62 protein-coding genes, 1 tRNA gene, 1 pseudogene and 2 riboswitches (2 of these 66 only partly in view) are annotated in these 56,894 nt (G+C 37.9%); of the genes and pseudogenes, 55 read left to right on the top strand and 9 right to left on the bottom strand.

Annotation, left to right across the window (positions count from 1 at the left end; translation table 11 throughout):
* The 14 genes from fabZ to IGK70_RS11470 all read left to right on the top strand — a co-directional run.
* Positions 1 to 220, top strand: partial view of a 3-hydroxyacyl-ACP dehydratase FabZ gene (fabZ, locus tag IGK70_RS11535; RefSeq protein WP_002356286.1) — the 3' portion only. 206 nt of this gene lie to the left of the window's left edge; 220 of the gene's 426 nt are visible here — the last part of the coding sequence; its start codon lies beyond the left edge, outside the window; its stop codon occupies positions 218 to 220.
* Between the two features lie 7 nt (positions 221 to 227).
* Positions 228 to 1,598 carry an acetyl-CoA carboxylase biotin carboxylase subunit gene (locus IGK70_RS11530; protein ID WP_104855690.1) on the top strand — a complete coding sequence of 457 codons (1,371 nt, stop codon included), beginning with the start codon at positions 228 to 230 and terminating at the stop codon, positions 1,596 to 1,598.
* 55 nt (positions 1,599 to 1,653) lie between these two features.
* Positions 1,654 to 2,520, top strand: a complete 867-nt coding sequence (gene accD, locus IGK70_RS11525) for an acetyl-CoA carboxylase, carboxyltransferase subunit beta (protein WP_104855689.1) — start codon at positions 1,654 to 1,656, stop codon at positions 2,518 to 2,520.
* Between the two features lies 1 nt (position 2,521).
* Complete coding sequence (locus IGK70_RS11520; RefSeq protein WP_104855688.1) at positions 2,522 to 3,310, top strand: acetyl-CoA carboxylase carboxyl transferase subunit alpha; 789 nt, start codon at positions 2,522 to 2,524, stop codon at positions 3,308 to 3,310.
* A gap of 221 nt (positions 3,311 to 3,531) precedes the next feature.
* Entirely contained in the window at positions 3,532 to 4,059 is a 528-nt protein-coding gene (locus tag IGK70_RS11515) for a YqeG family HAD IIIA-type phosphatase (protein ID WP_002356296.1), read from the top strand.
* Positions 4,056 to 5,165 (top strand): ribosome biogenesis GTPase YqeH, encoded by a 1,110-nt coding sequence (yqeH, locus tag IGK70_RS11510; RefSeq protein ID WP_002381381.1) that lies wholly within the window; start codon positions 4,056 to 4,058, stop codon positions 5,163 to 5,165. The genes IGK70_RS11515 and yqeH overlap by 4 nt, the downstream gene beginning before the upstream one ends.
* 23 nt (positions 5,166 to 5,188) lie before the next feature.
* Positions 5,189 to 5,500 (top strand): ribosome assembly RNA-binding protein YhbY, encoded by a 312-nt coding sequence (gene yhbY / locus IGK70_RS11505; protein ID WP_002356298.1) that lies wholly within the window; start codon positions 5,189 to 5,191, stop codon positions 5,498 to 5,500.
* 17 nt (positions 5,501 to 5,517) lie between these two features.
* On the top strand, positions 5,518 to 6,177 hold the full coding sequence (locus IGK70_RS11500; RefSeq protein WP_002365150.1) for a nicotinate-nucleotide adenylyltransferase: 660 nt from the start codon (positions 5,518 to 5,520) through the stop codon (positions 6,175 to 6,177).
* Positions 6,155 to 6,745 (top strand): bis(5'-nucleosyl)-tetraphosphatase (symmetrical) YqeK, encoded by a 591-nt coding sequence (yqeK, locus tag IGK70_RS11495; RefSeq protein ID WP_002356300.1) that lies wholly within the window; start codon positions 6,155 to 6,157, stop codon positions 6,743 to 6,745. The genes IGK70_RS11500 and yqeK overlap by 23 nt, the downstream gene beginning before the upstream one ends.
* 46 nt (positions 6,746 to 6,791) lie before the next feature.
* A complete protein-coding gene (gene rsfS, locus IGK70_RS11490) occupies positions 6,792 to 7,130 on the top strand; it encodes a ribosome silencing factor (protein ID WP_033072556.1) in 339 nt (112 codons plus the stop codon).
* A 1-nt stretch (position 7,131) separates the two neighbouring features.
* Entirely contained in the window at positions 7,132 to 7,872 is a 741-nt protein-coding gene (locus IGK70_RS11485) for a class I SAM-dependent DNA methyltransferase (protein WP_002356302.1), read from the top strand.
* Between the two features lie 80 nt (positions 7,873 to 7,952).
* Positions 7,953 to 9,140 carry a nucleotidyltransferase gene (locus IGK70_RS11480; RefSeq protein ID WP_002376446.1) on the top strand — a complete coding sequence of 396 codons (1,188 nt, stop codon included), beginning with the start codon at positions 7,953 to 7,955 and terminating at the stop codon, positions 9,138 to 9,140.
* 86 nt (positions 9,141 to 9,226) lie between these two features.
* Entirely contained in the window at positions 9,227 to 9,946 is a 720-nt protein-coding gene (locus IGK70_RS11475) for a YebC/PmpR family DNA-binding transcriptional regulator (protein WP_002407953.1), read from the top strand.
* A gap of 233 nt (positions 9,947 to 10,179) precedes the next feature.
* Positions 10,180 to 11,010 (top strand): DUF6287 domain-containing protein, encoded by an 831-nt coding sequence (locus tag IGK70_RS11470; RefSeq protein ID WP_002370564.1) that lies wholly within the window; start codon positions 10,180 to 10,182, stop codon positions 11,008 to 11,010.
* A 278-nt stretch (positions 11,011 to 11,288) separates the two neighbouring features.
* Here IGK70_RS11470 and IGK70_RS11465 read toward each other — a convergent pair whose 3' ends face one another.
* Together IGK70_RS11465 and IGK70_RS11460 are read right to left on the bottom strand one after the other, a co-directional pair.
* On the bottom strand, positions 11,289 to 12,233 hold the full coding sequence (locus IGK70_RS11465; RefSeq protein ID WP_438775267.1) for an endo-beta-N-acetylglucosaminidase: 945 nt from the start codon (positions 12,231 to 12,233) through the stop codon (positions 11,289 to 11,291).
* Between the two features lie 157 nt (positions 12,234 to 12,390).
* Complete coding sequence (locus tag IGK70_RS11460; protein ID WP_002359392.1) at positions 12,391 to 12,972, bottom strand: YdcF family protein; 582 nt, start codon at positions 12,970 to 12,972, stop codon at positions 12,391 to 12,393.
* Between the two features lie 121 nt (positions 12,973 to 13,093).
* Here IGK70_RS11460 and IGK70_RS11455 point away from each other — a divergent pair, with 121 nt between their 5' ends.
* The 11 genes from IGK70_RS11455 to IGK70_RS11405 all read left to right on the top strand — a co-directional run bounded on the left by IGK70_RS11455 (position 13,094) and on the right by IGK70_RS11405 (position 24,956).
* Positions 13,094 to 13,957 carry an aminoglycoside 6-adenylyltransferase gene (locus IGK70_RS11455; protein ID WP_104855685.1) on the top strand — a complete coding sequence of 288 codons (864 nt, stop codon included), beginning with the start codon at positions 13,094 to 13,096 and terminating at the stop codon, positions 13,955 to 13,957.
* 146 nt (positions 13,958 to 14,103) lie between these two features.
* The gene (locus IGK70_RS11450) at positions 14,104 to 15,549 is read left to right on the top strand and encodes a L,D-transpeptidase family protein (RefSeq protein WP_002370561.1); all 1,446 of its coding nucleotides are present in this window, start codon (positions 14,104 to 14,106) and stop codon (positions 15,547 to 15,549) included.
* Between the two features lie 165 nt (positions 15,550 to 15,714).
* On the top strand, positions 15,715 to 15,894 hold the full coding sequence (locus tag IGK70_RS11445) for a 2-hydroxymuconate tautomerase (protein WP_002356318.1): 180 nt from the start codon (positions 15,715 to 15,717) through the stop codon (positions 15,892 to 15,894).
* A gap of 396 nt (positions 15,895 to 16,290) precedes the next feature.
* The gene (thrS, locus tag IGK70_RS11440; RefSeq protein WP_104855694.1) at positions 16,291 to 18,228 is read left to right on the top strand and encodes a threonine--tRNA ligase; all 1,938 of its coding nucleotides are present in this window, start codon (positions 16,291 to 16,293) and stop codon (positions 18,226 to 18,228) included.
* A 165-nt stretch (positions 18,229 to 18,393) separates the two neighbouring features.
* Positions 18,394 to 20,529, top strand: a complete 2,136-nt coding sequence (locus IGK70_RS11435; RefSeq protein WP_104855684.1) for a peptidoglycan D,D-transpeptidase FtsI family protein — start codon at positions 18,394 to 18,396, stop codon at positions 20,527 to 20,529.
* A gap of 125 nt (positions 20,530 to 20,654) precedes the next feature.
* Positions 20,655 to 20,804, top strand: coding sequence for a 50S ribosomal protein L33 (gene rpmG / locus IGK70_RS11430; RefSeq protein ID WP_002356321.1), 150 nt, complete (start codon positions 20,655 to 20,657; stop codon positions 20,802 to 20,804).
* Positions 20,805 to 20,899: 95 nt separating this feature from the next.
* Positions 20,900 to 20,989: transfer RNA gene (locus tag IGK70_RS11425), tRNA-Ser, on the top strand.
* 89 nt (positions 20,990 to 21,078) lie between these two features.
* On the top strand, positions 21,079 to 21,330 hold the full coding sequence (locus IGK70_RS11420; RefSeq protein ID WP_002393583.1) for a hypothetical protein: 252 nt from the start codon (positions 21,079 to 21,081) through the stop codon (positions 21,328 to 21,330).
* 255 nt (positions 21,331 to 21,585) lie between these two features.
* Positions 21,586 to 22,650, top strand: coding sequence for an FUSC family protein (locus IGK70_RS11415; RefSeq protein WP_002362350.1), 1,065 nt, complete (start codon positions 21,586 to 21,588; stop codon positions 22,648 to 22,650).
* Between the two features lie 705 nt (positions 22,651 to 23,355).
* Positions 23,356 to 23,736 (top strand): hypothetical protein, encoded by a 381-nt coding sequence (locus IGK70_RS11410; protein ID WP_002362349.1) that lies wholly within the window; start codon positions 23,356 to 23,358, stop codon positions 23,734 to 23,736.
* A gap of 92 nt (positions 23,737 to 23,828) precedes the next feature.
* Positions 23,829 to 24,956: a lysozyme gene (locus IGK70_RS11405; protein WP_104855921.1), complete on the top strand. Its 1,128-nt coding sequence runs from the start codon at positions 23,829 to 23,831 to the stop codon at positions 24,954 to 24,956.
* Between the two features lie 572 nt (positions 24,957 to 25,528).
* Here IGK70_RS11405 and IGK70_RS11400 read toward each other — a convergent pair.
* From IGK70_RS11400 to IGK70_RS11390, 3 genes and pseudogenes are all read right to left on the bottom strand, one after another.
* A pseudogene (locus IGK70_RS11400) lies at positions 25,529 to 25,709 on the bottom strand (glucosyltransferase domain-containing protein); the annotation flags it as partial.
* 252 nt (positions 25,710 to 25,961) lie between these two features.
* Complete coding sequence (locus IGK70_RS11395) at positions 25,962 to 27,515, bottom strand: hypothetical protein (protein WP_162783030.1); 1,554 nt, start codon at positions 27,513 to 27,515, stop codon at positions 25,962 to 25,964.
* A 90-nt stretch (positions 27,516 to 27,605) separates the two neighbouring features.
* Positions 27,606 to 28,181 (bottom strand): DUF805 domain-containing protein, encoded by a 576-nt coding sequence (locus tag IGK70_RS11390; RefSeq protein ID WP_002356327.1) that lies wholly within the window; start codon positions 28,179 to 28,181, stop codon positions 27,606 to 27,608.
* 165 nt (positions 28,182 to 28,346) lie between these two features.
* On the opposite strand from IGK70_RS11390, the gene IGK70_RS11385 reads away from it, so the two are divergent.
* The 8 genes from IGK70_RS11385 to IGK70_RS11350 all read left to right on the top strand — a co-directional run bounded on the left by IGK70_RS11385 (position 28,347) and on the right by IGK70_RS11350 (position 34,414).
* The gene (locus IGK70_RS11385) at positions 28,347 to 29,117 is read left to right on the top strand and encodes an alpha/beta fold hydrolase (RefSeq protein WP_002356329.1); all 771 of its coding nucleotides are present in this window, start codon (positions 28,347 to 28,349) and stop codon (positions 29,115 to 29,117) included.
* An 87-nt stretch (positions 29,118 to 29,204) separates the two neighbouring features.
* On the top strand, positions 29,205 to 29,747 hold the full coding sequence (locus IGK70_RS11380) for a 5-formyltetrahydrofolate cyclo-ligase (RefSeq protein ID WP_438775264.1): 543 nt from the start codon (positions 29,205 to 29,207) through the stop codon (positions 29,745 to 29,747).
* Between the two features lie 10 nt (positions 29,748 to 29,757).
* Positions 29,758 to 30,468, top strand: a complete 711-nt coding sequence (locus tag IGK70_RS11375; RefSeq protein ID WP_002362481.1) for a rhomboid family intramembrane serine protease — start codon at positions 29,758 to 29,760, stop codon at positions 30,466 to 30,468.
* A 17-nt stretch (positions 30,469 to 30,485) separates the two neighbouring features.
* On the top strand, positions 30,486 to 30,704 hold the full coding sequence (locus IGK70_RS11370; RefSeq protein ID WP_002356332.1) for a YqgQ family protein: 219 nt from the start codon (positions 30,486 to 30,488) through the stop codon (positions 30,702 to 30,704).
* Positions 30,705 to 31,676, top strand: coding sequence for an ROK family glucokinase (locus IGK70_RS11365; RefSeq protein ID WP_002356333.1), 972 nt, complete (start codon positions 30,705 to 30,707; stop codon positions 31,674 to 31,676). It abuts the gene before it with no gap.
* 15 nt (positions 31,677 to 31,691) lie between these two features.
* A complete protein-coding gene (locus IGK70_RS11360; protein ID WP_002356334.1) occupies positions 31,692 to 32,090 on the top strand; it encodes a rhodanese-like domain-containing protein in 399 nt (132 codons plus the stop codon).
* A 121-nt stretch (positions 32,091 to 32,211) separates the two neighbouring features.
* Entirely contained in the window at positions 32,212 to 32,562 is a 351-nt protein-coding gene (locus tag IGK70_RS11355) for a DUF488 domain-containing protein (protein ID WP_002365077.1), read from the top strand.
* Positions 32,563 to 32,575: 13 nt separating this feature from the next.
* Positions 32,576 to 34,414, top strand: coding sequence for an FAD/NAD(P)-binding protein (locus tag IGK70_RS11350; protein ID WP_104874271.1), 1,839 nt, complete (start codon positions 32,576 to 32,578; stop codon positions 34,412 to 34,414).
* 162 nt (positions 34,415 to 34,576) lie between these two features.
* Here IGK70_RS11350 and IGK70_RS11345 read toward each other — a convergent pair whose 3' ends face one another.
* Positions 34,577 to 34,744, bottom strand: a complete 168-nt coding sequence (locus tag IGK70_RS11345; protein WP_002356337.1) for a DUF3042 family protein — start codon at positions 34,742 to 34,744, stop codon at positions 34,577 to 34,579.
* 267 nt (positions 34,745 to 35,011) lie between these two features.
* On the opposite strand from IGK70_RS11345, the gene galE reads away from it, so the two are divergent.
* The 8 genes from galE to thiD all read left to right on the top strand — a co-directional run bounded on the left by galE (position 35,012) and on the right by thiD (position 42,528).
* Positions 35,012 to 36,004, top strand: a complete 993-nt coding sequence (gene galE, locus IGK70_RS11340; RefSeq protein ID WP_104874338.1) for a UDP-glucose 4-epimerase GalE — start codon at positions 35,012 to 35,014, stop codon at positions 36,002 to 36,004.
* Positions 35,985 to 37,235: a UDP-glucose--hexose-1-phosphate uridylyltransferase gene (locus IGK70_RS11335; protein ID WP_162783029.1), complete on the top strand. Its 1,251-nt coding sequence runs from the start codon at positions 35,985 to 35,987 to the stop codon at positions 37,233 to 37,235. The genes galE and IGK70_RS11335 overlap by 20 nt, the downstream gene beginning before the upstream one ends.
* Before the next feature lie 71 nt (positions 37,236 to 37,306).
* Positions 37,307 to 39,067: a DNA polymerase III subunit gamma/tau gene (dnaX, locus tag IGK70_RS11330; protein WP_010712779.1), complete on the top strand. Its 1,761-nt coding sequence runs from the start codon at positions 37,307 to 37,309 to the stop codon at positions 39,065 to 39,067.
* Positions 39,068 to 39,087: 20 nt separating this feature from the next.
* Positions 39,088 to 39,402, top strand: coding sequence for a YbaB/EbfC family nucleoid-associated protein (locus IGK70_RS11325; protein WP_002382484.1), 315 nt, complete (start codon positions 39,088 to 39,090; stop codon positions 39,400 to 39,402).
* A 147-nt stretch (positions 39,403 to 39,549) separates the two neighbouring features.
* Positions 39,550 to 39,638: riboswitch (TPP riboswitch) on the top strand.
* Between the two features lie 140 nt (positions 39,639 to 39,778).
* The gene (gene thiW, locus IGK70_RS11320) at positions 39,779 to 40,267 is read left to right on the top strand and encodes an energy coupling factor transporter S component ThiW (RefSeq protein ID WP_002356342.1); all 489 of its coding nucleotides are present in this window, start codon (positions 39,779 to 39,781) and stop codon (positions 40,265 to 40,267) included.
* Positions 40,251 to 41,069 carry a hydroxyethylthiazole kinase gene (locus IGK70_RS11315; protein ID WP_002368793.1) on the top strand — a complete coding sequence of 273 codons (819 nt, stop codon included), beginning with the start codon at positions 40,251 to 40,253 and terminating at the stop codon, positions 41,067 to 41,069. Before thiW ends, IGK70_RS11315 begins: the two co-directional genes overlap by 17 nt.
* A complete protein-coding gene (gene thiE, locus IGK70_RS11310) occupies positions 41,066 to 41,701 on the top strand; it encodes a thiamine phosphate synthase (protein ID WP_220421691.1) in 636 nt (211 codons plus the stop codon). Before IGK70_RS11315 ends, thiE begins: the two co-directional genes overlap by 4 nt.
* The gene (gene thiD / locus IGK70_RS11305) at positions 41,698 to 42,528 is read left to right on the top strand and encodes a bifunctional hydroxymethylpyrimidine kinase/phosphomethylpyrimidine kinase (protein ID WP_104855892.1); all 831 of its coding nucleotides are present in this window, start codon (positions 41,698 to 41,700) and stop codon (positions 42,526 to 42,528) included. The genes thiE and thiD overlap by 4 nt, the downstream gene beginning before the upstream one ends.
* A 93-nt stretch (positions 42,529 to 42,621) precedes the next feature.
* On the opposite strand, the gene IGK70_RS11300 is transcribed toward thiD, so the two are convergent.
* On the bottom strand, positions 42,622 to 42,978 hold the full coding sequence (locus tag IGK70_RS11300; RefSeq protein WP_002356348.1) for a winged helix-turn-helix transcriptional regulator: 357 nt from the start codon (positions 42,976 to 42,978) through the stop codon (positions 42,622 to 42,624).
* Positions 42,979 to 43,122: 144 nt separating this feature from the next.
* Between IGK70_RS11300 and IGK70_RS11295 the strand changes: the two genes are divergently transcribed.
* Positions 43,123 to 44,295 (top strand): MFS transporter, encoded by a 1,173-nt coding sequence (locus tag IGK70_RS11295; RefSeq protein ID WP_220421693.1) that lies wholly within the window; start codon positions 43,123 to 43,125, stop codon positions 44,293 to 44,295.
* A gap of 68 nt (positions 44,296 to 44,363) precedes the next feature.
* On the opposite strand, the gene IGK70_RS11290 is transcribed toward IGK70_RS11295, so the two are convergent.
* On the bottom strand, positions 44,364 to 45,725 hold the full coding sequence (locus tag IGK70_RS11290; protein WP_438775261.1) for an MFS transporter: 1,362 nt from the start codon (positions 45,723 to 45,725) through the stop codon (positions 44,364 to 44,366).
* Between the two features lie 163 nt (positions 45,726 to 45,888).
* Positions 45,889 to 46,674 (bottom strand): TraX family protein, encoded by a 786-nt coding sequence (locus IGK70_RS11285; protein ID WP_002356353.1) that lies wholly within the window; start codon positions 46,672 to 46,674, stop codon positions 45,889 to 45,891.
* 178 nt (positions 46,675 to 46,852) lie between these two features.
* Positions 46,853 to 46,943: riboswitch (TPP riboswitch) on the top strand.
* Positions 46,944 to 47,047: 104 nt separating this feature from the next.
* On the opposite strand from IGK70_RS11285, the gene IGK70_RS11280 reads away from it, so the two are divergent.
* The 13 genes from IGK70_RS11280 to IGK70_RS11220 form a co-directional block, all read left to right on the top strand.
* Positions 47,048 to 47,611 (top strand): ECF transporter S component, encoded by a 564-nt coding sequence (locus IGK70_RS11280; protein ID WP_002359429.1) that lies wholly within the window; start codon positions 47,048 to 47,050, stop codon positions 47,609 to 47,611.
* Positions 47,608 to 48,966, top strand: a complete 1,359-nt coding sequence (locus IGK70_RS11275) for an ABC transporter ATP-binding protein (RefSeq protein WP_049095896.1) — start codon at positions 47,608 to 47,610, stop codon at positions 48,964 to 48,966. Before IGK70_RS11280 ends, IGK70_RS11275 begins: the two co-directional genes overlap by 4 nt.
* A complete protein-coding gene (locus IGK70_RS11270; RefSeq protein WP_002362491.1) occupies positions 48,957 to 49,610 on the top strand; it encodes a CbiQ family ECF transporter T component in 654 nt (217 codons plus the stop codon). Before IGK70_RS11275 ends, IGK70_RS11270 begins: the two co-directional genes overlap by 10 nt.
* Positions 49,611 to 49,621: 11 nt before the next feature.
* Complete coding sequence (gene tenA / locus IGK70_RS11265) at positions 49,622 to 50,284, top strand: thiaminase II (RefSeq protein ID WP_002379778.1); 663 nt, start codon at positions 49,622 to 49,624, stop codon at positions 50,282 to 50,284.
* Between the two features lie 175 nt (positions 50,285 to 50,459).
* Positions 50,460 to 51,056 carry a recombination mediator RecR gene (gene recR, locus IGK70_RS11260; RefSeq protein ID WP_010823927.1) on the top strand — a complete coding sequence of 199 codons (597 nt, stop codon included), beginning with the start codon at positions 50,460 to 50,462 and terminating at the stop codon, positions 51,054 to 51,056.
* 208 nt (positions 51,057 to 51,264) lie between these two features.
* Entirely contained in the window at positions 51,265 to 51,903 is a 639-nt protein-coding gene (tmk, locus tag IGK70_RS11255; RefSeq protein ID WP_002356366.1) for a dTMP kinase, read from the top strand.
* 19 nt (positions 51,904 to 51,922) lie between these two features.
* Positions 51,923 to 52,252, top strand: a complete 330-nt coding sequence (locus IGK70_RS11250) for a cyclic-di-AMP receptor (RefSeq protein ID WP_002356367.1) — start codon at positions 51,923 to 51,925, stop codon at positions 52,250 to 52,252.
* Between the two features lies 1 nt (position 52,253).
* Complete coding sequence (gene holB / locus IGK70_RS11245; RefSeq protein ID WP_002384059.1) at positions 52,254 to 53,204, top strand: DNA polymerase III subunit delta'; 951 nt, start codon at positions 52,254 to 52,256, stop codon at positions 53,202 to 53,204.
* Positions 53,205 to 53,319: 115 nt separating this feature from the next.
* Entirely contained in the window at positions 53,320 to 54,159 is an 840-nt protein-coding gene (locus IGK70_RS11240; protein ID WP_002356371.1) for a PSP1 domain-containing protein, read from the top strand.
* Positions 54,152 to 54,499, top strand: coding sequence for a DNA replication initiation control protein YabA (locus tag IGK70_RS11235; protein WP_104855845.1), 348 nt, complete (start codon positions 54,152 to 54,154; stop codon positions 54,497 to 54,499). Before IGK70_RS11240 ends, IGK70_RS11235 begins: the two co-directional genes overlap by 8 nt.
* Before the next feature lie 111 nt (positions 54,500 to 54,610).
* Positions 54,611 to 55,483, top strand: a complete 873-nt coding sequence (gene rsmI / locus IGK70_RS11230; RefSeq protein WP_002359438.1) for a 16S rRNA (cytidine(1402)-2'-O)-methyltransferase — start codon at positions 54,611 to 54,613, stop codon at positions 55,481 to 55,483.
* A gap of 14 nt (positions 55,484 to 55,497) precedes the next feature.
* The gene (locus tag IGK70_RS11225; RefSeq protein WP_002356375.1) at positions 55,498 to 56,160 is read left to right on the top strand and encodes an ABC transporter ATP-binding protein; all 663 of its coding nucleotides are present in this window, start codon (positions 55,498 to 55,500) and stop codon (positions 56,158 to 56,160) included.
* Positions 56,144 to 56,894, top strand: the 5' portion of a protein-coding gene (locus IGK70_RS11220; RefSeq protein ID WP_010713130.1) for an ABC transporter permease. Its footprint extends 8 nt past the window's final position; 751 of the gene's 759 nt are visible here — the first part of the coding sequence; the start codon lies at positions 56,144 to 56,146; its stop codon lies beyond the right edge, outside the window. The genes IGK70_RS11225 and IGK70_RS11220 overlap by 17 nt, the downstream gene beginning before the upstream one ends.

Genomic DNA, 56,894 nt, shown 5'->3' with positions numbered 1-56,894 from the left:
TGCCGTGGCATTACTTTCAATGCCTGAATTCAAAGGGAAAACGGCATACTTTGGTGGATTAGATAAAGCAAAATTTAGACAAAAGGTAACACCAGGCGACACATTAATTTTAGAGGTTGAACTTTTAAAAGTCCGCGCTTCTGCTGGAATGGGTAAAGGTGTGGCAAAAGTTAATGGAAAAAAAGTTGCCGAGGCTGAATTAACCTTTATGATTGGATAGGTGAAAAATGTTTTCGAAAGTATTAATCGCAAACCGCGGAGAAATCGCTGTTCGTATTATTCGTGCCTGTCGCGAATTAGGCGTTCAAACAGTTGCTGTTTACTCTGAAGCGGATCAAGAAGCGTTACACACACAGTTAGCAGATGAAGCCATTTGTATTGGACCGGCGAAAGCAACTGATTCTTATTTAAATGTTCAAGCTGTTTTAAGTGCAGCGATTGTTACCAATGCTGAAGCGATTCATCCAGGGTTTGGTTTCTTATCTGAAAATAGTCAATTTGCTTCAATGTGCGAAGAATGCAACATTACTTTTATCGGTCCTAAAGCAGAAACGATTGATGCAATGGGCAATAAAATAAACGCACGTCAACTGATGCAAAAAGCCAAGGTACCTGTTATTCCTGGGAGTGATGGCGTCATTAATTCTGTCGAAGAAGCGTTGACGATTGCTGAAGAAATTGGTTACCCAGTGATGTTAAAGGCAGCTGCTGGTGGTGGCGGAAAAGGAATCCGAAAAGTTCTTTCAAAAGAAAAGTTACCGAAACACTTTACTTCAGCGCAGCAAGAAGCCAAAGCCGCATTTGGTAATGATGATATGTATTTAGAAAAAATTATTTATCCAGCACGTCATATCGAAGTGCAAATTTTAGGTGATCAATATGGGCATGTGATTCACTTAGGGGAACGTGATTGCTCACTACAAAGAAATAATCAAAAAGTGTTAGAAGAATCACCATCGATTGCTATTTCTGAAGAAAAGCGTCAGATGTTAGGCGAAACGGCCGTTCGAGCGGCACAAGCTGTGCATTATGAAAATGCCGGAACCATTGAATTTTTGATGGATCCAGCTGGCGACTTTTATTTCATGGAAATGAATACCCGCATCCAAGTCGAACATCCAGTTACGGAAATGGTAACAGGGATTGATTTAGTCAAAGCACAATTAGAAATTGCTTCAGGTGAACCTTTAGGCTATACCCAAGAGGATGTTACCATGACTGGGCATGCGATTGAGTGCCGAATTAACGCTGAAAATCCTGCCTTTAATTTTGCTCCTTCACCAGGTAAAATTCAAAATCTCTTGTTGCCTAGTGGTGGAATGGGCTTGCGTGTAGACAGCGCTATGTATTCAGGGTATTCAATTCCGCCTTATTATGATTCAATGATTGCGAAAGTCATCGTACATGGTGAAAATCGTTTTGATGCCTTGATGAAAATGCAAAGGGCTTTAAATGAAATTGTAACAGAAGGTATTATTACGAATGCCGAATTCCAATTGGATTTAATTACACATGACAATGTTTTGACAGGTGACTATGACACAAGCTTTTTACAAGAAACATTTCTACCAAATTGGGAGCCAGAAAGCAATCATTAAAGAAAGAACGCCGCAAGAGCTGTGCTCTTGCCGCTAAAATACGAGGAGTAAGCAAATGGCATTATTTAAAAAGAAAAATTACATTCGCATTAATCCAAATCGTGCTGATGCAAATGATGCATCAAAGAAGCCTTCTGTTCCAGATAATATGTGGGCAAAATGCCCTTCTTGTAAGCGAACACTGTATACAAAAGAAATGGGTGCAGAAAAAATCTGTCCGCATTGTGGCTATAGTTTTCGGATTGGTGCATGGGAACGATTAGCGATAACCGTTGATGAAAAGAGTTTCCACAATTGGGACAGTGAATTAGTGACAAAAGATCCACTAAATTTTCCTGGTTATCTTGAAAAAATTGAAAAAATGCAAGAAAAAACTGGGCTAGATGAAGCTGTCTTAACGGGAGAAGCAACAATTGAAGGACATGCTGTTGCAATTGGAATCATGGATGCTAATTTTATCATGGGCAGTATGGGAACGATTGTTGGTGAAAAAATCACACGCTTGTTTGAGCGGGCGACAGAAAAGCATTTACCAGTAGTGATTTTCACTGCATCTGGTGGTGCCCGTATGCAAGAAGGAATTTTTTCATTGATGCAAATGGCGAAAATTTCGGCCGCTTTGCAACGGCATAACAAAGCAGGCTTGCTGTATCTTACGGTATTGACTGATCCAACGACTGGCGGTGTTACCGCAAGTTTTGCGATGGATGGCGATATTATTTTGGCAGAGCCTCAGAGCTTAATCGGTTTTGCTGGCCGCCGTGTAATTGAACAAACGATTCGTCAAGAGTTGCCAGATGATTTTCAAAAGGCCGAGTTTCTTTTAGAACATGGTTTTGTAGATCAGATTGTGCCAAGAAATCTTTTGCGTCAACGATTGAGCGACTTGTTACGTTTACATTCTTTGAAAGGGTGGCGCTAACATGGAAAAGAAAACAGCCAATGATGTTGTTACCTTGGCAAGAGCCCAAGATCGTTTGACAACTTTAGAATATATAGAAGCCATTTTTGAGGACTTTTTAGAATTTCATGGGGATCGTTACTTTGCCGATGATTTAGCTGTAGTCGGTGGTGTTGCTACTTTGCAAGGCAAACCAGTTACAGTGATAGGTATCCAAAAAGGCCGAAATCTACCAGAAAATATTGAACGTAATTTTGGTTCACCTAATCCTGAAGGGTATCGCAAAGCGTTACGTTTAATGAAACAAGCGGAAAAATTTAATCGCCCAGTCATTACCTTTGTGAACACTGCTGGTGCCTATTGTGGGATTGGTGCCGAAGAGCGGGGAGAAGGGGAAGCCATTGCGCAAAACTTGTTAGAAATGTCTGATTTGAAAGTGCCAATCATTTCAGTCATCATTGGTGAGGGCGGCAGTGGCGGTGCTTTAGCTTTAGCAGTCGCAGATGAAGTTTGGATGTTGGAACACACGATTTATGCGGTTCTTTCGCCAGAAGGTTTCGCCTCTATTTTGTGGAAAGATGGCAGTCGTGCGAAAGAAGCAGCAGAATTGATGAAAATCACAGCGACAGAGCTGAAGGAATTAGCTATTGTAGATAAAGTAATTCCAGAAGTTATGAACGGTCAGCCTCTGAAACAAACAAAAATTAATCGGATGTTACAAAAAGCGTTCATTTCAAAATTAACTGAATTAGCTAAATTAGATACGGAAACGTTACTAGAAAAAAGATACCAACGTTTTCGCAAATATTAGAAGTTACTACTCATCAACGAACTTTTCAGGGGTTGATGGGTGGCTTTTTTTATTTTTTCTTTTATTTTACTTGTTCTTTTACAAGGAACGACCGTCCTTTATAGAAATTTTCAGTAAAATGCAGTATAATACAATAGGTAGAGACTGAAGCATAATTGTTTAGTTATGTTTCAGTCTCTTAAAATCGAAGAAACTACATAGTGTCAGTGAGAGGAGTCACGATGTTTTCAAAATATAAACCGACATGGATGATTGATGCGATTTATAAAATTACCCCCGCACAATTAAAAAAACTGGGGATTAAGGCAGTACTAACTGACTTAGATAATACGTTAATTGCTTGGAATAATCCCGATGGAACAGAAGAATTAAAAACTTGGTTATTAGAAATGAAAAATGCAGGAATTACCGTCCTTGTTGTTTCAAACAACAAAGACAGCCGGATTAAACGCGTTGTTGAAAAGTTTGACTTAGATTATGTAGCACGTGCCTTGAAACCAACCGCACGTGGCTTCAAATTAGCAGAAAAAAAATTAGGCTTGAAGCCATCTGAAATGTTAATGGTCGGCGATCAGATTATGACAGATATTCGGGGAGCTAACGCAGCGGGTATACGCAATGTTTTAGTTCAACCGATTGTCGATACAGATGGCTGGAATACTAGAATCAATCGGTTCTTTGAACGGAAAATTATGAAATACTTATCAAAAAAACATCCAGAAATGACATGGAGAGGCGGATTAGAATGACAGAGGCAATTCATTGTATTGGCTGTGGTGCGATTATCCAAACGGAAAATCCTCATGAATTAGGCTATACACCAAAAACAGCTTTCGAAAAAGGAATGGAAACAGGGGAAGTTTATTGCCAACGTTGTTTTCGCTTAAGACATTATAATGACATTCAAGATGTCCAATTAACAGATGATGACTTTTTACGTTTATTGAATGGTTTAGGAACAGAAGATGCACTGATTGTGAACGTAGTGGATATTTTTGACTTTAATGGCTCTCTTATTCCAGGACTACATCGTTTTATCGGAGATAATCCTGTGTTGTTAGTTGGCAATAAAGTGGATATTTTGCCTAAATCATTAAAAAAACCTAAAATGGTTCAATGGATGAGAGAACGGGCCCATGAAGCAGGATTACGCCCTGTTGATGTTTTACTAACAAGTGGCAAGAAACCACAAGAAATGCAAGAGTTATTAGATACGATCGAAAAATATCGTGAAGGCCGAGACGTTTATGTCGTAGGTGTGACCAATGTTGGAAAGTCAACATTAATCAATCAAATCATTCAACAAACAGTGGGTGTTCAAGATGTGATTACGACATCACAATTTCCTGGAACAACGCTAGATAAAATTGAAATTCCATTAGACGATGGCCACTTCTTAATCGATACGCCAGGAATTATTCACCGTCATCAAATGGCACATTACCTAGGTAAAAAAGACTTGAAAATTATTGCACCGCAAAAAGAAATCAAACCGAAAGTTTACCAATTAAATGCTGAACAAACCTTGTTTTTAGGTGGCTTGGCTCGCTTTGATTATGTCCAAGGTGCTAAAAGTTCCTTCATTGCCTACGTTTCCAATGACTTAAATTTACACCGAACAAAAACAGCAACCGCCGATGCTTTTTATGAAAAACATGTTGGTGGCTTATTGCAGCCTCCACGTGCCGATGAAGTCGCTGAGTTTCCTGAATTAGTGCGCTTTGAATTTTCCGTGAAAGAAAAAACGGATATTGTGTTTGCTGGTCTAGGTTGGATTACTGTCACAGAACCTGGTGTAGTCGCTGGTTGGGCGCCTAAAGGTGTCGATGTTTTACGTAGAAAAGCATTAATTTAAATTTTAGAGAGAAGGCAAACAATTTGAAACTTAGAGGAAAACAAAAACGTTATTTACGTAGTCAGGCACACCATTTACAACCTATTTTTCAAGTAGGCAAAGGTGGTTTGAATGACGCAATGATTACACAAATTGATGAAGCGTTGGAAAAACGTGAATTGATTAAAATTACGTTATTACAAAATACAGATGAAGTAGCAGAAGAGGTTGCAGAAGAACTAACAGCAGCCATTCATTGCGATGTGGTACAAATTATTGGTCGCGTGTTGGTCTTATTCAAGCCATCAAGTAAAGAAAAATATCAAAAAATTTCAGCAGCAGTCAAAGAGATTTAATATTGGAGGGATGAACAATGGGAGAAAAAAGACAAGCGCGTCAAGGAGCGGACGTTCTCTTGCAAGAGGAACCGTTACGTTTTCAAACAAGAAAGCAAGTCGGCTTGTTAGGTGGTAATTTTAATCCCGTTCATTTAGCACATCTTGTCATGGCCGATCAAGTTCAAAATCAACTAGGTTTGGACAAAGTTTACTTAATGCCTACGTACTTACCACCACATGTAGACGAAAAGAAAACAATTAGCAGTGAACATCGGTTAGCGATGTTAGAACTAGCAGTGGCTGATAATCCCTGCTTAGATATTGAGCCAATTGAATTAATTCGCAAAGGCAAAAGTTACACGTATGATACGATGAAAGCTTTAAAAGAAGCCAATCCAGATACTGATTATTATTTTATAATTGGTGGAGATATGGTGGAATACTTGCCCAAATGGCATCGGATTGATGACTTACTCCATTTAGTTCAATTTGTCGGCATTCGGCGTCCTAATTATCCAACGGAATCTACCTATCCAATTATTTGGGTTGATGTTCCGCAGATGGCGATTAGTTCCACTTTGATTAGACAAAAAGTCAAAAGTGGTTGCTCAACACGCTATCTTCTTCCAGAGAATGTGATAAACTATATTCAAGAGAAGGGACTGTATCAAGATGAGCTGGATAACAAATTATGATGCTGCACAACGTGAATTATTAATGCAAAAAGTTCAAATGCAAATGAGTGAACGTCGCTTTCGCCATGTGTTAGGAGTCGAGGAAACAGCTGTGGCCTTGGCAGCGAAATATGGTGCCGATGAAGCCAAAGCCAGTATTGCTGCTTTGACGCATGATTACGCCAAAGAACGTCCAAACGATGAATTCGAGTTGATTATTCGCCGAGATGGTTTTGATTTGGCTTTATTAAACTATGGCAATGAAATTTGGCATGGCTTAGTTGGGGCGGATATTGTTCAACGGGAATTAGCCATTGATGACGAAGAAATCTTGCAGGCAATTCGTGTGCATACAACTGGGGCTGCTAAGATGAGCTTGCTAGATAAAATTATTTATGTCGCAGATTACATTGAACCAGGACGTGATTTTCCAGGTGTGAAAGAAGCCCGTGAAATTGCCCTTGTTGACTTAGATGCAGCGGTTGCTTATGAAACGAAACATACCTTGTTACATTTGATTGAACAAGAACATAAAATTTATCCAAAAACGTTAGAGACCTACAATCAATGGGTCGTTAATCAAAAATAAAAGAAGAAAGAATTACTAGGAGGGAACTATCATAGATAGCCAGAAAATTTTAGAAATTGCTGTCAAAGCAGCAGATTCAAAACGAGCAGAAGAAATTGTCGCATTAGACGTAAGAGAGATTTCATTATTAGCAGATTATTTTTTAATTTGCCAAGCCAATAGTGAACGTCAAATCAATGCGATTGTTGATGAAATTAACGAACAAGAAGCCAAAAATCAAGTAGAAGTCAAACGTGTGGAAGGTAAAGAAGGCGGAAAATGGATTTTAATCGATTTAGGTGATGTTATTGTCCATGTATTCCAATCTTCAGAACGTGCCTTTTACAACTTAGAAAAATTATGGTCAGATGCCCCAATGGTTGATCTAAGCGCTTGGGTCGACTAAAATGGCCTACGAAACGTTTGCTTTCGTCTATGACGAAGTGATGGACGAAAGCCTATACCAAAAATGGTTGGATTTTTCCAATCGTCATCTCCCACAAGGAACCCAACAAATTCTTGAAATGGCTTGTGGTACAGGCGCTTTAGCAGTTGATTTTGCGAAAAGTGGTTACGATGTGACGGCCTTAGACTTATCAGAAGAAATGTTGATGATTGCTAGTGAACGAGCCTTTGAAGAAGAAGTACCAGTTCAATTTGTTCAGGGAAATATGCTAGATTTATCTGAAGTGGGACAATACCAAGCCATCACTTGTTTTTCTGATTCACTGTGCTATATGGCTAATCGCCAAGAAGTACAACAAGTGTTCGATGAAGTTTATCAAGCGTTAGAAGAGGAAGGAACGTTCATTTTTGATGTTCATTCTACTTACAAAATTGATTCAGTTTTCCCAGAATATAGCTATCATTATCAAACAGAAGAATTTGCTTTTCTATGGGATAGTTACGCTGGTGAAAAAGAACACAGCATCGAACATTTCTTAACATTTTTTGTGAAAGAACAGGAAACAGATGAGCACTTTGTTCGGTATGATGAATTGCATCAAGAACGAACCTATTCGTTAGATAACTATTTACGAATGTTAGAAAGTGCTGGTTTCATGAACGTCAAAGTTTATGCAGATTTTACAGATGAAGCACCAACTGAAACAAGTGAACGCTGGTTCTTTGTTTGTCAAAGAGATTAATAAGATTTGGCTTATGAGCTTGGGACAGCGCTTAAAAACGTTTGTCTCTTTGCTGATAAGTCCATTTTTTTATAACGGAGGTGGCTAGAGTGAAAGCCTGTGGCATTATCGTGGAATATAATCCCTTTCATAATGGACATCGCTATCATGCCCAACAAGCTCGCCAACAAAGCGGAGCTGAAGTAGTGATTGCTATAATGAGTGGAAATTTTTTACAAAGAGGAGAACCAGCTTTACTAGATAAGTGGGCCAGAGCAGAAGAAGCTTTGCAAAATGGTGTGGATTTAGTCATTGAATTGCCGACAGCTTGGTCGGTACAGTCTGCGGATTACTTTGCCAAAGGCGGTATAAAGTTATTGCAGGCGTTGCAATGTGAGAGCTTATGTTTTGGAACAGATAGTACAAGCGCAATTGATTATGCGGCTTTCGGCCAGTTTGTCCAAGAAAATCAATCCTTAATTGATCAAACGTTCCACGCATTGACAGACAAACAATTGAGTTATCCACAAAAAATGACTGCTGTTTTTCGTCAAGTATATCCTGAAAGCAGGTTTGATTTTTCTTCGCCTAATCATATTTTGGGGATGAGTTATGCAAAGGAAAATGCCACGTATCCAACCCCGATGACGCTCTACCCAATTGCTAGAAAACAAGCGGGCTTTCATGATGCAACGATTTCTGGGAAAGTTGCTAGCGCCACGGCGATTAGGCAAAGTGTTTTTCAACAAGAAATAACGCAAGTGTTGCCAACGGTGCCTTCTATAACCGCACAACATTTACAAACACAAGCAATGATTTCATGGGAAAACTATTGGCCCTTCCTAAAGTATAAAATTGTTCAATCCTCGTTAGAAGAGTTACAAGCCATTTACCAAATGACGGAAGGACTTGAATATCGACTAAAAGATCAAATCCAAGCAGCAGGTTCTTTTCACGAATTAATGGAACGTATGAAAACGAAGCGTTATACTTGGACAAGATTGCAACGATTAGCAACCTATATATTGTTAAATATGACCAAAGAAGAAGTTGAAACTGTTTGGCAAGACAGCTATCTCCATGTGCTAGGATTTACGCCAAAGGGACAAGCTTATCTAAAAGAAACCAAAGCACAGATTCAATTGCCGGTAATTTCCAAGGTATCTAAAGAAAACCGCGCTATGCTTTCGTTAGATATTCGCGCCAATCAACTATATCAGATGGGAGATTCTTCTTTAAAAGAACAAAATTTTGGTCGGTTTCCCTTACGATTTTCGCCAGATACCTAAAAAATACTTAACAAAAATCAGTTTCCCCAGTATAATAAACAAGGGATAAGATACTAACAACAAATCAGAGAAAGCGAAGTGAGAATATGGGCCGTAAATGGGCAAATATTAAAGAGAAAAAAGCTGCCAAAGACGCAAACAATAGCCGTGTTTATGCAAAATTCGGGATTGAAATTTACGTAGCAGCGAAGTCAGGAGACCCTGATCCTCATGCAAACCAAAAACTACGGTTTGTAATCGAACGCGCCAAAACATACAATGTACCAAAACATATTATTGATCGCGCTATTGAAAAAGCAAAAGGTTCAGCAGATGAACAATATTCTGAATTACGCTATGAAGGATTTGGGCCAAATGGTTCAATGGTCATTGTTGATGCTTTAACAAACAACGTGAACCGAACAGCAGCAGATGTGCGGGCCGCATTTGGTAAAAACGGCGGAAACATGGGTGTCAGCGGTGCTGTTTCCTACATGTTTGATAATACAGGTATCATTGGCTTTGCTGGTGACGATGCGGATGAAATTTTAGAATACTTAATGGAAAAAGATATTGATGTTCGCGATGTTGTTGAAGAAGACGGTCAAATTATCGTTTACACAGAACCAGAAGATTTCCACCATGCACAAGAAGCGTTAAAAGAAAAAGGCATTGAAGAATTCACGGTTACTGAGTTAGAAATGGTTCCACAAAACGAAGTAACATTAGAAGGCGAAGATTTGGCGAACTTTGAAAAAATGTTAGACGTTTTAGAAGATTTAGAAGATGTTCAAAAAGTTCATCATAATGTAGATTTACCTGAATAATCCATTTGTTCGTTTGTTTTAAGATTTAGAAATGAGCCATCGGTCATTTTGACTGATGGCTCACTTTTTTTCATATAATACATAGAAAAAAGAAAGTTGATTGATAAGTCCATGTGACACAAAGCATTCAATGACAGGTTCAATTTTTGTCTGTTCCATAAATATTTGTCTAAACAGTTGAATTAATAGTACAATAGTCTAGTAAGATAGATCATTGAACGGGGTGAATAGGCGTGAAAAAGGGAATGTTAGCGTTTTTTGTCGGGCTAGCGGTTTTATCATTAACTGCTTGTCGGGAACCAAAAGAAAAGAAAGTGACCGCTTCAACGGAGGCATCCTCTAAAGTTGAAGAGACGAATGAAAAAACCAGTGAAACAATTGACAAGACAAACGAACAAGCGAGCAGCAGTGTCGAGTCTAATGAATCAGTGAAAAATGAAGAGCCGACAGCTGATGGAAACAATAGTCAGCTAACTGTAGCTGATTTAGATACTACAGCGATTAATGCTGGCGATTTTACTACTTTAGTTGGAACATGGAAAAATGGTAAAGGAGAGAGTTTGATCATTCATCCTGATGGTAGTACAAATACCGGAGGAATGATTACGAAGGATTCACCTACTGATGAGTCGCGACCAATTACAAGCTTAAGTATTAGGTGGGGGCCTACTGGTGCTGCGTTATTATTATATAAAATTGGTGTTGAAAATCCTAACGGCGACCAATCGGATAAGACGAAACCGCGATTGTTAATTACTCAAGATAGTGGAAATTATCCTGCGGAAGAGTATTACTATCGTTCTTCTGAAGAGGAAATTCAAGACCAAAATGAAGAGGCAAAAATCATCGAGAACCAAGAACAAGCAGAGGCATGTATCAGAAGTACATTGACTGATGCAGAAAATGATGATACGAACCTTGGATTTTTTGGTATGAATGGAAATGACTTCTTTTTTAGAGCCCAATCGAAACAGATGGCTGCAAATGGAGGGACTGGGACTGTTGGTTTTTTCAGAGTATCACCACAAGGAGCAGTCAGAATAACGGATGCACGAGGCAACTAAAGATAGTCTCGTGGCAATCTATTTAATTCCTATAAAAGTAGCAAAATAAGAATGAAATGATCACAAAATCTTCACATTTAGTTTGTAAGATATAAGCATATCAACAAACAACCTTAACAACACAAAACACTTTTTCATTTTTAACTCCTTTCCCGTCCTTACCCAAAGGGCGGGTCTTTTTTTGTGTAAAACTATTCGCTCAAGATACCAAAAAGCCAGCTTGTAGTAAGCTGGCTTTTAACTCTTTACATGTTGGCGCTTGTAGACACGAGATAATATTAAGGTGTTGGAACAGTTGGTGAATAGTTCGTTTTTCGACCATAAAGTTCTTGTGTCGCCGCCGAGATATACGCAGATGAATCTTTTCCTGGGAGGTTATACATTAGATAAATACCATATTGCTCCGCTTTTGTACGTTTAGCATATTGCGCAGCTAGATTTTGATTGACACCAACTTCAACGGCAGAAGCACCTAAACGAGAAGCAGGCATCCCCGCAATTTGTGGCGGATTCCAGGTACTATAATAAGGATTCCAAGCATAATCAATTAAAGAACTCATTTGAGGATTAGCAGAAGAGTTCGCAGCCGCTGGTCCAATATTATAAAAAGTAATTAATTTATCATTGCCTAAGCGATTTCTTAAGGCTTGAAGTAACCAAATGAACGAAGAATTATTTGGTTGAGGCGTCCCATTTTTTCCGTATTCAGCATACTCATCATCAAAATCAATACCATCTAAATGATACGTATTAACGACTTGTTCTAATTGAGCTGCAAAGGCATCCGCACTTTCGTAAGTTGGGAAGTTAGCAAAGCCAGCGCCTTCATGGTTGCCTAAAATAGACAATAGGACTTTAGTGCCGCGTGCTTGAACTGGACGAATTTGTGTTTCAGCTTCGTTTAAAGTTTGTTGGACCCGTTCATTTAGATATAAGTAAGGTTTTTTATTGACCGTGTCATAATTAATATTGGCTACAAAAATAATCCCCATATCAAAAGCAGGTTGATTGGTTCCAGCTAAAGTATATTTTCCCACATTGTTAAAATCGTGGTTATTTACTTCTACATACATGACTGTTTTAGGTGTAACAGTTGATGCTGCTTGTACTTCAAATGCAGGTAGTGCAAACAGTAACCCACCGACTAAAAGTATCAAACTTAAAAAAGTTGAAATAATCCCTGTTTTCTTGTTAAAAAAATGAGTGCTCAATTGATGCCCCATAACTTTCTCCTCCTATAAAATAAATATTATTTGTAAGCGCTAACAAAGATATGTTATCATTTTTATAATTTAAACACAAGAAGAAGAGAACAAAAGTGAGCAAATCCACAGAATATAAAAGCATCCTTCGCAAAATGGTCTTGCGAAGGACGCTCTTTTACCAATCAAAGAGTAAGGCATAGCCTAAAGAAAGCAGCTCTCGGCCAAAATTTTTGATATCTTTTGGAAAAGAAGAAGCCGCAGTGATGCCTGAAACATTTGAGATGCCTGCTCGCTTGGCTAAAAGTTGCGAGCGGTACATGTGAAAGTCACTAGTAACAATCACTAGCCGTTTAAAAGAAAGGAGTTTTTGTGAATTGACAATATTTTCTTTGGTGCGTGTGGCACGATTTTCTAAGAGAATCTGTTTTTCTGGAACACCTTTATTTAGCAAGTATTGTTTCATAACCGCGGCTTCCGTAGCCGGCTCATCTGCTCCTTGCCCTCCGCTAACAATAACGGGTGTCTCGGGGTGTTGTTTAATATAGGGGATAGCCACATCTAACCGAGCTTGCAAAACACGGCTGGGCAGTGCGGTTTCTTTAGACGTCCCTAAAACACGGGCCCCTAAAATTAAAATAGCATCTGGTTTATCGGTGGGTTGCGTATTTTTGCCAGTAAAAATAAGTAGACCTAAAATCAAAAGAATACAAAAGCCAAAACTGACAATGGATAAACTTGTTATTTTTAACCAATGCATGAAACATCCCTCCTTGTAATGTTAGTGTATACGAAGTACCATAGAAAAAGCGATAGAAAACAAAAGACTTATAAAAAAATCTATGTTTTAATAGAAACTTTTGAAGAGAGGGAGCGAGTGAATGCGTACAGAAGAAGAAATGTTTCAACTTATTATGGATGTAGCAAAACAAGAAGAACACATTCGAGCCGTGGGAATGGTGGGTTCTCGCACGAATGTGAAAGCGCCAAAAGATAGTTTTCAAGATTTCGACATTGTTTATATTGTAGAACCATGTGCTGAGTTTTTTGAAACAGCAACGTGGACAGCAAAATTTGGTCAACCATTAATTATGCAACGTCCCAAGGAAATGACCTTATTTCCCACAGAACCGAAGACGCGGGAAACATTTTTAATGTTATTTGAAGATAGTCAACGTATCGATTTAACGTTGTGTCCTCTCGCAGAAAAAGACAATTGGCATGAAGGCGATTCTTTAGCAATTATCTTGTTAGACAAAGATGAAAGTTTGCCGCCTTTACCTGTAGCATCTGATAAAAATTATACAGTAACAGTTCCGGATCAGCAGCAGTTTAACGATTGTTGCAATGAATTTTGGTGGGTTAGTACGTATGTAGTTAAGGGTCTTTGTCGGAATGAACTATTTTACGCTGTCACACATCTCTATGAATATTGTCAGCAGGAACTGTTGCGCTTGCTTTCTTGGCAAGCGGCTTGGCAGGAACCGGAGCCAATTTCTGTTGGGAAACAATTTAAGTATCTGAAAAATTATGTCACTCCTGACACGATGGATCAATTAGCATCGTTGCTGGATTTTTCTAGTAAAGAAGCTTGTTGGAACAGCTTAATAAAGACACAAGCCTTTTTTGACGTCGTCGCTCAGGATTTTGCTAAAATGGCCCAGTTTACGTATCATTTACAAGAAGCAAAAAAAGTCACAGAGTATACAAATTCTTTAAGATTAAAGGATTTACAAGGAAAATAAGCTGAAAACAACGTAAAAATAGTGTATAATTGAAAAAATTAATCTGCGAGAGAAAGGGACCCTTTTTTGATTGTAGATCACCGCAGTTGTTTGTTGCCTAGACTCTAAAAAATAAACCTAAAATTATTGATATAAAGGATGAACAAATGAAAAAAGAAGAAATGCAAATGCGTAATACACGTCGTCAAAAATCAGGAAAAAATAATAAAAAGAAAGTAATTATTACTTCTTTGGTTGGACTAGCTCTGGTTGCTGGGGGCAGCTATGTTTATTTTCAAAGTCACTTTTTACCAACTACAAAAGTAAATGGAGTTTCTGTAGGCTGGTTAAATGTAAATGCTGCAGAAGAAAAATTAGCGCAAGTTAATCAAACCGAAGAAGTTGTGGTTCAAACGGGGACAAAAGAAGAAAAAATTCAACTTCCTAAAAAATACCAATTGGATCAAAAATTTTTAAAAGACCATTTACACAGTAGCAAGGTGAAGCTACCGTTAAATGAGGCATTCAAAAAAGAACTAGAAGCTAAATTAGCGACTTTAAGTTTTCCAGAGGGGAAACCAAGCAAAAATGCGAGTATCCGTCGAGGCAATGGCACTTTTGAAATTGTTCCCGAAGAACAAGGCACAGTAGTGGACACACAGCGCTTAAATCAGCAGATTATTGCGGATGTTGAAGCGGGAAAAGGCAACTATCAATACAATGCCAAAGATTTTTATAAAGCCCCTGAAATTACAAAAGAGGATCAAACGTTAAAGGCAACATTGACAACGCTCAATAACAAGTTAAATAAAACAATTACAGTTGATATTAATGGTGAAAAAGTAGCCTTTGATAAAACACAAATTCAAAACGTGCTGAATGATGATGGCACAATCAACAAAGAAAAACTAACTACTTGGGTGACACAATTAGAAACAACATATGGTTCTGCTAATCAACCAGTTTTATTTACAGATGTTCACGGTACGACACGTCGTTTTAAAAACAACGGAAGTTATGGCTGGTCGATTGATGGGGCCAAAACGCAAGAACTACTAGTAAACGCGCTGAATAGCCAAGAACAAACGAATGCAATCACTGCTCCGTTGGTTGGCGATACCAAAGAAAATAGTAAAATTGCCAATAATTACATTGAAATTGATTTAAAAGATCAAAAAATGTATTGTTTCATTGATGGCAAAAAAATAGTCACCACAGATGTCATTACTGGCAGATATAACAAAGGAACTGCAACAGTACCAGGATTCCATACAATTTTATATCGGACAACCGATGTGAATTTAGAAGGTCAAATGCTTGATGGTTCTCGATACAGTGTGCCAGTAAAATATTGGATGCCGTTATTAAGTCAAGGGGGCGTTGTCACACAAATCGGGATTCATGACTCCGACCATAAATTGGATAAGTATGGCGATAAAGAAGCCTTTAAAACCGATGCTGGTAGTAATGGCTGTATCAATACGCCAGGAACAGAAGTTTCAAAAATCTTTGATGTATCCTATGACGGAATGCCGGTAATTATCTACGGACATATCTATGATGATGCACCAGGTGAATTTGATAAACCTGTAGATTACGGCGAAGAAGTATAAAAAGAGATATTAGGCAAGACCGCACTTTGGTCCAGCTGTGTATCTGAAAAGTAAAAATTGGAGACGTCAACCGTAACGACTGACGTCTCCAATTTTTTATTGACAAGCGTCATATCCCGCTCTATGATACAAACAGAACAAGCAATTTAAATTGGGGGAACGAAGATGCCATTTGTACATGTAGAATTAATTGAAGGCCGCACAGAAGAACAGTTAACTAATATGGTCAAAGATATTACAGAAGCTGTGTCAAAAAATGCTGGTGCACCAAAAGAGAATATCCATGTGATTGTCAATGAATTGAAAAAAGACCGCTATGCACAAGGCGGCGAATGGAAAAAATAAGTTTTCAGAGAATTTCTGTTGAATCACTTGCTTTTTCTGAAAATAAGTGGTTAAATAAGTGCATAAATGATTGATGAGAAAGACAACTGAACTTGCCCGCGATCTATTAGAGAGGAAAATCTTGGCTGAAAATTTTCCAGATTGGCACAAGGGATGACCACTTTCGAAACCTTTGTTGAAACAAAGGCGGTCGCACCGTTAACACGCTAGAGGAACACAGATTATTTGTGTTCAAAATTAGGTGGAACCACGATATTTTCGTCCTAGTATTCGTTAGAATACTAGGACTTTTTGTTTTTTAACAAGGGGAACAGGTGGCTGTTTCGTTTCATTGTGAAAAACAGGAACACAATGAAACGCTTCAAATCAAAAAAATTAAAAGGAGAGAATTTTATTATGTCTATTCACATTACTTTTCCAGATGGCGCTGTTAAACCGTTTGATTCTGGGGTTACAACATTTGATGTTGCTAAAAGTATTAGCAACAGTTTAGCCAAAAAAGCTTTAGCTGGTAAATTCAATGGTGTTTTAATCGATTTAGATCGTCCTATCGTAGAAGATGGTTCGCTTGAAATCGTGACACCTGATCATGAAGATGCTTTAGGAATTTTACGTCATTCATCAGCTCATTTAATGGCTAATGCCTTACGTCGTCTTTTCCCTAACATTAAATTTGGCGTAGGTCCTGCGATTGATTCTGGGTTCTACTATGATACAGATAATGGGGAATCCCCTGTGACAGCGGAAGATTTACCTGCAATTGAAGCCGAAATGATGAAAATTGTGAAGGAAAATAACCCAATCGTTCGTAAAGAAATCTCACGTGCAGAAGCGTTAGAATTATTTGCTGATGATCCTTACAAAGTTGAATTAATTACAGATTTGCCAGAAGATGAAATCATCGCTATCTATGATCAAGGCGATTTTGTCGATTTATGTCGTGGTGTTCACGTCCCTTCAACAGGACGGATTCAAGTCTTTAAATTACTTTCAGTAGCTGGTGCTTATTGGCGCGGAAACTCTGACAATCACATGATGCAACGGATTTATGGCACTGCCTTTTTCGATAAAAAAGATTTAAAAGAATTTATCAAAATGCGCGAGGAAGCCAAAGAACGTGACCACCGTAAATTAGGAAAAGAATTAGATTTATTTATGGTTTCACAAGAAGTTGGTTCAGGGTTACCTTTCTGGTTACCAAAAGGCGCAACCATTCGTCGTACAATTGAACGTTATATTGTGGACAAAGAAATTAGCTTAGGTTACCAACATGTGTATACACCAATTATGGCAGATGTGGAATTATACAAAACATCTGGTCACTGGGATCATTACCATGAAGATATGTTCCCACCAATGGATATGGGCGATGGCGAAATGCTGGTATTACGTCCAATGAACTGTCCACACCATATGATGGTTTATAAAAATGACATTCATAGTTACCGCGAATTGCCAATTCGAATCGCTGAATTAGGGATGATGCACCGCTATGAAAAATCTGGCGCATTATCAGGGTTACAACGTGTTCGTGAAATGACTTTAAACGATGGCCATACTTTTGTTCGTCCTGACCAAATTAAAGACGAATTTAAACGTACTTTGGAGTTAATGGTGGCAGTCTACGCTGACTTTAACATTACGGATTATCGTTTCCGCTTAAGCTATCGTGATCCAAATAATACAGACAAATATTTTGATGATGATGCGATGTGGGAAAAAGCGCAAGCGATGTTAAAAGCTGCCATGGATGAATTAGAATTAGATTACTTTGAAGCAGAAGGCGAAGCTGCCTTTTACGGTCCGAAGTTAGATGTTCAAGTAAAAACAGCTTTAGGAATGGAAGAAACATTATCAACCATCCAATTAGACTTCTTATTACCAGAACGTTTTGACTTAACTTATGTTGGCGAAGATGGTGAAAATACACATCGCCCAGTTGTTATCCACCGTGGTATTGTCTCAACAATGGAACGATTTGTGGCTTACTTAACAGAAGTTTACAAAGGCGCTTTCCCTACTTGGTTAGCACCAATTCAAGCAACTATTATCCCAGTTTCTGTAGAAGCGCATTCTGAGTATGCTTATGAAATCAAAGAACGTTTACAAGCACAAGGCTTACGTGTTGAAGTCGATGATCGTAACGAAAAAATGGGCTACAAAATTCGGGCCTCTCAAACCCAAAAAGTACCTTATCAATTAGTGGTCGGGGACAAAGAAATGGAAGACGCAACGGTGAACGTCCGTCGTTATGGAAGCAAAGAAACGTCTGTCGAAGATTTATCAATTTTCATTGACAGCATGGCTGCTGAAGTTCACAATTACAGCCGTTAAAAAAAGAGAAAAAGTCAAAAGGACTTCTGAATTCAGAAGTCCTTTTGACTTTTTTTTAACAAAAAAATAATTAAATATTTCCTTAGAGCTGGGAATAATCCTGATTTTTTGACTATTTTTTGTTACAATGAGAATGCGAAACTTTTTAGTGAAGGGACTAGAGGTATGAAGAAAAACTCATTTATAGATAAAATAAAAAAAACAGATGCCGCAGCAAAGAGTCAACGAGGTAGAAAGCCACATATTCCTTTTCGATTGAACTTATTATTTTTTGTGATATTCACTTTATTTGTTTCATTAATTGTTCGTTTAGGGTATTTACAGATTGTAGAAGGAGAAGAGTTTAACAAAAAAATCACTGCCAATTCTTCACTACAAATCACGACACCATCCCCTCGAGGACAAATTTATGATTCACAAGGAAAAGTCTTGGTTTCTAACAAAGCCAATTTAGCAATCACTTACACACGAGGAAAAAATATTGAAGGAAAAGATATTTTACCGATTGCGAATAAAGTTAACGAACTTATTAACGTTCCAGTTGATCCAAACTTAACGGATCGTGACAAAAAAGATTATTGGTTAGCGAATCCTGAAAATTTAAAAGCAGCCCAAGCCCGTTTAACCGATCAAGATAAAGAAGATGAAAAAGGCAACAAAATTACGGACGAAGGCACATTATATGCCAAAGCAGTTGAAAAAGTCACCCCTGAAGAAATTGCGTTTGATGACCGAACCTTACAAGCAGTAACGATTTTTAAACGAATGAATGCAGCGTCACAAATGAACACGGTCTTCATCAAGAATGAAGGTGTGACAGAAGGTGAAATTGCGACAATTGGTGAACACACAGCGGAAATATCTGGTGTTTCAACAGGGACTGATTGGACGCGTGATTATTCTCAAAGTGGCGCATTACGTAGCCTGTTGGGCACCGTTTCAACTGAAAAACAAGGATTGCCAGCCGAAGAAGTCGATGAATATTTGAAAAAAGGCTATGCACGAAATGACCGTGTTGGAACTAGCTATTTAGAAAAACAATATGAAGACGTTCTACAAGGTAAAAAAGCAAAATCAGAAGTCGTTTTAGACAATAACGGAAATATTGTTTCACAAACCCCAATTTCCAAAGGGGAAAAAGGTTCCAACTTAAAATTAACGATTGATTCAAATTTCCAAAACAAAGTTGATGAAATTTTACAACGAAACTATTCACAAATAGTCAAAACCATTGGACCATACTCAGAAAATGCATATGTCGTTGCTATGAACCCTCAAACAGGTGCTATTTTAGCGATGTCAGGATTTCATCATGATTTAGCAACTGGAGAAGTCACACCTAATCCTTTAGCACCTATTTTGAATTCTGAAGTTCCTGGATCAGTTGTGAAAGCAGGTACTTTAACAGCCGGTTATGAAACAGGCGTCATTAAAGGCAATGATGTTTTAACAGATGAAGCTATTTTACTAGCAGGTAGTAATCCAAAAGCTTCTTGGTGGAATGCTTCTGGCGGAACAACCATGCAATTAACTGCGGAGCAAGCGTTAGAATATTCTTCGAATGCTTATATGATGAAATTAGTCTTTAAAATGATGGGTGTGAATTATTATCCCAATATGATTTTCCCTTATGAAGTAGGAGATGACACTGTCTTTAAAGAATTAAGAAAAGCTTTTGCAGAATATGGTATGGGAACGAAAACTGGAATTGATATACCAGGAGAAACAACAGGAATTCAAAACAAGGACTTTAAGGATTCGTCATCTGCGCCACAAGGCGGTAATCTTCTTGACCTATCTTTTGGACAATATGATACCTATAGCGCGTTACAATTAGCACAGTACGTTTCCACTGTCGCAAATAATGGTATCCGCGTGCAACCCCATGTGGTAGAAGGAATCTATGGCAATGATGAAAATGGAGCTTTAGGAAAAATTTTAAAAGAAATTGAACCAAAAGTTTTGAATAAGGTGAATATTTCTGAAGACCAGATAGGAATTCTTCAACAAGGTTTCTATAATGTAGTAAATGGAACTAGTCCTTTTACAACTGCACGTGGTTTAAAATCAGACAAGTTTTCGATTGCTGCTAAAACAGGGACCGCCGAAACGCAAGCAACAGATGCTAATGGAGTAAACCATACAACGGTTAATAGTAACTTGGTGGCTTATGCGCCGTACGAAAATCCTGAAATTGCAATTAGCGTTGTTTTACCACACTTAAATGATGAATCTTCCAAACCAAATCAAACGATTGCCAAAGAAGTTTTAGAAGCGTATATGGAAATGTACAAAAAATAAAATTTGTAAAGTAGAACTACTTTACAAATTTGCCCAAAAGGGTAGTCAAATGACAAAAAAAATGGTATGATATTCAAGTCTAAGAAATCTCTTGGAAAGATCAATTATTAGTAGGAGGGGAAAACATGCGCGTAAACATCACTTTAGAGTGTACTTCTTGTAAAGAACGTAACTACTTAACAAATAAAAATAAACGTAACAATCCTGATCGTTTAGAAAAACAAAAATATTGCCCGCGTGAAAGAAAAGTTACTTTACACCGTGAAACTAAATAATTTAGTTAGATAGAGCCTAGAATCCTTGTTGTGTAAGGGTCTAGGCTTTTTATCTATTGATTCATTACATGTTCATTTGTAGATGGAATGTAGAGGGAGGATTACCCAAGTTTGGCTGAAGGGGACGGTCTCGAAAACCGTTAGGCGAGTAACATCGTGCAAGGGTTCGAATCCCTTATCCTCCGTACCGAGAAGCAGTTGAGTTATTCGTTGCAAATAAAACGACAGAGACGTACACTTAAAGTAGAAAAATACTTAAGAAGAGGTGTCTATTATGTCAAACTATGAAGAAAAAGAAGCGCAAGCATTAGTAAAAATTGCTGACGTTTTGAACAAATTGGATGCAAGTTTAGAAGAGTTGGGCTCGCTAGATGAGGATACAAAAAAACATAGTATGAAGAGATGGATTGTTGAAAAAAAAGCCATTCATGAGATTAAAAAAATTGCACACGAAGCTGGTAAGTATGATAAGTATGATGAAAAAGAATTAGAAAAAGAAATGGATCTGTTGGAAAAGTTTATGTAAAAAAGCGCTAGCTTTTGTTCAACAGTTATTTAATTTTGAGCCTAGAATTAATCGTTTTGATTTTTTCTAGGCTTATTTTTTATGAAGTAAGCAAATCGTATCGGGAGAGGTATTGAATTAAGAAATAAAGCATGTATTGATTCAGAAAAAAAGTTGTAGTAAAATGTTCGTCACAACTACTTTTCTTATGATTTCATAGAAGGAAAAGTTGGAATAATGAATTGAGAAGAGTCGATTTTTAGGAGATGATTTTAGGTGACTTTTTATCAATTATTGCAGTTAGATCCATTTATTTTAAAACAAAAAATTCATCAAGCGGACACTAAAAAACAGCGGAGATATTTTTGGCGCGCCTTGTTAATAAGGGATATTTTATTAGTTTCGTTTGCGATTTTATGGGTGTCGACGATTACTTTTTTCTTTGGAAAAGCTGTAGCGCCTTTTTCAATTGTATTATTTTGTTTGCTGTTGAGTATCCGTTTCGTCTCATATGGCTACAGGGAAAAACAGGCCTTGCTTAGTTTAGGAATCGTGTTAACAATTCTAGGTGTTAGTCCACTAATTTCACTGATTTCTGTATCATTTTTACAATGGGGTCTTCATTTTATCTGCTTGCTGGCATTGTTTTTCTTAACTGGTAAAAACCCTAAAATGGGTAATCCGGGCTTGTATACGTTCTCCTACTTATATTTAGTTGGCACGGTTCACTATCAATCGTTTCAGCAATTAGAACAAACTTTCTTTGTATTAGTGTTTGCTTATCTACTTTTAGCTTTTGTTTATCATGTGAAACATAAAAAATTGGATCAAGAGATTACTTTTATACAGATGGTTACAGAAAATGGTTTTTTTAATCAAAGAAATATTTGGTTTGGTTATTACGCTTTAGGCATTAGCTTATTACTTTTTATAGGAACGCACCTTCAGATTGACCGCTTTATGTGGGCAACATTTGCTAGTTCGTCATTATTTTCTGGGTATGATACGTTTAAATTGTCTGAACGAGCAAAAGAACGAATAATAGGGGTCGTTATTGGTTCTCTAGTATCGGCTATCTTGTTATTTTATATACCAACGAACCTACTTGGTATTTTAGGAGGACTTTGTTTAGGCTTATGCACATCTTATAAAAGTAAAACGATTTTTAATTGTGTTGGTGCTATCATGGCAGCTTCTATGATATTTGGGCTAGAAACAAGTCTTTACTTAAGAATTTTGTTAAATATGTTGGGGCTAGCTTACGGTTTGCTTTATCATTTTGTCTTTGTAAAAACTATGTCCTATTGCAATCGCAAAGAGTGGCTGAAATTGTCTGAATAAAAGGAGCCTAACATTCTTTCTTGAAAGAATGTTAGGCTCCTTTTATTTTTAAATAGAATCATTGACTATATTTTTGGTAAATAAGAGTTTAAAAATGGCAGAAGCTGGTTACTAATTTGGCTACCAAATGGCTATACAGGATAGTATAGGTAAGGATAGTATAGGTAAGGATAAAGTAGGATATAAACAAATGAATTCAGTGAACACAAGTTACGTAGTAAAATTGTATTTTTGGAAGATAAGTAGAAGTAACTTCATATTGGGAATTTATTGGGAAATTTTAGTATAGTCAACATGATAAATTAGTAGTATAAAGAATCGCTGAAAATGAATTATCAACACTATAGATGCTTGTTTATATAGCTAAGTTTTCAAAAATAGAATGTTCAATATTTTTAAATCAAGTTAAGTATATTTAAGTGGAAAAACAGAATCGCTTAAATCTAAGAAAAAGAATAAGTTTTGTCATTATAGATCGCTTAAGGAGTGGTCTATTTTTGTATATAAAATAATCTAGGAGGTGGACAGTTATTGATAAATGGGAAAAATAGGAGAGGTACAAACGAATAAGTTAGATTTTGAAAATGAATGTGATCAAAAATAAGAGTAGATGGATAAAAGGAATACATGGAGGATGAACATACTATTTCTATTATCTGTAAAAGTTCTACAAATAAAATATTAAGTGGTTAGAGGAGAGGTACAATGAAAGCTGGAATAAAAAAACATATTCGACAATTATTATGGGATTATCAACATATTGAAAAAAAATTACAAGAGTACGAGGATGTTATGTTAATGAATCGTAATCCTTTTTTAGAATACCCTGTAGAGCAACCAACTGAAAAAATAACTATCAGTCAAATTGCATTTCATAAATTATTTTTACAAACGGTAGAAGATATCTTAGCTGATTCTACAAGGGATGTACAGGATATCTTTTTAGTGAAATATAAAAATGGTTATCCATATAAAAAGAATGAATTTGTTGCTTGTGAGACGTTTTTGAGCGAGTCTACAATTGCTCGACGAGATACAGAATTTATCCATGAAATTGCTTATCGACTGGGTTGGTACGAAATTTGACAAAACGAAACAGGTCAATTCAACTATACTAGGTTCATGAACATATGTTCTCCGTGGACGCACGGAATAATGATTTAAGGAGGTAAATATAAGTGGTAAAAACAATTGGAGAAGTACGGAGTTATCTAGATAGTCTTATTGGAACAATAACTATTGATAAGTCAGACCGTTCTCTTGATGGCCAATGCGTAAGTTTAATTAAGAATTTACTAGAATTTCTCGGAGCGCCTAATCCATATGCTGCAAGAGGACATGCAAAAGACATTCCGTCTACGTATGTTCCTCAAGGTATTGCGAAAACAGGCTCAGGAACACTAAATATAGCAGTTAATCGCTACGGCGGTAGCGGATACGGACATGTTTGGGTAAAAATTGGTTCTGATAGTTGGCAAGCAAATTGGGCCGGCAGACACGTAAAGAAAAATGTTGGCGAAGATCCTATTACAGACATTTTAAATTTAGATCAATGGATTTCAACAGGTAGTAATCCGATTGATGAAGAAAAAGCTACGACCTTAGGATCAAATGGAGAAGCGCTAATTAAAAAATTTGAAGGTTGTCGACTTACAGCCTATGATCTTGGTGATGGCATGATTACTATTGGTTGGGGGCACGCTGAACCAAAAGGACAAACAAGTTTAATCCCAGGAGTAACTAGATGGTCACAAGCGCAAGCAGATAGTCAGTTTTGGAAAGATATAAAAGTTTATGAAAGTGCAGTAAATAGCTACTTTATCCGTTCTTTTAATCAAAATCAATTTGACGCAATGGTAAGTTTTACTTATAACAATGGTACGGGAGTATTTGCAAATTGGAATTGGGATAGAAATGCTTCTAATAGCTATATCACTGAATCATTTGCAAATTATATTAATAAAGGAACTGAATATGAGGAAGGACTGCGGCGACGTCGTCAAGAAGAAATTAACTTATTTAATACACCAGTGAGTAATGAAGATTCTAGTTCGATACTAAATACAGAGGAGGAAGACGAAATGATTAAATTAACAGTTGTAGAAGGACTATATAAGGGAACAAAAGGCTATCTATATAATGGTCGATTTATCGTAGGTGGAAATACGGGAGACTATAACATTGTTTATCAAAAATTAAGATTGATGGAATCACAAGGTAAAATTAAACCAATCAATGATGATATTAATACTGCTGAATACGAAAAATTAATTAACATTTTCCCATCTTACAAAAATTCTAAATAATTGAGTAAAACAATTTTGATAAAGTTATTTAAGTTCTATTCAACAAATTTACTTAAGTTGTAATTTAAGTTTTTTTAAGTACAATATCTTGTGCGCGCTGGCTTATTATTCAATTTTTTTATGGTCGATGTATTTTCTAAATAGTATATTGTAATTAATAGACGGCAATGCCTCCATTTCCGAAAGCACAGTTATGCTCGGATATGGGGGCTCTTTTTTTTGAGGAAAAAGAATGGATGAACTATCGTATTTAAGTTGACAAGCAAAGTTTGACTCATTTTTTTTCCGTAGGTATGAAAGTAGGTAAGTGTGATGTAAATAAACTTGAACATATTAATTACTAAAGGTTAAAGGAGTTTACTAGACTAATATCTAAAATAAAAAAAGACGTTGCCCTGATTGGCGAAAATGAAGTCGATTTCTAGGACATAATACTTATAATTTCGCTAGGAGAAGTGAAGAATATATATCTGAAGAAAATTCATTTGAAAGAGAAGCTGAATAGTGTGAAACGGTAGCTGAATTTTCTGATGATAATAGAACTGCTATATTATAGTAGTTTCGAAAACAAAAGAATATAGGAATAGAATAAAATGGTCAATTTTGAATGCATAGTCTGTAAAAGAAATTTTAAGATTATTTAACTGAGCAAAATACAATGCCATTAAAATCTTGAATAAAATTAAGGTGCACGCAAATACAAAAAAATGATTGGTACATAGTAAACGTAAATATCAGTAACAAAAATCCAAATGATTAGAAAATTTTTTAGAACGAAGTAAAATTGTTCACTAAATAATTGACTGGTTGGAAAAACGTTTGGAATAATGATTAAAGCCCTTTTTTAAATAAATGAATGACTAGACTAAAATCATATAGTTACTATATCTCGAAAAGTTATACTATTAATAAATGAAAAATACTAATTCACTGTACAAAATGAATATTTTTTGATTGAAAAATATCATTTAAGTAGTTTGAAATATATAAATAACTTATCTTTACTTAATTTTTATCCAGCCTATCTCTCAACCCCAGCCAACCACTCGCTGATAACAAGTACCAAAACGGCATAAACTGGATTAGATAGCGAGAGCGGCCGCCTTCAAAGAGCAATAAATACAGAATAGCTCCAATGAAAGCTAATTTTAAAATCGCGTAGTTATTTTTTGAATCTTTTAGAGGGATACTGAACAATAAACCTAGTAATGTGAGTAAATAGAAAAAATGCATATAAATTCGTAGATAGTTACTTTTGGGATTTTGCGGATAATACAGTGACCGCAAGTGTTCTTGCCAACGATTTTTAGAAGGTGTTTCTGGGATTAAATCACCGCCATCCCAACCCCAGTCAAAATCACCATTGGCAGTATTATGACGATTTTTTTGAGCCAGAAAACGGAGATAACCGAAGAATCCTTTATTTTTTAAACGGTCTTGAATCATTTTTATGGTATAAGCTTTTTTGGCTTCTTGTGTAGGCAACTGATTTACTGCTTGTGTATCTGCATCATTGTAACCGCCAGTTCCCGTCAAACCCATCATTACAAAAAGTGTCCAAGGTTTGGCTTGTTCTTTATCGATTTCCGTAATCGTTTGTTTTTCCACAAAAAATTGAAAACTATAATATGCGCTGGCGAAACCAGTCAGTAAAAAGAGAGAAACCACGGTTAATTTTACGATAGACTGTTTGTTCCGATTTACTAAAAGAAGTTGCAGCACTTTTATACAACTAAATGCAATAAAAAAGATAATAGACGAAGGTTTCATTAAGAAACACCAAGCTAAGCCAATTCCAATAAACAGTAATAAACAATATTTTACGAAGGGATGGGAAACTTGGTCAAAAAGGCTATATGCAAAAAAGATTAGGTTGATGAATAATAAGACGGCCGTATCTGTATAAGGCGTGAGTAACCATGGAGACAATCCGAAAGAAAGAAAAAATAAACTGTAAGCAACGAATGCCGTTAATGGATTAAAGACACGTTTAGAGGCATGATAAAAGAGAAGTAAACTGCTATTAATAAACAAGCAATTAACCACTTGCCAACTAAACCAAGTATTGCTCCAGCTCCCTGTTACATCAATGAAACGCAAAAATTTATTAAGGTAATACATCATGAAAAAGAAAAATTCGTTATTGGGGTTTAAAGAAAGTACGATTTTTGAATAATCCTTATTTTCAGTGGTAATACTATGAAAGTTGTCAAAAACATCCCAACCAATCGGCACAGTAATCTGCCTCAGGAGTAAAAGTTGCAGTAAAAATAAACTGATCAAACTACCAATAATAACCACACGATCATGGGTTTTTATTAAGTGCCAGAGCGCTTGAATCTTAGTGTAAAGAAATTTTTTGTTTTTATAAATAATCAACAATAGAATAATTAATAGAAGAAGTAAAACAAGCAAGTGCTTAGGCTTTTCCCAAAGAATTTTTACCAGCGAATAGGGAGAGTTAATTGCGCCGTAAAAGACAAATAAAATAAAAAAACTAAAAATATAATTTTCTAGATTCAGAATCCGTTTAAAAGTAGCCATATTTTCTCCTTCCATTTTTTTAGCTAGACTAGTTCTTATTTTATCATAAAGATTTTAAAATAAGAAAAAAGCCCTTCTTTTAAAAGAAAGGCTTAAAACTTTTCCTTACTTCACTTCTTTGTAACGGAAGAAGAAGCGTAAGACGCTATTTTGGCTAGTTGTTGTTAGTTTATCTGTCGGTAAGACTGTTAGTAAGAAGAAAAACAGACTAATCACAAGAGTGAAAAATAAGAAGACGGGACTGCCACCTGTTATCACAGTATCTGTTTGAACATCATATTTCAGTGTTGACATAACAGAGAAAACTTGTGTATAGCTACAGGCAATAGAAAGTAGATATAAAACAAGCACGCCCCAACCTGTCATCCCAGCATCACGATACCGACGGACACACATTGCCCACGTTGGTAATAATAAAGCTAACCATAAAACAAGTGCAAAAAGCATCAACGGTAATAAGTTTCCAAAATCATAGGTTTCAAAATATTCAGCTGCTAAAATTGCTGACACGGCTTTGCCGACAATGGCAATATAAAAAATAAGTGCTAAAATGCTTAATACCAATGTCATCCACCAATAACCAGCACGTGTGGTCCGACCTTTAAAATCAACATATCCACGAAAATAATCTTTAAAAGCTTGTCCAAATGTTACTTTACCTTTTTCCTCAATTTTAACCATAAAAACACCCCTTTGTATTTAATAAAATGATTATAACGGAAAGTAATAAAATAGGAAAATGCGAATTCGCATATTTTGTGATTTTTTTGATAAATCATATAAAGAGCAGGTTTTATCAAAAAACGGTAAAATAAGAGAAGATATTTTATAATGGAGGAATCATGAATGAAAATCAGTATTAGACATCGCTACATAGCAAAAATTCCAGCATTAGAAGTGACAACAGAAGAGCAAAAAAACGAAGCATTACCTTTAATTGTTTACTATCATGGTTGGCAATCAGCTAAAGAATTATCTTTAACACAAGCAAGAAAATTAGCACACGAGGGGTTTCGGGTCATTTTACCAGATGCCATGAACCATGGAGAAAGAAAAACAGGACCTATTTCCACGATTCCTTCGATTACATTTTGGAGTAGCATTCAATATAATTTAATTGAATTTCCAGTAATTATCCATCATTTTCATAAATTAGGGTTGATTAAAGAAAATTGGATTGGCGTAGGTGGTGTATCCATGGGCGGTATTACTACTAGCGCTCTTATGACCCAACATCCTGAGATTCAAGCTGCTGCTTGCTTAATGGGAACACCCTATCCGGCGCGCTATATTCAGCGAGTGATTCAACGGGCGAAAGAATTTGCTATTTTTGTACCTAAAGACTTGCCACTGTTGCTAAGTTGGGTACATCAATACGATTTATCACAAACGCCAGAAAGACTACAAGAACGACCGATGCTGTTTTGGCATGGAACGGAAGATGAAAAAATTCCCTATGAAGACATGGCTGATTTTGAACAATTAGTGTCTGGGAAAACGTATGCGAGAAATACGCAATTTATAACGGAAATCGGTGAGCGGCATTTAGTGAAAGGAGAAACAATGGATTTGGTTGTTGACTTTTTTAAAGAAGCGTCAAAAACGTTAGAAAAATAACGGAATTTTTCAAAGAGAAAAGGGGAATCAGCTTGTTTTTTAAGAACACTTTCTATAAACTTAACAGAAAAGGGGTTGAAGGTGTACATGGAGAAAAACAAGTTGAGAAAAGTGGGCTTAACTGCCCTAGAATGGCTAAAACAACATCCAGAAATTAAACAACATAAAGAATCAAGTCTCTATGAACAGTTGTTTGCTAGTCAGCAATGGCAACAAGCACAAACAATCGGAATGATTCGGTCGTTACCGCTAGAATTATCAACACAGTCAATTTTCGAGCGGGCCATGCAAGAGAGCAAGCAAGTGGCGGTGCCGCGAACATTTAAAGGAGGCAAAATGCACTTTTATCAAGTCTTTCCAGAGACGGTTTATGACACCAGTGCATTTGGCGTGGAAGAACCTCCGTTAACAGCGGCAGAAATAACAGCTACAGCGATTGATTTATTGATTGTGCCAGGGATTGTTTTCAATCGTGCTGGCTATCGAATAGGCTTCGGCGGTGGTTTTTATGATCGTTATTTGGAACATTTTTCGGGCCATTCATGTAGTTTAGTTTTTAGTGAACAACTCCATGAGCAATGGCAACCAGAAGCGTTTGATCAGCCAATCGAACAATTATTTATACAATAGGAGGAATGGAATGAATTATCAAACAGAAATGAAATTGAAACGGCTAAAAAATCAGCCGTTCATTACGTATGCCCTTTTAGGTATTTCAATCATTGTTTTCCTTGGATTGGAATTAACTGGAGGATCAGAAAATATTTTAAACTTAGTTAATTGGGGGGCAATGGTTCGTCCACTGGTAGCTCAAAATCATGAATACTGGCGGTTTATCACGCCAATGTTTCTTCACATTGGGTTTATGCATATTATTTTGAATATGGTTACTCTTTATTATATCGGCGCACAGGTTGAGGCAATTTATGGGCATTGGCGCTATTTGGGAATTTATTTATTGAGTGGGATTGCTGGAAATATCGCCAGTTTTGCCTTTGGGACACCCAACAGTGTCTCAGCGGGTGCTAGTACAGCGCTTTTTGGTTTGTTTGGCGCATTTGTTATTTTAGGACGCCATTTTAGAGACAATCCAGCGATTATGTATATGGTGCAACGCTATTCAATGTTTATTGTGATTAATTTGTTATTTAACTTGTTTAGTAGCTCTGTAGATATGATGGGTCATGTTGGCGGTCTAATCGGTGGACTATTAGTCGCGACGGCTTTTGCTGTTCCAAATCGTGAAGAAGCATTTAATAAGCACGAGCGAATTATGGCCACGTTAATTTTTATTTTTCTTGTCGTAATTTGTCTGTTATTGGGTTTTAAAAAATACGGTTTACCTGTATAATAAGGAAGTGTTTTCGTATGGAAACGTTATATGATGTACAACAACTTTTTAAACAGTTTGGGATGTATATTTATGTCGGTGCACGGATTTATGATATTGAGTTAATGATGATTGAATTAAAAAAATTGTATGAGGGTCAATTGGTAGACCGAGATACGTATTTACAGGCCCGGCATATTTTGCAAAGAGAGCATCGAATAGAAGAATCTAGAGGGAAGCAGAAAGGAATCGACTAAATGGATAAGAAGATTATTGGGATTGATTTAGGTGGAACGACCATCAAATTTGCTATTTTAACAACCGATGGCGTTGTTCAACAAAAATGGAGTATTGAAACGAATATTTTAGAAGATGGCAAGCATATTGTGCCATCAATTATTGAAAGTATTCGTCACCGTATAGATCTTTATAATATGAAAAAAGAAGATTTTGTGGGAATTGGTATGGGAACACCAGGAAGTGTCGACATTGAAAAAGGAACTGTTGTAGGTGCCTATAATTTAAACTGGACGACTGTACAGCCTGTCAAAGAACAAATCGAATCTGCTTTAGGAATTCCGTTTGCATTAGATAATGATGCCAATGTTGCCGCTTTAGGTGAGCGTTGGAAGGGCGCGGGGGAAAACAATCCCGACGTGATTTTTATTACTTTAGGAACAGGTGTTGGCGGAGGCATTGTTGCAGCGGGAGAATTGCTCCACGGTGTTGCTGGCTGTGCTGGTGAAGTTGGGCATGTGACGGTTGATCCTAACGGCTTTGACTGTACCTGTGGGAAACGTGGCTGTTTAGAAACTGTTTCTAGCGCCACTGGTGTCGTTCGTGTTGCACGTCATTTATCAGAAGAGTTTGCAGGTGACTCTGAACTGAAACAAGCGATTGATGATGGACAAGATGTTTCGAGTAAAGATGTTTTTGAATTTGCTGAAAAAGGCGATCATTTTGCTTTAATGGTTGTGGATCGTGTTTGTTTCTATTTAGGCTTAGCCACAGGAAACTTAGGTAACACGTTAAATCCAGATAGCGTGGTTATCGGTGGAGGTGTTTCTGCAGCAGGAGAATTTTTACGTAGTCGTGTAGAAAAATATTTCCAAGAATTTACCTTCCCGCAAGTTCGAAATAGTACAAAAATCAAATTAGCAGAGCTAGGTAATGAGGCCGGCGTCATTGGTGCCGCTTCACTAGCATTACAATTTTCAAAAGAGAAATAGAGAGGGCTTTTTAGAATGAGTATTTTATGGGTAATCAATGGTATTTTGCTAGTTATTGTACTAGCGATGGTATTCAATGAATTATATTTGAAAATTATGGTGAAACGTTCAGCAAAAATGCTGACGGAAGAAGAATTTAAAGAAACAATGCGTAAAGCACAAGTGATTGACGTTCGCGAGAAAGATACATTTGATGCTGGGCATATTTTAGGGGCGCGCAGCATGCCATACAGCATGTTAAAAACAACAATTGGTTCTCTTCGTAAGGATCAACCTGTTTATCTTTATGATCAGAAGAAAGCTTTAAGTATCCGAGCAGCTAATTTATTACGCAAAAATGGCTATACTGATATTTATATTTTAAAAGGCGGCTATGATGGCTGGACTGGGAAAGTGAAAAAGAGAAATAGTTAATAACAAAAAGAGTTGGTCTTCATTGAGACCAACTCTTTTTGTATAGGAAAGTTTAATAGAGATGCTGCTTTTTGTCAGTCCTCACTTTTTGAGCTACAATAAAGAGAAGAGGTGAAGGCAGATGATTCAAATCAAGCGAGCATATGAAGCACCGACAGAGCAAGATGGCTACCGTGTTTTAGTTGACCGTATTTGGCCACGAGGAAAATCCAAGGAATCTGAAAAGTTAGATGAATGGCTCAAAGAAGTGGCCCCAAGTACAGAGCTACGGAAATGGTTTAATCATGAAGTAAATAAATATCCCGAGTTTAAACAAAAATACCAAGAAGAATTGAAACATGAGCCAACTGCCACAGCGTTTAAGCAGTTACAGACGATTGTAAAAAATCAGCCAGTAGTCACGCTGGTCTATGGGGCGAAAGATACAGTGCATAATCAAGCGGTTGTCTTAAAAGAATTATTAGAAAAATAGAGTAGGTGATTGGATGAAAATTGCAATTGTAGGTGCTGGACCCAGAGGCTTATCAGCTGCAGAACGAGTCATTGAATGGGCTCGTAAAACGGAAATAAATGTTCAGCTCACGTTGTTTGATCCATACGGTCCAGGTGGGAAAATTTGGCGAGCAGAGCAACCTAATTATTTATTAATGAACACCGTGATTAGCCAAGTCACTTTATTTACAGATGAATCTTTTAGTGGCGAAGGACCAATTGTCAAGGGCCCCACTCTCTATGAATGGACCCAAGCAGAAGCTGCGCAGTACATTCAACAGCAACAACCCTATAATTATCTTGAGTTGTTGAAAGAATGTCATCGCCTTGGACCGAATGATCACTGCTCGAGGGCTTTTTATGGCATGTACCAAAAATGGTTTTATACGTATTTAGCCACGCGGTGTAACGAACAAACATCGCTGACGTTTTTTAAAGAGCCAGTAACTGCTGTGCGGGCAGGAGAGAATAACTATTATGTGTACACCCAATCCATTGAGTTTACGGCAGACAAAGTAATTTTAGCTTTGGGTCACCAAGAAAATGAATTAACGACTGTTGAACAAGAGCTTGCGGACTACGCCAAGGAGCATCGTTTGTTTTATTCTTCTCCTAAAAATGCGGCGGATGCTTTATTGGCACTTGCCAATATACCCGCAAAACAACCCGTTGTGTTAAAAGGCTTAGGTTTGGCATTTTTTGACTATTTATCTGCCTTGACGATTGGCCGCGGGGGTGTTTTTTCTCGTCAAAATGGCCGCTTACGTTATGAACCTTCTGGAAGAGAGCCTATTATTATTGCTGGTTCTGGTCGCGGTTTTCCTTCTCATCCTCGAGGGATTAATCAAAAAGGCTACGGGGAAGCCTATCAGCCTGTTTTTTTAACCGAAACGTATTTAGCTGAATGTCGTAAAAAAATACAGGTTACAGGCGCAGAGTTTTTTGGGTATTTAAAAAAAGAAGTGGAATATGTGTATTACACTTGTTTAATCGAAGAAAAATATCCGCATCTTTCTAAAGAGGCCTTTCAACAGCTGTTTATTCAAACCAAGGGAGCGCCGGAAAGCTTAGCCCACTTTGAAAAACAAGATTGGTTTGATTGGCAAGCGTTAGAACATCCTGAAACAAAGAAAACCACTCATGAAAGTTTTCGTTCGTTTTTACTAGAGTATTTAAAATGGGATATTCAAGAAGCAGAGAAAGGCAATCTTAGCGGTCCTTTGACCACTGCTTTAGACAGTTTAAAAGATTTAAGAGATCAGATTCGCTTTGTTTTGGATGAAGGATTATTAACGAATGACGAGAGTCAAAAGTGGTTGTGGCATTGGTTTACCCCATTGAATACCTTTTTGTCAGTGGGACCTTCTGTTGAAAGAACAGAAGAGCTACAGGCGTTAGTTGAACTGGGATTGGTCACGATTCTGGGGCCAGAAATGCGTGTCGAAATGAAAGCGGGTCAATTTATTACTTATGCTAATTTGTTTCCGGAAAATCGGTATAATAGTCACTTTTTAATTGAAGCACGCATTCCCAAAGTTAATAATGAAAAAAGTTTGAATCCTTTAACGAGGCAGTTGTTAGCCGATAAGCTAGCTACGCTCCATCAACTGGCATTAGCTGATGGTCAAATAGTCAAAACAGGTGCACTCTTGATTGTGCCTGCCACGAATCAAGTCATCACAAAAGATGGGCAGGTGGCGACAGGCCTTTTTAGTTGTGGTATTCCAACAGAAGGGATTCATTGGTTAACAGCCGCTGCAGCTCGTCCTGGTGTGGATCCTTGGAATATGCGTGATATGGATCGGATTGCTGCTACTATTTTTAATAGTTAAGAAAAATAGTCAGCTCCTTTGGTAAAAAAGAAAGCATAACAAGTGGTCATCCATCAAAGCGATGGATGACCACTTGTTATGCTTAAGAAAATCAACAGAGCCAGAAGCGCTCCTGTTGATTTCTTGGCGTTAGATTTTTTATCTCAACGTCACAGCTATTTTTTAACGTGCAATACGCTTACGCATCGCTTTTTTACGGTTTTCTTCAATCATATCTTCTTTTTCTTCAATTGGATCAATGACTGTTTTTTTAATAGTTGTAGCCACACCGGCTAAAGCAGCAACTGTGATAGCAGTACCGACTAACATACCTGATACAAATTTTTTCATCGTTCATTCCTTCTTTCAAATTGTATTTGTTTCTATTATGACGGAAAAAAGCAAAAAAATCCAATAGTTACAATGATTTTTCATAAACTCTACGACTAATTTAGAGATTTGTTAAAATTTACCAAGTCTTTTCTATATTTTTATAGGAAAAATGAATAAGGAGAAATGGCCAAATTAAATCCTGTTTACAAAATGAAATAATTCAGAAGTAAACCTTATTTAATGGTACAATAGAAAAAGAAATTAGAGAGAAAAAGGAGCGTATTTATGTCTATTTTAGTATTAGGTGGCGCAGGCTACATTGGCTCACATGCCGTTGATCAATTAATTTCAAAAGGATATGCCGTTGTGGTTGTTGATAATTTATTAACGGGGCATCGTTCAGCCGTTCATGAACAAGCGACTTTCTATGAAGGCGATATTCGTGATAAAGCTTTTTTACGTAGTGTCTTTGAAAAGGAATCAATTGAAGGGGTGTTGCACTTTGCGGCCAATTCTTTAGTAGGAGAATCCGTGGAGAAACCGTTAATGTATTTCAATAACAATGTTCACGGCACTCAAATTGCCTTGGAAGTCATGCAAGAATTTGGAGTGAAACATATTGTTTTTTCTTCCACAGCGGCCACTTATGGCGAATCAAAAGCAATGCCTATTACAGAAGAAACCCCAACGAATCCTAAAAATCCGTATGGGGAAAGTAAATTAATGATGGAAAAAATCATGAAATGGTGCGACAACGCTTATGGAATGAAATATGTTGCTTTGCGTTATTTTAATGTTGCGGGAGCAAAAAAAGATGCCTCAATTGGTGAGGATCACACGCCAGAAACGCATATTGTGCCAATTATTTTACAAGTGGCATTAGGCCAACGAGCAGAGCTAAGTATTTTTGGGGATGATTATGATACACCAGATGGCACGTGCATTCGAGATTATGTTTATATTGAAGACTTGATTGCAGCACATATTTTGGCTTTAGAATACTTGAAAAATGGCGGTGAAAGTGACGTCTTTAACCTGGGTAGCAACAACGGCTATTCTGTTAAAGAAATGTTAGATGCTGCTCGCGAAGTGACAGGTCAAGAAATTCCTGCGACAATCGCCCCACGCCGAGCAGGGGATCCTAGTACGTTAATTGCTTCTAGTGAAAAAGCCAAACGAGTTTTAGGCTGGCAACCAGAAGTAACTGAGGTCAAGGACATTATCGCTACCGCTTGGCAATGGCATCAAGCTCATCCACATGGATATCAAGAAAAGTAATAGGAGGAATGAATCGATGACCACGAGTCAAATGATTGCCGATTTTACCACACTTGCTATTCAAGCAGGTGGTTGGATGGAATTGGATCGCTTATATCTTCAGAACCGTTTATTATCAATGATTGGTGAACAAGAATTAGGCGAAGTAGACATACGGCCTGTGGCAACACCCGCCGCTGATTTGGCGGAACAATTGTGTCAAATTGCGAGTGCCAACCAACTTGTAAAAACAGAGCAACAAAAAGAACAGTTCATGGTGCAATTGATGGATTTGTTAACACCGCCACCTTCTGTGGTTAATGCTTTTTTTGCACAACATTATGCTAAAGAGCCACAAGAGGCTACCGAGTATTTTTACCAACTTTGTCAAAAAAACGGTACGGTCATTGAACAGGAAAAACCTGTTGTTTTTTCAACAGTCTATGGTGATTTTTTAGCAAATAAGGTCCACAGTGAGGCGCCAAAAGCAACGCTCTCTGCACAAAACTATCCCCGCTGTGAATGGTGCATGGCAACAGAAGGCTACCAGGGAAGTCAGCAATTTCCTGCGACTACGAACCATCGAGTGATTCGAATGAACTTAGATGGCGAAAGCTGGGGGTTTTCCTTTGTAAAACAGGCACAATATCAGCAACAAGGTGTGATTGCGTTTGAAAAACATCAGGCAGCGAAACGTTCAGTTAAGACTTTTCAGCAATTGTTGAAAATTGTTGAGGTCTTTTCTCATTATTTTGCTGGGATTGATGCTGACTTTGAACAAAATGAGCATGTCTATTATCAAACGGGTTTGCAACAATTTCCATTAGCCGAAGCGAGCATTTCAGAATATGTTGAGTTAGCTAACTATCCTTTAATCAACGCAGGAATGGTGAATTGGCCAGTTGCGACATTTCGCCTAGAGGGACCGAATGCGTCAGAAGTTGCCCAAGCCGCAAATGATATTTTTGAGCAGTGGCAAACGCTGAAACTGCCAACGGATGAGATACAAATCGTTGCACGACGAAAAGAACTTTTATATGTCATGGACTTAATTTTTAGTCGACCTCAAGCAAAGCCTTCGTTAACGTTAGCAGAAGTCCAAGGTTTAACGACTTGGAGCAACCAGAAAACGCAGGCACTTGAAACGGTCGCTTCAGCGTATCAACAGCGACTAAAAGAAGCCAGTGCGTTTGCAGAAACAAGTGAAGGAAAAGCGGCTTTTTTAGCAATGGTTGCACCAGTGACTCGTTAAAAGAAAAAAGATGCCGAATGACTAAAAATCACGTATAATAGATAAGAATGAAAAATAAGGGAGGGTAAAAAATGGCTTATCAAGCACTTTATCGGGTCTGGCGTTCACAACGTTTCGATGACGTAGTAGGACAAAAAGCAATTACTCAGACACTGAAAAATGCGATAGTGCAAAAGAAAACATCTCATGCCTATTTATTTACTGGCCCTCGTGGTACAGGTAAAACCAGTGCCGCAAAAATTTTCGCTAAAGCGATTAACTGTAAACATAGTCAAGATGGTGAACCTTGTAATGTTTGTGAAACCTGTGTAGCCATTACGGAAGGTCGTTTAAATGATGTCATTGAAATTGATGCGGCGAGTAATAATGGCGTGGAAGAAATCCGTGATATTCGTGATAAAGCAAAGTATGCACCGACACAAGCCGAGTACAAAGTTTATATTATTGATGAAGTTCATATGCTATCAACAGGCGCGTTCAATGCACTTTTAAAAACCTTGGAAGAACCACCACAAAATGTTATTTTTATCTTAGCAACGACTGAACCACACAAGATTCCGTTAACGATTATCTCACGGACGCAACGCTTTGATTTTAAGCGAATTAGTACGCAAGATATCGTCGATCATATGGCCCATATCATGCAGGAAATGGCTCTCGATTATGAGGAACAAGCCCTTTATGTGATTGGGCGTGCTGCGGAAGGTGGGATGCGAGATGCCTTGAGTATCTTGGATCAAACGATTTCATTTAGTGATGAAAAAGTAACACTGGAAGATGCAATGCAAGTGACAGGCAGCCTAACCTATGAAATGATGGATCATTATATTCGGTGTTGTGTCGCTGGTGATGTTGAACGAGCATTAGAAGGCTTGGAAAGTATTTTAGGCGAAGGCAAAGAAGCGCGCCGTTTCTTAGAAGATTTGTTATTATATTGTCGAGATTTGCTGATGTATCAGCAAGCACCGAAGTTATTAGCAGAAAAAGCAGGAACTTTGACAGAAGCATTTAAGGAACTAGCTACACAAACGCCTGCTGAAAAAATCTACCAACTAATCCAAATTTTAAGTGACACACAAAATGAAATCCGCTTTACCAACAATGCGAATATCTATCTGGAAGTAGCCACTGTCAAATTGGCTAAAACGGTGCAACCCAATAAACACAACACGCCAGAAACAACTAATCAAGGTGGTAGTGCAGAGGGAAATCCAGAATTAGCAGATTTGCAAAATCAAATCGGGCAACTGAAGAAAGAACTGGCTGAATTAAAGAAACACGGTGTAGCTGCCAAAGAAGCAGATGCGCCACGTCAACAAGCACGACCACAAGCGCCAAAAAGTTCGTTCCGCGTACCCACAGAACGCGTATATCAAGTCCTAAACGAAGCGACTAGAACACATTTAATGAATGTGAAAAATGTCTGGGAAGACTTACTGCAAACATTATCTGTGACTCAACGAGCGATGCTCAAAGCTAGTGAACCTGTCGCAGCGAGTCCTAAGGGCATCGTGGTGGCATTTGACTATGAGATTGTTTGTGCTCGTGCAACAGATGATGAAGAGATGCAGTTAGCTTTCAATAATAATTTAAGCCGTTTGATGGACTATACACCAGAGATGGTCTGCATTACTAGAGAAAGCTGGCCAAAACTAAGACAAAGTTTTATTAACCAAAATCAGGGCAGTTTGAATCATTCTGAACCTGAAAATGAAATGGCTCGTCTAGCGGACGAACCGCCTGTAACAAATGAACATTCACAAGAAAATCCAGTAGTAGATGAAGCAATCGCTATGTTTGGTGAAGAGCTTGTCGAAGTACTAGATGATTAATACGAAGGAGTAGAGGAATTATGATGCGAGGAATGGGCAACATGCAAGGCATGATGAAACAAGTACAAAAAATGCAAAAAGAAATGGCTAAAGCGCAAGAAGCGCTAAATGAAAAAGAATTTATCGGTGAGGCAACCAATCAACTTGTGACAGCGACATTTACTGGTGATCGCACAATGAAAGATTTGACCATTAAAGAAGACGTGGTTGATCCTGAAGACGTTGATATGTTACAAGATTTAGTCATTATGGCTGTCAACGATGCGTTAGTAAAAATTGAAAAAGAAACTGAAGCAACTTTAGGTAAATACACCAAAGGAATGCCGGGATTCTAAAAAATAAGACAAACGAAAGTATGAAAAACGTCATGCCCAAAAAATCGAACTTTTTGGGCATGACGTTTTTTCTATTTTTGAGGGAAAACTCTTTGGCAATTTTAGTAGTCGCTTCCAAAAAACTATGCTATACTAAAGCCAATTGAAGAGAAACATTTGGGGTGCTATTAGCTGAGATTATACCCATGGAACCTGAAACAGTTAGGACTGGCGCAGGGAAATGTCTTGAAATTTTGACCGATTATTGCACCCAACTACGTTTATTTGTGGTTGGGTTTTTCTGTCTTTTTCAGTCGCGCCTCCTTTTGCTTCTCGCAGAAAGGAGTTTTTTTACGTGGAAAAAAATCGAATCCACAGAGTTACGTTACTAGCTTTAATGATTGCGATGGACGTCGTATTATCGCCGTTAATGCGAATTGAGGGAATGGCCCCTATGTCCAGTGTCATGAACATTATTGCCGGAGTTTTATTAGGTCCTCTTTATGGAACGCTCATGGCACTTGTCTGCGGCTTAATCCGTATGACATTCTTAGGTATTCCGCCATTAGCGTTAACAGGTGCCGTCTTTGGCGCGTTTTTTGCTGGTTTATTTTATCAATGGGGACAAAAATTAGGCTGGTCGATGCTAGGGGAAATTTTTGGGACAGGCATCATTGGCTCGTTATTGTCCTATCCTGTAATGGTTTGGTTTACTGGCAGTAAGCAGAATTTTTATTGGTTCATTTATACACCACGATTTATTGGTGCCACACTGATTGGTTCAGTGATTGCTTGGCTTGTCTTAGTAAAACTGAAAGAAACTCGGGTATTTAAACAAACACAGGAATTATTTTTAGGAGGGTACTTTTATGAAAACAAGCGTTAAGTTTGAAACGATTTTTCCACTGACAACGGCACCATTAATTCAGTGCATTACGAATGAAATTACGTGTGAGTCTATGGCGAATGCATTACTTTATATTGATGCTAAGCCCATTATGGCAGATGATCCCCGGGAATTTCCGCAGTTGTTTCAGCAAACCAGTGCCTTGGTTTTGAATTTAGGCCATTTATCACAAGAACGAGAGCAAAGCTTGTTAGCAGCTAGTGATTATGCTCGGCAAGTGACTAAACCGACCGTGGTCGATTTAGTCGGGTATGGCGCCAGTGATATTCGGAGTGAAGTCGGGGAAAAGCTGGTGCACAATCAGCCAACCGTTGTGAAAGGGAATCTTTCAGAAATGCGGACTTTTTGCCAGTTGGTGAGTCATGGCCGAGGAGTGGATGGCAGCCCTTTGGATCAAAGTGAAGAAGCAATTGAGGAGCTGATTCAAGCTTTACGTCAACAAACACAAAAGTTTCCCCAGACGGTATTTTTAGCAACAGGGATTCAAGATGTTTTGGTTAGCCAAGAGCAAGTGATTGTCTTACAAAATGGCGTTCCTGAGTTGGATTGTTTCACTGGCACGGGCGATTTAGTCGGCGCATTAGTTGCCGCTTTATTAGGTGAAGGCAACGCGCCAATGACTGCGGCAGTAGCCGCAGTGAGCTATTTTAATCTTTGCGGAGAAAAAGCCAAGACTAAGAGCCAAGGGCTGGCCGATTTTCGCCAAAATACGTTAAATCAGTTATCTCTTTTAATGAAGGAGAAGGATTGGTTTGAGGCGGTGAAAGGACGAGTGCTATGAGAGAGCAATTGAAAGTTTATTTGGTGACAGGCCGGTATGATTTTAGTGATACTGAATTTTTAAAACGAATTGAAACTGCTTGTCGCAGTGGAGTGACATTGGTCCAACTGCGCGAAAAGGAAGTGTCAACACGGCGCTTTTACGAATTAGCAGTGAAAGTTAAAGTGGTAACAGATGCGTATCAGATTCCGTTGATTATTAATGATCGTGTCGATATTTGCTTGGCAGTGGATGCAGCAGGTGTGCATATAGGGGATGATGAATTACCGGTTGCTCTTGTGCGAAAACTGGTTGGGTCCACAAAAATCGTAGGTGTTTCAGCCAAAACGGTGGCACGAGGAGTTGAAGCGGAAAACGAGGGCGCCGATTATTTAGGCGTGGGCGCAATTTTCCCCACAACGACTAAGGACAGTCCGTTAACTTCTTTGCAGACACTTTCTGAAATTGCCCCAGCAGTCACGATTCCTGTTGTAGCGATTGGTGGAATCAAAGAAGAAAATATAGAACAACTTATGGGAACGGGAGTGGCTGGTGTTTCACTGGTCAGTGAAATTATGCTGGCTGAACAGATAACCGAGAAAGTTCAAGGGTTGATGCGTGTAACGGAGCGAATGTTGGAGGCGAGAAAATGACCGAATATAATTTGACACCACAAGTAGTCACGATTGCTGGTTCTGATTCTGGTGGGGGAGCTGGCATGCAAGCAGATTTAAAAACATTTCAAGCACGGCAGGCATTTGGCTTAAATATTGTCATTGCATTGACGGCACAAAATACGTATGGCGTACAAGATAGCTTACCGATTCCTAGTTCATTTATTGATGCACAATTTCAATCACTGGCGGCTGATTTTAAAATTGGGGCAGCGAAAACGGGGATGTTAGCAGATAGTGAGCGTGTCGAAGCTGTCGTTCGTAATTTACAGAAAGTTGATTTTGGTCCGTTGATTGTCGATCCTGTAATGGTGGCTAAAGGTGGACATCATTTGTTAGAAGCCGAGGCAGTTCAAACAATTAAAGAGCAACTGTTGCCACTAGCAGCGGTCGTGACACCTAATTTACCAGAAGCGGAAGTTTTACTAGAGACGACCATCAAGACAGAGCAAGAAATGCAGACCGCAGCAAAAAAATTACAACAATTGGGCACAAAAAATATTATTATGAAAGGCGGGCATAGCACAAATCAACAAGCGGCTGATTATGTGTTAATGGAAGACGGTTCGAGCTTTTGGCTAAGTGCACCACGAATTGTAACGAAAAATACTCATGGAACAGGAGATACTTTTTCAGCGTGTATCGCAGCCGAATTAGCAAAAGGTACGCCGTTAGAAGCGGCGATTGTGATTGGCAAACAGTTTATACAAGGGGCCATTAGCCAAGCAATTTCTGTTGGACATGGTCACGGACCTACTAATCATTGGGCCCAATTAACGCAAGATATTCAAGTTATTAAAGCATAAGAAGAGCCTGGGGAAAAATCATTTTAGATTTTTCCCCAGGCTCTTAAATAGCTTAAAGCTCTTTTTTGATATAGTTTATAAACGTTTTGTTCACTAATCTTCACATTTTAAATAAATTTCTTGGCCTTGTTCTTGCAAATGAGCCACGTGGGATTCTCCCCAATTACATAAGTTATCTAAGACAGCAGAGAGGCTTTGACCATAATCGCTTAAATAATATTCGACTTTTGGTGGAACTTGGTTGTAAACTTTCCGCTCGATAATGTTGTCTTCTTCGAGTTCCCGTAATTGTTGTGTCAGCATTTTTTGACTAATGCCAGTAATACCGCGTTTTAAATCGCTGGGGCGCATGGCGCCGTGCCGTAAATTACACAGAATAATTGGTTTCCATTTACCGCCAATAACATCCATCGTTGCTTCGACACCAATCGCATATGTACGAGTTTCCAAAAAACATTCCTCCTTAATAGGTTGATAATAAACAAAAGTTACTAAAAGGTACTTATGATACAAAAAAGTAGGTACTTATCAAAAATTCAATCTTAGTATATAGTAATTTTTGTTGAAATTCAAATTTTTTTTAGGAGGAAGAGAATGGAAAAGAAAATTTCACCAAATTTAACGCTCTTTGCATTAGCTATCAATGCTTTCGCAATCGGTTCAACAGAATTTATTAGTGTGGGTTTATTACCAATGATTGTTAAAAGTTTTCATATTAGTCTTTCCCAAGCAGGTTTGACTGTTTCTTTGTACGCTTTAGGTGTGACGATTGGGGCGCCGTTATTAACAATTTTGACAGGAAAATGGAATCGTCGCTCATTAATGCTGGGGATTATGCTTCTTTTCATTAGTGGGAATTTAATTGCTGCGTTTGCGCCAACGTTTATTATTTTATTGGTAGGGCGGATACTTTCTGCATTGGCGCATGGCATTTTCATGTCTGTTTCGACTGTCATCGCCGCAGATGTTGTGCCGCCATCACGTCGTGCCAGCGCCATTGCTATTATGTTTACGAGCTTAACGGTTGCAACAGTGACTGGCGTACCTTTAGGGACGTTTATTGGGCAACAAACAGCTTGGCATATGTCCTTTCTTTTTATAGCCAGTATTGGCTTGGTGGGACTGATTGCTAGTTATTTTTTAGTTCCCAAAAATTTACCGATACCAGGGAAGGTTGACTTAAAAGGAATCACGCGGATTTTTACGAACAAACCCCTCGTTTTCTCTTTTCTAATTACTGCTTTTGGGTATGGTGGAACGTTTGCTGCATATACGTACTTGTCACCGTTATTGGAAAATTTAGGCTTTTCAGCCAACGCGGTAGTGATTATTTTAGTTGTTTATGGCGTAATGGTCGCAATTGGCAATACAGTAGGTGGTCACTGGGCAAATAAAAAACCTTTAGATTCGTTAGTAAAAATGTTTAGCTTATTAATTCTGTCCTTAGTCTTTTTATTCATTACTGTTTTAATGGATAACAGTCTTCTAGGCTTATTAGGAAGTTTGATGTTGGGTCTATTTGCCTTTATGAATGTACCTGGTTTACAACTATATGTTGTAGAATTAGCGGAAAAGTATGTTCCAGAAGATATCACTTTGGCCTCAGCTTTTAATATTGCAGCCTTTAATATTGGGATTACCGTTGGCTCAATGACAGGTGGGGTAGTCACAGATCATTTATCAGTAACATATACACCGATTTTTGGTGGCTTTATCGTGTTGATTGCCGTCTTGTTCGTACTATATATTCGGAAGCAAGAAGCATAAAAAAACAACTATCTTTAGAAAACTAAAAAAAGCAACTGGGCACTACGGAACGGACCAGCTGCTTTTTTTTAAGCTTTTTTGCGGAAATAATTCCAGCAAGCAATTAAAACAATTACTAATAAGGTTAACAAGAAAATCAGAGAAATGAGTGAGCCCATCGTTGTCCCCTGAGCAAAATTATCTGCGTGGTCTTGAGCGATATTAATAATCGTCGCTACAATGGCCGTCGCAATAGCGCCAGAAAATTGTTGAAGTGTATTAAATAACGTATTACCGTCGCCAAAATCTTTCTCCTCTAACAAGCTCATACCAGTCGTCATCATATTACTGTATGCAAAACCTAGACCAATCATATAGGTAACATGTCCAGCGACGAATCCTAATAAAACAGGCATCTCTAGTAAAATTGTTAAAGCTAGCCAACCGATTGTCGCCAAACTTAAGCCAAATAATATAGGTTTTTTAGCGCCGTATTGATCCAACACTCGTCCAGAAAGTGGTGCCAAAATGGCCCCGACTGTAGCGCCTGGCAGCATGACTAGCCCAGCTACAAACGCATTTTTTCCAAGGACGATTTGAACAAAGTTTGGTAAGACAAAGGAAATACCTAACAATAAGAATTGACAAACTAAAAAGCCACATAAAAATAAAACGAAGGTGGGATTTTTTAAAATTGTCAAACGAACTAGTGGCTGTTCAGCGGTCGTTGCTCGTTTATAAAAAATAACAAAGCCAATAACGGCTGCCAGAAGTGAAAGCCAGCCAAACAATGTGCCAATTTTACTTAAAAACATCAACAAACCACTAAATAACAGGGCAATACCAATTAAACTAACCAAATCAAGAGTGGTGGTTTTTTTAACAGGTATTTCTGGAATAGCCGATAATCCCATAAACAAAGAAAGTAGTAAAATAGGAATTAAGAATAAAAAGATGGCGTGCCAAGACAGGGAAGATGTTAAGATTCCACCGTACGTTGGACCAATGGCTGGAGCAATTGAAGTGGTCAATGTGCCTACCCCCATCATCGTTCCTCGTTTTTCCAGCGGGGTAAAGTTCAAAATAATATGAAACATCAGTGGCAAAGCAATCCCAGTGCTAGCCCCTTGGAAGAGTCGGCCTAATAACAAGATACTGAAAGATGGCGAATAGACATCAATTGCTAAACCAATCAAAAAGAAAAGATTCGCAACGATAAATAAGCGTCTTAGCGAATAGGTTTTTAATAAATAATTGGATAAGGGCACCATGATAGAAATAACTAATAAATAAATCGTTGTCACCCACTGCACGGTACCGGTGGAAACACCCAATTCCTTTGTTAATGTCGGAAAAGTTACATTCATTGCTGTTTCAATTAATACGCCAGCAAAAGACATAATTCCTGTCGCTAAAACGGCAGGGAATAATCGTACGTTTTTTTGTTCCATTTAATCACCTCTATAGTTTTCATTTTTTCGTAAAAAAATAGAAGCAGTTTCTATAAGAATAGAAACCGCCTCTCTCTCGACACGCAATTTGCGTGTTATCTGTACGATTTGTTTACATGTTGCATTGTAAACACTTTTTAGGCAATCGTCAAGCAGAAAATAATTAACGTTGCATGAAGAAACTAATAATTGCAAAAATAGCAATGTGAGCTGGATAGAAAATATAAAAGAAATTCCGCATGCCACGGCCTTTTTCACCATTATAAAGAACAATTGGAATCGCTGCTAAAATCATCATCCATTGGTGGTTCACCCCGAATAGTTCTTGGAAATTATAGCTGGCTGCTGAAATCAACGCAACAACGCCAATTGCTGAAATTTGTAACCACTTTTTGCCATGGAATAAATAAAAAGCCACGGCCAAGAGAACAAATAAAAACCCACCTTCTGTCATCATTAGTGATGGCACAATCAGATTGAAAATTTGGAAACCAATTAAGATAGCAGGGTTGCTTAATATGTCTGGAGAACTAAAAACAACGAGAGGTAGAGCACTGATTAATAAAGGCACAATAAACCAAAGAAGCCCTTTACCAATTTGTTTTTGTTTAAAATAGTCCATAGACTGCATGTAGACCGTACCTAAAAATAACGTCCCAAAAATATTATTGATAATTAAGCCACCTGTTGAAAAATACGCATTTAAAATGCCGTTCAGAATCCCCATAATCCAGAAGCCTAACAACAACCGGAACATGTATTTTCGCCGATTGCTTGTGTGAATGAAGCCTTCAGAACTTTCAAATAAGAAAATAGGTGCAGCAATTCGTCCAATCCATCCGAACCAACCAGGCACGCCTAAAAAACTAAAAAATTGCAATAGGTGGTCAAAGACCATTGAAATAACCCCAATGACTTTCAAATGAAAGCCAGTTAATGTTTTACCCATAGTATAAACGCCTCTCTTTCATAAAGAACAATATAACAAAGTTCAGAAAAACCAACCATTTATTTGCCTAACAGTTATCTTACAAAATTGTTTGATTTCTTCAGCTTTTGATGAAAGAAAAAAGTGCCAAGACTAGTTTTTATAATTATTCTATGCTATAGTAAAAGTACATTTTAATAAAAAACATTTGGGGTGCTGTTATGGCTGAGATGATACCCATTGAACCTGATGCAGTTAGTACTGTCGCAGGGAAATGCCGATTTACTTTGATTTTTCACGCACTCATTCTGTCCTAGGATGAGTGTGTTTTCTTTTATCAGGGTTTATTTAAGTCACTCCTTTTGCTTTTTGTTAAGAGAAAGGAGTTTTTTTATTGAAAAAATGGTCATTGCAACAAGTCGTCTTACTCGCTTTTTTAGCCTTTTTGTTTGGCGGTGTTTTTATGGGGGCAGGGTTCCTCTATGCGTTATTGAATGCTGCGCTGTTACCATTAGGACTGAGTCCATTTGCCAATGAGCTTTTATTTGGAATGTGGACCATGGTGGCACCAATTGCAGCGATGCTGATTCCACGAGCGGGAAGTGCTGTTTTGGCGGAAGTTTTAGCCGCTTTGGCAGAAATGCTTTATGGTTCGTATTTCGGACCTAGTGTATTAATTTCTGGTGTGATTCAAGGCCTAGGTAGTGAAAGTGGCTTTTTTGTGACACGCTACAAACGGTACGATACACTAACGTTATTTTATAGTGCGATTGGGACGACTATTTTTAGTTATGTGTATGAATACTTTAAGTTTGGTTATGGCAATTACGGTCTGGGGATGAACATTGCTTTAATTAGCGTTCGGTTCGTTTCCATTTGTTTCTTTGGTATTTTCTTAACGAAAGTTATTTTACGAATGTATCAGTCTGCGCAAGGGTTAGCTGTGAAGGCAAAATGAATAGTATCCAATTAAAAGCTGTGTCCTTTTCACGAGAACAACCCTTGTTTGAAAAGACAAATTTAGCAATTCCTCAAGGAACGTTTTCCTTATTAATTGGCGATAGTGGTAGTGGAAAATCAACGCTCTTACGATTGATTGCCGGATTTGCTCCGCTTGATTACCAAGGAGAAATTTTGATTGAAGGAATGGAGCGCCGACAATTATCAACTCGTGAAAAGGCGCAAAAAATTGGCATGCTGTTTCAAAACCCCAGTCAACAATTTACAATGAAAACCTTGGAACGAGAACTGATTTTTGCTTTAGAAAATCTAGGAATCCCGCCTGAAGAAATGAACCGAAAAATCCAAACAGCGCTTCAACTTGTTCAGACTCAAACCTTATTCACACGAGAATTAGCGACGTTATCTGGTGGTGAAAAACAAAAAGCGGCGTTGACAGTTCTGCTAGCAATGAACCCAGATATTCTTTTATTAGATGAACCTTTTGCAAGCATTGATCCAACCTCTCGAAAACAATTTATTCAAATTTTAGCAAGACTCCATCAAGCAGGCAAAACGATTTTGGTGTGCGACCACGATTTCAGCGATTACGCTGATGTTGTGGACCAAGTCGTCACGTTGAAAAATGGCCAGTTTGAAAAGCAACCGTTGACGTTTATCAAAACAAAACCGCAGACATTTCAACTGACAAATTCTGTGGTAAAACAACCAATGCTCCAATTGAAAAATTTTCGTTTGTCTCAGGGAAAACGAGTGCTACTTGAAGAAAAAGAAGCGCTTTTTTTTAAAGGAATTACCACGTTGACGGGGCCAAATGGGGCGGGGAAATCCACCTTATTAAAAGCCATCGTTCAGAGACAAAAATATCAAGGAAAAATGTTCTTGGCGGGCCGTCGCTTGCGGGCTTCAAAAAAATTGTATCAACACATGACATTAGCGGTGCAACAAGCCAATCGTCAGTTTGTCACGTTGACTTTACGAGAAGAGCTTTTGTTTGGTCAGAACATGACAGCAGAAAAAAGAAGAAAACAAGAGGAAGCCTTAACTTTTTTAGGTTTAAAAGAAAAACTAGAGCACAGTGTTTTTCAACTAAGTGAAGGGCAAAAAAAGATGGTGCAATTAATTAGTTTGCTGAGCTTAGATTTGGACTGTTTACTTTTAGATGAACCTTTTGCTGGATTAGATGAGCGAGCATGCAATTATTTTGTTGAATGGATCAAAGAAAAAAGTGCGCAACAAGATTTTCTAATCGTCACGCATCGGCTAGAACCTCTCTCTGGCGTGAGCAATTACCGAATAGAATTGCTGCAGCAACAATTGATTATCTGGCAGGAGGGAACCACATGCAAATAAAGCAAACAAATGCAGCAATTTATGCTTCTTTGATTCTTATTTTGACCTTTGAATTATCTTTTTCTCAGTCAATTTTGGCAAATTTGGCGGTTTTTATGGGTTGTGTCATTTTTTTAATAGGCCAGCGAAAATCCCGCTTACTGCTTTGGTTATTTTTCTTGCCACTTTTACCAGCAATCGGGACGTTTTGGTCTATTTATTTGCATGGTACGAGTAGTCAACAAGCCTGGCTTTTGTTTAGTCGAACGTATGCCTTTGCTGGTTTAGGACTAGCTTTTGCTGTAGGCGTTGATTTTGAAGAATTATTGTTGTTATTGGAACAAAAGGGGCTAGCACCGAACTTTGTTTATGGAATTTTAGTGGTGGTTCACGCCTTACCGGAAGTGAAAAGAGAAATTAATGATTTAAAAGAAGCAAGCCTACTCCGTGGCAAAACGTTTCATTTTTGGTCGCCGATGCTTTATGTTAAAACACTGCTCGTTGCTGTTTCTTGGCGAGATAAATATACTGAAGCAATGTCTGCCCATGGCTATGAAGAAGGAGCCACCAGAAGTCGAAAAGAGCATTTTGTGTCAGCAAAAGTCAGTCTGGGGCTTGCTATTTTGATCATCATTTTTACCAATTTGTTTATTTTTCTAACGTAAAGGAGAAACCTATGACATTTACAGAACAAGCCAAAGATCAAGCGCAAGCTTCTTGGCAAGGAAGTTTTCAGCATCCTTTTATCACAGAGTTACATGAAGGAACCTTGAGTCCAACGATTTTTCGCTACTATTTAATTCAAGATCATTACTATTTAAAACACTTTAGTCAACTTTATCGCTTGATTGCGGCACAAACGCAACAACCTCGATTGAAAAAATTACTCTTAACAAATGCGGAAAATCTCGCGTTGGGCGAATTAGCTATTCGTGAAACTTTTTTTGAAGAACTAGCAATTACGGAAGAAGAAGTTGCAGCGACACCGATTGCACCAACCGCTTATCACTATGTTTCTCATATGTATCGCCAACTTATTGAAGGAACGCCTAAGACGGCCGCAGCAAGTATGTTGCCTTGTTCTTGGCTCTATCAAGAAATTGGTGCACAGTTAGTCAAACAACACTCACCAGAGCCACTGTACCAACGTTGGATTGAAACCTATGCTGGGGAGGAAGCGTACCAACACGTCCAAGAGGAACGCCAACTGTTAGACCAATTATATGAAGAAAGTTCACCACAAGAACAAGCAGCTATGATCACCGCTTTTGTTATCAGCAGTGAGATGGAATACGCTTTTTGGGAAATGGCCTATACACACGAAACCTGGATTGGTTAATACAAAAACAAGTCGTTTAGTGCTCGTAACTAACGACTTGTTTTTGTATTAGAAAGCAGTAATTGTCAGTTGCTTTTTTGACAGGGCGTGATAAGATATTCAGTGACGCAAAATCTGTTGTAACTCGCTCAGTAATAACAGAAACGCCTTGCTAAGAAAGGACTGTAGAAGCCTCATGAATTATCCAGAACCGATTGCAAAATTGATTGAAAGTTATATGAAATTACCAGGAATTGGTCAAAAAACAGCGACACGGCTTGCTTTTTATACAATTGATATGAAAGAAGAAGATGCTAATGCTTTTGCAAAAGCGCTAATTAGTGTCAAGAGAGATCTCCATTTCTGTAGTATTTGCGGAAATATTACTGAAGAAGATCCTTGTGAAATTTGCCAAGATAAAAATCGTAACCGTAGTATTATTTTAGTAGTGGAAGAACCAAAAGACGTTATGGCAATGGAAAAAATGCGTGAATATCAAGGCTTGTATCACGTACTCCACGGGGTGCTTTCACCGATGGAAGGAACAGGACCAGAAGATATTAATATTGCCTCTTTGATCAAACGATTGCACGATGATGAAGTGAAAGAGGTCATTATAGCAACCAACGCTACCACTGAAGGAGAAGCGACGGCGATGTATTTATCACGGCTCATTAAACCAGCTGGAATCACCGTTACTCGTTTGGCACACGGCTTGTCTGTCGGCAGCGATATTGAATATGCAGACGAAATAACCTTGCTAAAAGCAGTCGAAGGACGTCGAGAAATTTAAAAGAAACATCGTTGGAAAAAGAGGTTGAAATCGAAGTAGGTCGTTTCTGTGAGAAAATGTCGCAGTTCAAGTTTTTCAGTACTTCTTTTTCAGTTTCTTTTTTTCAGCGGATGCATCACTTTAAATAGGACATAAGGATTTCAATTAGACTGATAGAGCAAGATGAAGTATAATAGATACAAGTAAAAATTGATTGGAGTTTTCGCACGTGCAGGGTATTTTTATCACATTTGAAGGTCCAGATGGCGCTGGCAAAACCAGTGTTTTGAAGGAAGTTTCTGAAAGATTAGCTAAAGAGTCAAAACGAAAAATTGTCACCACAAGAGAACCAGGCGGCATACCGATTGCCGAAAAGATTCGAACAGTTATTTTAGATCCAAGAAATGACAGAATGGATGAGCGAACAGAAGCTTTACTTTACGCAGCTGCTCGTCGTCAACATTTAGTGGAAAAAATCTTGCCAGCTTTGGAAGCGGGTCATTTAGTCCTATGTGATCGTTTTGTTGACAGCTCATTAGCCTACCAAGGCGCTGGGCGTAGAATTGGGATTGCACCAATTGCTTCAATTAATGCGTTTGCGACAGAAGGTGTCTCACCAGATTTTACAATTTATTTAGACGTTGACTCAGATACTGGCTTACGGCGGATTCAAGAAAATCGAACACAGCAAATTGATCGCTTAGATTCAGAAGGATTAGAATTTCATCAACGTGTTCGTCATGAATATTTGAAATTAGCAGAAGAAAATCCACAACGTATCAAAAAGATTGATGCACGGATGAGTTTAGAACTTGTCGTAGAAGCAACGTATCAGGCGATTATTGAACGTTATCCAGAAAACTTTTAATTATAGGAAGGTGTAGACCATGAAGATTATTTTAGCCATTGTACAAGACAAAGATAGTAACCGATTAGCCAACGAATTTATTGATGCCAATATTCGTGCTACAAAATTATCCTCAACAGGTGGATTCTTAAAAGCGGGAAACAGCACATTTATTATTGGGATTGATGATGAACGTGTCGACGAAACATTAGCTTTAATTAAAGAAACATGTCAATCAAGAAAACAATATGTTTCAACACCTGTGACTTTAGATATCACAATGGATGGCCAAATTCCTTATCCTGTGGAAGTTGAAGTAGGCGGCGCTACTTGCTTCGTCTTACCAGTTGAAGGATTCCATCAATATTAAGATGAATGAAGCACAACAGCTACAGCAAATGCAACCTTTGCTGTACAAGCAACTCCAAAAAAGTTTTGAGCATGGTCGTCTTGCCCATGCTTATCTTTTTGAAGGAGATACAGGAACTGGAAAACAAGAATTTGGCTTATGGATGGCGAAACATGTCTTTTGTACGAATTTAGTAAATCAACAGCCTTGTAACGAATGCCATAATTGTGTGCGGATTAATGAAAATGAACATCCAGATGTTTTAAGAATTGCGCCAGATGGGCAAACCATCAAAGTGAACCAAATCCGTGAATTAAAAGCGGAGTTTTCTAAAAGTGGGGTCGAGACTGCTAAAAAAGTTTTCTTAATTCAAGAAGCAGATAAAATGAGTACCGGCGCAGCCAATAGTCTCTTAAAATTTTTAGAAGAACCAGAAGGACAAATTTTAGCTATTTTAGAAACCACTTCGCTTTCTCGAATTTTACCAACGATTCAATCACGATGCCAAACCTTACATTTTCAACCATTAGTCAAAAAAACATTAATTGATCGCTTAATCAAACAGGGGATTGGTGAAAAGACTGCAACCCTTTTAGCTGAGCTGACAAATAGTTTTGAGAAAGCAGTTGAAATCTCTCAAGATGAATGGTTTAATGAAGCTAGGGAAATCATTTTGCAATGGTTTAATTATCTAAAAAGTAATGATTTACAGGCATTTATCTACGTTCAGAAGAAAATGGTCAAAGTATTTAAGGAAAAAGAACAACAAGCGCTTAGCTTTGACTTGCTCATGGTTTATTACCGTCAATTATTGGAAGAAAGTGTTGCGACACAGCAAGCCAAAAAAGTAACGGAAGAGCAGGCGGAACGGTTGGCGCTAATTTTGAAAGCACGCCAAAAATGGACTGCCAATGTTAGTTGGCAAAATGTTTGTGAACAATTAGTTATCCAAATGATTCACCCTAAATCATAAAGGAAAAAAGTGCCAAGTGGCATTCAGTTTCATAATATAGTAGGAACTTAGTTGTTTCACAAGTTCCTTAACCGATTGAAGCGACGTTCACTTGAACTAGATTAGGAGGAATAAAATGGTAGAAGTAGTAGGAGTTCGCTTCCGTGAAGCCGGTCATATCTATTATTTTGCTCCTGGAAAATCTGAGTATATTTATAATGAGAAAGTACTCGTTGAATCTCAACAGTCAAAACAATTAGCTACTGTTGCTATTCCTAAAAAAACAGTCGATTCAGACGATTTACCAGAGGACCTAAAACCCATTTTAAATAAAGCAACAGCCAATGATTTAGAAAAAGAACAAAAAAATTTGGCTGATGCAGAAGCTGCCAAAAGCATTGCCAATGAAAAAATTCGAGCTCATGACTTAAAAATGAAATTAGTGCGAGTAGAATATACCTTCGATCGTAGCAAAATGATTTTTTACTTTACGGCAGATGGGCGAATTGATTTTCGTGAATTAGTCAAAGACTTAGCGGCTATTTTCCGGACGCGAATTGAGTTACGTCAAATTGGTGTCCGAGATGAAGCGAAAATATTAGGTGGCATTGGCCCTTGTGGCAGACAACTATGTTGCTCAACATTTCTAGGAGATTTTATGCCAGTTTCAATCAAAATGGCTAAAGATCAAGGGTTATCTTTAAATCCTGTCAAAATTTCGGGATTATGTGGCCGCTTAATGTGTTGTTTGAAATACGAAAACGACGAATATGAAGCCGCTAAAAAAGAATTACCAGATTATGGAAAAGAAGTAATAACACCAGATGGCAAAGGTAAAGTCGTCGGGTTGAATCTATTAAGTCGGATTGTCAAAGTTCGTCTGCATGGTCGTGAAATCGCAGCGGATTATGATTACGAAGAAATCAAAGAAGCTACTGCGAAAGTTGCTGCTGAAAAAGGTGATCAAAATGGATAAACGTTCGCTCTATGATGGATTAAATTCGTTGGAAACTGATTTAGACAGTTCCGTGACACAATTAAGAGAAATTAAAGCAGCACTCCATGATTTGGTAGAAAAAAATACCACGTTGGAAATCGAAAACCAACGCTTACGGGAGCATCTCCAAGAACTGAATAAGTTAGCAGGAAATACAACTGAAACTGAAAAACAAGAGCTATCAAAATCACGTATGAATTTGGAAAAACTTTATGAAGAGGGCTTCCATGTCTGCAATATTTTATATGGTTCAAGACGTGAAAATGATGAAGAATGTGCCTTTTGTCTTGATGTTATTTATGGGGAACGTACGCGTTAAGTCTAGTGGACACTGCAAATAAAAAGGAAAGGTTTGGTTTGACAGTCAATCGATTGTCAAATCAAACCTTTATCTATTTATAGAACGAAAAAGGAAAATGAGGGATGCGCTATGCAAAAACAGAAAAGTTTTGATAAGCAAACAACAAAAGGAAAATTGTATCTTGTCCCAACACCGATCGGCAATTTAGAAGATATGAGTATTCGTTGTTTAAACATATTGAAAGAAGCAACGGTGATTGCTAGTGAAGACACAAGAAACACACAAAAATTGCTAAATCATTTTGAGATTACAACACCACAAATTAGTTTACACGAACATAATTACAAAGAGCGAATTCCTCAACTGATTACACGATTGCTGAATGGTGAAACGATTGCCCAAGTTAGCGATGCAGGTATGCCTTCAATTAGTGATCCTGGTCATGAATTGGTTACAGCATGTCTTGAAGAAGAACTGGCAGTGATTGCCTTGCCAGGACCTACGGCAGGAATGACCGCCTTGATTGCCTCGGGTCTTTTACCACAGCCATTTACGTTTTATGGTTTTTTACCAAGAAAGAAAAAGGAACAGAAAGACGTGTTATCAGCATTAAAAGAAGAACGGCCAACACAGATTTTTTATGAGTCCCCCTATCGGATTGCTAAAACGGTAGCAACGTTTGCTGAAGTCTATGGTCAAGAACGCCCTGCTGTGATTTGTCGAGAATTAACGAAACTTCACGAAGAGTATTTACGAGGTACCTTAGGAGAACTAACAGAATATTTAGCAGAAAATACGCTAAAAGGCGAGTGTTGTTTATTAGTTAGCGGATTTACTGGTGAGAAAGAGACAATAGCAGCAATGCCAGCTATTTCCCTCAAAGAACATGTACAAGTTTTAATGGAGGAAGAGGGACGGAGTTCCAAAGAGGCGATCAAAGAAGTGGCCAAATTGAGAAATGTAAAAAAACAAGAAGTATATAAAGAATATCATTCCATTTAAAAAAGGAGAGAAACATGAGTAATTTATTGCGAGCAGAAGGCGTGTCTTATCAAGTAAATGGTCGTAGCATTCTTTCTGATATTGATTTGTCATTTGAAACAGGTAGCAATACAACAATTGTTGGTCCTTCAGGTAGCGGGAAAAGTACATTTTTAAAAATTTTATCTTCATTATTAAGTCCTACAGAAGGCGAAATTTTTTATCAAGAAGCGCCAATTACTACAATGCCAATCGAAACATACCGCCAAAAGGTTTCTTATTGTTTTCAGCAGCCAACTTTATTTGGTGAAACCGTGTATGATAATTTATTATTTCCATTTACCGTCAGACAAGAAGCGTTTAATCAGGAAAAAGTCGTGGCATTACTCCAACAAGTGAAATTGCCCGCTGCTTATCTTGAAAAGAAAATAGCCGAACTCTCTGGTGGTGAGCGACAACGGGTTGCTTTGCTACGAAACATTATTTTTGTACCAGATGTTTTATTATTAGACGAAGTTACAACGGGATTAGATGAAGAAAGCAAACAGATTGTCAATCAATTGTTAAACCAATTAAACAAAGAGCAAGGAGTCACGCTGGTTCGTGTCACGCATGATACCGAAGAAATTCAGCAAGCACAGCAAGTGATTCGTATTGTAGCAGGAAAGGTGGCGCCGACAGATGGATTTAGCAGTTAATAATTTATCCTTATTTTTTTCAGCCATGCTAGTGATGGTCGCATTAATTATTAGTACTAAAGAAAAATTAGGTTTTACCAAAGATATTATTATTAGTGTGATTCGAGCAGTCATTCAATTAGTCGCAGTCGGTTATTTATTAAAATATGTTTTTCAAGTCAATAACCTGATTTTAACGCTCATCATGGTTTTGGTGATTGTTTCCAACGCAGCCTTTAATGCAAAAAAACGCAGCCAGCAATTACAAAAGGGCTTTTTGATTTCTTTCATTGCAATTGGTTGTAGTACAGGAATTACCATTGGTATTTTGATTTTTTCTGGTTCTATTAAATTTATTCCTTCTCAAATCATTCCTATCAGTGGGATGATTGCCAGCAATTCGATGGTGGCAATTGGTTTATGCTATCGCAATTTAGATACTCTTTTTCAAAACCAACGGCAAGCGGTAATGGAGAAACTAGCATTAGGTGCAACTATCAAACTCGCCTCTTTACCAATCATCCAACAAAGTGTGAAAACCGGGATGGCGCCGACGATTGATTCTGCCAAAACTGTCGGAATTGTTAGTTTGCCTGGGATGATGTCAGGCTTGATTTTTGCGGGCGTTGATCCGGTCCATGCGATAAAATATCAGATTATGGTGACTTTTATGTTGCTATCAGCAACAAGTATTGGTTCAGTGATTGCAACGTATCTTGCCTATAAAGGCTACTATAATCAACAAAAACAATTGG

Origin of the sequence: Enterococcus sp. DIV0358, from assembly GCF_051713465.1 — a bacterium.
GTDB classification, from domain to species: domain Bacteria; phylum Bacillota; class Bacilli; order Lactobacillales; family Enterococcaceae; genus Enterococcus; species Enterococcus faecalis.
Note: the sequence above shows the minus strand (reverse complement) of the source record. Positions and strands in the feature narration are given on the sequence as shown.

What these genes read in the sequence shown, in the direction of transcription:
- IGK70_RS11530 (WP_104855690.1), top strand. Translation starts at nt 228, where the DNA reads ATGTTTTCGAAAGTATTAATCGCAAACCGCGGAGAAATCGCTGTTCGT.
- accD (WP_104855689.1), top strand. Translation starts at nt 1,654, where the DNA reads ATGGCATTATTTAAAAAGAAAAATTACATTCGCATTAATCCAAATCGT.
- IGK70_RS11520 (WP_104855688.1), top strand. Translation starts at nt 2,522, where the DNA reads ATGGAAAAGAAAACAGCCAATGATGTTGTTACCTTGGCAAGAGCCCAA.
- IGK70_RS11515 (WP_002356296.1), top strand. Translation starts at nt 3,532, where the DNA reads ATGTTTTCAAAATATAAACCGACATGGATGATTGATGCGATTTATAAA.
- yqeH (WP_002381381.1), top strand. Translation starts at nt 4,056, where the DNA reads ATGACAGAGGCAATTCATTGTATTGGCTGTGGTGCGATTATCCAAACG.
- IGK70_RS11500 (WP_002365150.1), top strand. Translation starts at nt 5,518, where the DNA reads ATGGGAGAAAAAAGACAAGCGCGTCAAGGAGCGGACGTTCTCTTGCAA.
- yqeK (WP_002356300.1), top strand. Translation starts at nt 6,155, where the DNA reads ATGAGCTGGATAACAAATTATGATGCTGCACAACGTGAATTATTAATG.
- IGK70_RS11485 (WP_002356302.1), top strand. Translation starts at nt 7,132, where the DNA reads ATGGCCTACGAAACGTTTGCTTTCGTCTATGACGAAGTGATGGACGAA.
- IGK70_RS11475 (WP_002407953.1), top strand. Translation starts at nt 9,227, where the DNA reads ATGGGCCGTAAATGGGCAAATATTAAAGAGAAAAAAGCTGCCAAAGAC.
- IGK70_RS11465 (WP_438775267.1), bottom strand. Translation starts at nt 12,233, where the DNA reads ATGGGGCATCAATTGAGCACTCATTTTTTTAACAAGAAAACAGGGATT.
- IGK70_RS11460 (WP_002359392.1), bottom strand. Translation starts at nt 12,972, where the DNA reads ATGCATTGGTTAAAAATAACAAGTTTATCCATTGTCAGTTTTGGCTTT.
- IGK70_RS11455 (WP_104855685.1), top strand. Translation starts at nt 13,094, where the DNA reads ATGCGTACAGAAGAAGAAATGTTTCAACTTATTATGGATGTAGCAAAA.
- IGK70_RS11450 (WP_002370561.1), top strand. Translation starts at nt 14,104, where the DNA reads ATGAAAAAAGAAGAAATGCAAATGCGTAATACACGTCGTCAAAAATCA.
- IGK70_RS11445 (WP_002356318.1), top strand. Translation starts at nt 15,715, where the DNA reads ATGCCATTTGTACATGTAGAATTAATTGAAGGCCGCACAGAAGAACAG.
- thrS (WP_104855694.1), top strand. Translation starts at nt 16,291, where the DNA reads ATGTCTATTCACATTACTTTTCCAGATGGCGCTGTTAAACCGTTTGAT.
- IGK70_RS11435 (WP_104855684.1), top strand. Translation starts at nt 18,394, where the DNA reads ATGAAGAAAAACTCATTTATAGATAAAATAAAAAAAACAGATGCCGCA.
- rpmG (WP_002356321.1), top strand. Translation starts at nt 20,655, where the DNA reads ATGCGCGTAAACATCACTTTAGAGTGTACTTCTTGTAAAGAACGTAAC.
- IGK70_RS11420 (WP_002393583.1), top strand. Translation starts at nt 21,079, where the DNA reads ATGTCAAACTATGAAGAAAAAGAAGCGCAAGCATTAGTAAAAATTGCT.
- IGK70_RS11410 (WP_002362349.1), top strand. Translation starts at nt 23,356, where the DNA reads ATGAAAGCTGGAATAAAAAAACATATTCGACAATTATTATGGGATTAT.
- IGK70_RS11395 (WP_162783030.1), bottom strand. Translation starts at nt 27,515, where the DNA reads ATGGAAGGAGAAAATATGGCTACTTTTAAACGGATTCTGAATCTAGAA.
- IGK70_RS11390 (WP_002356327.1), bottom strand. Translation starts at nt 28,181, where the DNA reads ATGGTTAAAATTGAGGAAAAAGGTAAAGTAACATTTGGACAAGCTTTT.
- IGK70_RS11385 (WP_002356329.1), top strand. Translation starts at nt 28,347, where the DNA reads ATGAAAATCAGTATTAGACATCGCTACATAGCAAAAATTCCAGCATTA.
- IGK70_RS11380 (WP_438775264.1), top strand. Translation starts at nt 29,205, where the DNA reads ATGGAGAAAAACAAGTTGAGAAAAGTGGGCTTAACTGCCCTAGAATGG.
- IGK70_RS11375 (WP_002362481.1), top strand. Translation starts at nt 29,758, where the DNA reads ATGAATTATCAAACAGAAATGAAATTGAAACGGCTAAAAAATCAGCCG.
- IGK70_RS11370 (WP_002356332.1), top strand. Translation starts at nt 30,486, where the DNA reads ATGGAAACGTTATATGATGTACAACAACTTTTTAAACAGTTTGGGATG.
- IGK70_RS11365 (WP_002356333.1), top strand. Translation starts at nt 30,705, where the DNA reads ATGGATAAGAAGATTATTGGGATTGATTTAGGTGGAACGACCATCAAA.
- IGK70_RS11360 (WP_002356334.1), top strand. Translation starts at nt 31,692, where the DNA reads ATGAGTATTTTATGGGTAATCAATGGTATTTTGCTAGTTATTGTACTA.
- IGK70_RS11355 (WP_002365077.1), top strand. Translation starts at nt 32,212, where the DNA reads ATGATTCAAATCAAGCGAGCATATGAAGCACCGACAGAGCAAGATGGC.
- IGK70_RS11350 (WP_104874271.1), top strand. Translation starts at nt 32,576, where the DNA reads ATGAAAATTGCAATTGTAGGTGCTGGACCCAGAGGCTTATCAGCTGCA.
- IGK70_RS11345 (WP_002356337.1), bottom strand. Translation starts at nt 34,744, where the DNA reads ATGAAAAAATTTGTATCAGGTATGTTAGTCGGTACTGCTATCACAGTT.
- galE (WP_104874338.1), top strand. Translation starts at nt 35,012, where the DNA reads ATGTCTATTTTAGTATTAGGTGGCGCAGGCTACATTGGCTCACATGCC.
- IGK70_RS11335 (WP_162783029.1), top strand. Translation starts at nt 35,985, where the DNA reads ATGGATATCAAGAAAAGTAATAGGAGGAATGAATCGATGACCACGAGT.
- dnaX (WP_010712779.1), top strand. Translation starts at nt 37,307, where the DNA reads ATGGCTTATCAAGCACTTTATCGGGTCTGGCGTTCACAACGTTTCGAT.
- IGK70_RS11325 (WP_002382484.1), top strand. Translation starts at nt 39,088, where the DNA reads ATGATGCGAGGAATGGGCAACATGCAAGGCATGATGAAACAAGTACAA.
- thiW (WP_002356342.1), top strand. Translation starts at nt 39,779, where the DNA reads ATGATTGCGATGGACGTCGTATTATCGCCGTTAATGCGAATTGAGGGA.
- IGK70_RS11315 (WP_002368793.1), top strand. Translation starts at nt 40,251, where the DNA reads ATGAAAACAAGCGTTAAGTTTGAAACGATTTTTCCACTGACAACGGCA.
- thiE (WP_220421691.1), top strand. Translation starts at nt 41,066, where the DNA reads ATGAGAGAGCAATTGAAAGTTTATTTGGTGACAGGCCGGTATGATTTT.
- thiD (WP_104855892.1), top strand. Translation starts at nt 41,698, where the DNA reads ATGACCGAATATAATTTGACACCACAAGTAGTCACGATTGCTGGTTCT.
- IGK70_RS11295 (WP_220421693.1), top strand. Translation starts at nt 43,123, where the DNA reads ATGGAAAAGAAAATTTCACCAAATTTAACGCTCTTTGCATTAGCTATC.
- IGK70_RS11290 (WP_438775261.1), bottom strand. Translation starts at nt 45,725, where the DNA reads ATGGAACAAAAAAACGTACGATTATTCCCTGCCGTTTTAGCGACAGGA.
- IGK70_RS11285 (WP_002356353.1), bottom strand. Translation starts at nt 46,674, where the DNA reads ATGGGTAAAACATTAACTGGCTTTCATTTGAAAGTCATTGGGGTTATT.
- IGK70_RS11275 (WP_049095896.1), top strand. Translation starts at nt 47,608, where the DNA reads ATGAATAGTATCCAATTAAAAGCTGTGTCCTTTTCACGAGAACAACCC.
- IGK70_RS11270 (WP_002362491.1), top strand. Translation starts at nt 48,957, where the DNA reads ATGCAAATAAAGCAAACAAATGCAGCAATTTATGCTTCTTTGATTCTT.
- tenA (WP_002379778.1), top strand. Translation starts at nt 49,622, where the DNA reads ATGACATTTACAGAACAAGCCAAAGATCAAGCGCAAGCTTCTTGGCAA.
- recR (WP_010823927.1), top strand. Translation starts at nt 50,460, where the DNA reads ATGAATTATCCAGAACCGATTGCAAAATTGATTGAAAGTTATATGAAA.
- IGK70_RS11250 (WP_002356367.1), top strand. Translation starts at nt 51,923, where the DNA reads ATGAAGATTATTTTAGCCATTGTACAAGACAAAGATAGTAACCGATTA.
- holB (WP_002384059.1), top strand. Translation starts at nt 52,254, where the DNA reads ATGAATGAAGCACAACAGCTACAGCAAATGCAACCTTTGCTGTACAAG.
- IGK70_RS11240 (WP_002356371.1), top strand. Translation starts at nt 53,320, where the DNA reads ATGGTAGAAGTAGTAGGAGTTCGCTTCCGTGAAGCCGGTCATATCTAT.
- IGK70_RS11235 (WP_104855845.1), top strand. Translation starts at nt 54,152, where the DNA reads ATGGATAAACGTTCGCTCTATGATGGATTAAATTCGTTGGAAACTGAT.
- rsmI (WP_002359438.1), top strand. Translation starts at nt 54,611, where the DNA reads ATGCAAAAACAGAAAAGTTTTGATAAGCAAACAACAAAAGGAAAATTG.
- IGK70_RS11225 (WP_002356375.1), top strand. Translation starts at nt 55,498, where the DNA reads ATGAGTAATTTATTGCGAGCAGAAGGCGTGTCTTATCAAGTAAATGGT.